Annotated in this window: 60 protein-coding genes and 1 other RNA gene (1 of these 61 cut by a window edge); 28 read left to right on the plus strand and 33 right to left on the minus strand. The window is 52.3% G+C overall.

The window, feature by feature from the left end:
• The 3 genes from EDD53_RS05865 to EDD53_RS05875 form a co-directional block, all read right to left on the minus strand.
• Positions 1–288 carry the start of an inositol monophosphatase family protein gene (locus EDD53_RS05865; RefSeq protein ID WP_123792218.1) on the minus strand. 522 nt of this gene lie to the left of the window's left edge, so the window shows 288 of its 810 coding nt (coding positions 1–288); it begins with the start codon at positions 286–288; its stop codon lies beyond the left edge, outside the window.
• A 181-nt stretch (positions 289–469) separates the two neighbouring features.
• Positions 470–844, minus strand: a complete 375-nt coding sequence (locus EDD53_RS05870; RefSeq protein ID WP_123792219.1) for a helix-turn-helix domain-containing protein — start codon at positions 842–844, stop codon at positions 470–472.
• A gap of 325 nt (positions 845–1169) precedes the next feature.
• Positions 1170–2051: a LysR family transcriptional regulator gene (locus EDD53_RS05875; RefSeq protein ID WP_123792220.1), complete on the minus strand. Its 882-nt coding sequence runs from the start codon at positions 2049–2051 to the stop codon at positions 1170–1172.
• A gap of 119 nt (positions 2052–2170) precedes the next feature.
• Between EDD53_RS05875 and EDD53_RS05880 the strand changes: the two genes are divergently transcribed.
• Complete coding sequence (locus EDD53_RS05880) at positions 2171–2383, plus strand: DUF1127 domain-containing protein (RefSeq protein WP_123792221.1); 213 nt, start codon at positions 2171–2173, stop codon at positions 2381–2383.
• Positions 2384–2595: 212 nt separating this feature from the next.
• Entirely contained in the window at positions 2596–3336 is a 741-nt protein-coding gene (locus tag EDD53_RS05885; RefSeq protein ID WP_123792222.1) for a Bax inhibitor-1/YccA family protein, read from the plus strand.
• Positions 3337–3439: 103 nt separating this feature from the next.
• On the opposite strand, the gene EDD53_RS05890 is transcribed toward EDD53_RS05885, so the two are convergent.
• The 3 genes from EDD53_RS05890 to EDD53_RS05900 all read right to left on the minus strand — a co-directional run bounded on the left by EDD53_RS05890 (position 3440) and on the right by EDD53_RS05900 (position 5333).
• Complete coding sequence (locus tag EDD53_RS05890; protein ID WP_123792223.1) at positions 3440–4018, minus strand: GNAT family N-acetyltransferase; 579 nt, start codon at positions 4016–4018, stop codon at positions 3440–3442.
• A gap of 126 nt (positions 4019–4144) precedes the next feature.
• Positions 4145–4312, minus strand: a complete 168-nt coding sequence (rpmG, locus tag EDD53_RS05895; protein WP_085849169.1) for a 50S ribosomal protein L33 — start codon at positions 4310–4312, stop codon at positions 4145–4147.
• Positions 4313–4622: 310 nt separating this feature from the next.
• Positions 4623–5333 carry a DUF533 domain-containing protein gene (locus EDD53_RS05900; protein WP_123792224.1) on the minus strand — a complete coding sequence of 237 codons (711 nt, stop codon included), beginning with the start codon at positions 5331–5333 and terminating at the stop codon, positions 4623–4625.
• A 204-nt stretch (positions 5334–5537) separates the two neighbouring features.
• On the opposite strand from EDD53_RS05900, the gene EDD53_RS05905 reads away from it, so the two are divergent.
• Positions 5538–6062: a hypothetical protein gene (locus tag EDD53_RS05905; protein ID WP_123792225.1), complete on the plus strand. Its 525-nt coding sequence runs from the start codon at positions 5538–5540 to the stop codon at positions 6060–6062.
• Between the two features lie 52 nt (positions 6063–6114).
• Here the strand turns inward: EDD53_RS05905 and rnpB are convergent.
• The 7 genes from rnpB to EDD53_RS05940 all read right to left on the minus strand — a co-directional run bounded on the left by rnpB (position 6115) and on the right by EDD53_RS05940 (position 10647).
• Positions 6115–6519, minus strand: an RNA gene (rnpB, locus tag EDD53_RS05910) — RNase P RNA component class A.
• A gap of 12 nt (positions 6520–6531) precedes the next feature.
• Positions 6532–7233: an N-acetylmuramoyl-L-alanine amidase gene (locus EDD53_RS05915; RefSeq protein ID WP_246002227.1), complete on the minus strand. Its 702-nt coding sequence runs from the start codon at positions 7231–7233 to the stop codon at positions 6532–6534.
• A 6-nt stretch (positions 7234–7239) separates the two neighbouring features.
• A complete protein-coding gene (locus tag EDD53_RS05920; RefSeq protein ID WP_123792226.1) occupies positions 7240–7989 on the minus strand; it encodes a hypothetical protein in 750 nt (249 codons plus the stop codon).
• Between the two features lie 36 nt (positions 7990–8025).
• Positions 8026–9507 (minus strand): Asp-tRNA(Asn)/Glu-tRNA(Gln) amidotransferase subunit GatA, encoded by a 1482-nt coding sequence (gene gatA, locus EDD53_RS05925; protein WP_123792227.1) that lies wholly within the window; start codon positions 9505–9507, stop codon positions 8026–8028.
• Between the two features lie 5 nt (positions 9508–9512).
• Complete coding sequence (gatC, locus tag EDD53_RS05930; protein WP_123792228.1) at positions 9513–9800, minus strand: Asp-tRNA(Asn)/Glu-tRNA(Gln) amidotransferase subunit GatC; 288 nt, start codon at positions 9798–9800, stop codon at positions 9513–9515.
• Between the two features lie 146 nt (positions 9801–9946).
• Positions 9947–10195: a peptidase gene (locus EDD53_RS05935; protein WP_123792229.1), complete on the minus strand. Its 249-nt coding sequence runs from the start codon at positions 10193–10195 to the stop codon at positions 9947–9949.
• 2 nt (positions 10196–10197) lie between these two features.
• Positions 10198–10647: a nucleoside deaminase gene (locus EDD53_RS05940; protein WP_123792230.1), complete on the minus strand. Its 450-nt coding sequence runs from the start codon at positions 10645–10647 to the stop codon at positions 10198–10200.
• A 122-nt stretch (positions 10648–10769) separates the two neighbouring features.
• On the opposite strand from EDD53_RS05940, the gene EDD53_RS05945 reads away from it, so the two are divergent.
• The 9 genes from EDD53_RS05945 to dtd all read left to right on the plus strand — a co-directional run bounded on the left by EDD53_RS05945 (position 10770) and on the right by dtd (position 19402).
• On the plus strand, positions 10770–12038 hold the full coding sequence (locus EDD53_RS05945) for a pseudouridine synthase (RefSeq protein WP_123792231.1): 1269 nt from the start codon (positions 10770–10772) through the stop codon (positions 12036–12038).
• 259 nt (positions 12039–12297) lie between these two features.
• Positions 12298–13173 carry a 5-bromo-4-chloroindolyl phosphate hydrolysis family protein gene (locus tag EDD53_RS05950; RefSeq protein WP_123792232.1) on the plus strand — a complete coding sequence of 292 codons (876 nt, stop codon included), beginning with the start codon at positions 12298–12300 and terminating at the stop codon, positions 13171–13173.
• 20 nt (positions 13174–13193) lie between these two features.
• Positions 13194–14384, plus strand: coding sequence for a toxic anion resistance protein (locus tag EDD53_RS05955; protein WP_123792233.1), 1191 nt, complete (start codon positions 13194–13196; stop codon positions 14382–14384).
• A 5-nt stretch (positions 14385–14389) separates the two neighbouring features.
• Positions 14390–15364 (plus strand): DUF2927 domain-containing protein, encoded by a 975-nt coding sequence (locus EDD53_RS05960; protein ID WP_246002229.1) that lies wholly within the window; start codon positions 14390–14392, stop codon positions 15362–15364.
• A 17-nt stretch (positions 15365–15381) separates the two neighbouring features.
• The gene (locus EDD53_RS05965; RefSeq protein ID WP_123792234.1) at positions 15382–16485 is read left to right on the plus strand and encodes an SPFH domain-containing protein; all 1104 of its coding nucleotides are present in this window, start codon (positions 15382–15384) and stop codon (positions 16483–16485) included.
• An 18-nt stretch (positions 16486–16503) separates the two neighbouring features.
• Complete coding sequence (locus EDD53_RS05970) at positions 16504–16875, plus strand: nuclear transport factor 2 family protein (RefSeq protein WP_123792235.1); 372 nt, start codon at positions 16504–16506, stop codon at positions 16873–16875.
• Positions 16872–17972 carry a TFIIB-type zinc ribbon-containing protein gene (locus EDD53_RS05975; RefSeq protein ID WP_123792236.1) on the plus strand — a complete coding sequence of 367 codons (1101 nt, stop codon included), beginning with the start codon at positions 16872–16874 and terminating at the stop codon, positions 17970–17972. Before EDD53_RS05970 ends, EDD53_RS05975 begins: the two co-directional genes overlap by 4 nt.
• 66 nt (positions 17973–18038) lie before the next feature.
• Positions 18039–18959, plus strand: a complete 921-nt coding sequence (locus tag EDD53_RS05980) for a carbohydrate kinase family protein (RefSeq protein WP_123792237.1) — start codon at positions 18039–18041, stop codon at positions 18957–18959.
• 2 nt (positions 18960–18961) lie between these two features.
• Positions 18962–19402 carry a D-aminoacyl-tRNA deacylase gene (gene dtd, locus EDD53_RS05985; RefSeq protein WP_123792238.1) on the plus strand — a complete coding sequence of 147 codons (441 nt, stop codon included), beginning with the start codon at positions 18962–18964 and terminating at the stop codon, positions 19400–19402.
• A gap of 63 nt (positions 19403–19465) precedes the next feature.
• On the opposite strand, the gene EDD53_RS05990 is transcribed toward dtd, so the two are convergent.
• Positions 19466–20101 carry a ChrR family anti-sigma-E factor gene (locus EDD53_RS05990; protein WP_123792239.1) on the minus strand — a complete coding sequence of 212 codons (636 nt, stop codon included), beginning with the start codon at positions 20099–20101 and terminating at the stop codon, positions 19466–19468.
• Position 20102: 1 nt separating this feature from the next.
• Complete coding sequence (locus EDD53_RS05995; protein WP_342772288.1) at positions 20103–20789, minus strand: sigma-70 family RNA polymerase sigma factor; 687 nt, start codon at positions 20787–20789, stop codon at positions 20103–20105.
• An 87-nt stretch (positions 20790–20876) separates the two neighbouring features.
• On the opposite strand from EDD53_RS05995, the gene EDD53_RS06000 reads away from it, so the two are divergent.
• From EDD53_RS06000 to tsaD, 7 genes are all read left to right on the plus strand, one after another.
• Entirely contained in the window at positions 20877–22157 is a 1281-nt protein-coding gene (locus EDD53_RS06000; RefSeq protein ID WP_123792240.1) for an NAD(P)/FAD-dependent oxidoreductase, read from the plus strand.
• Positions 22154–22933 carry a DUF1365 domain-containing protein gene (locus EDD53_RS06005; RefSeq protein WP_246002230.1) on the plus strand — a complete coding sequence of 260 codons (780 nt, stop codon included), beginning with the start codon at positions 22154–22156 and terminating at the stop codon, positions 22931–22933. Before EDD53_RS06000 ends, EDD53_RS06005 begins: the two co-directional genes overlap by 4 nt.
• Entirely contained in the window at positions 22930–23658 is a 729-nt protein-coding gene (locus tag EDD53_RS06010; RefSeq protein WP_123792241.1) for an SDR family NAD(P)-dependent oxidoreductase, read from the plus strand. Before EDD53_RS06005 ends, EDD53_RS06010 begins: the two co-directional genes overlap by 4 nt.
• 74 nt (positions 23659–23732) lie before the next feature.
• Positions 23733–24221 carry a tRNA (adenosine(37)-N6)-threonylcarbamoyltransferase complex ATPase subunit type 1 TsaE gene (gene tsaE / locus EDD53_RS06015; protein ID WP_170162689.1) on the plus strand — a complete coding sequence of 163 codons (489 nt, stop codon included), beginning with the start codon at positions 23733–23735 and terminating at the stop codon, positions 24219–24221.
• On the plus strand, positions 24214–24825 hold the full coding sequence (locus tag EDD53_RS06020) for a hypothetical protein (RefSeq protein ID WP_170162690.1): 612 nt from the start codon (positions 24214–24216) through the stop codon (positions 24823–24825). The genes tsaE and EDD53_RS06020 overlap by 8 nt, the downstream gene beginning before the upstream one ends.
• Positions 24822–25436 carry an L-threonylcarbamoyladenylate synthase gene (locus tag EDD53_RS06025; RefSeq protein WP_123792244.1) on the plus strand — a complete coding sequence of 205 codons (615 nt, stop codon included), beginning with the start codon at positions 24822–24824 and terminating at the stop codon, positions 25434–25436. Before EDD53_RS06020 ends, EDD53_RS06025 begins: the two co-directional genes overlap by 4 nt.
• A complete protein-coding gene (gene tsaD, locus EDD53_RS06030; protein ID WP_123792245.1) occupies positions 25429–26421 on the plus strand; it encodes a tRNA (adenosine(37)-N6)-threonylcarbamoyltransferase complex transferase subunit TsaD in 993 nt (330 codons plus the stop codon). The genes EDD53_RS06025 and tsaD overlap by 8 nt, the downstream gene beginning before the upstream one ends.
• Here tsaD and EDD53_RS06035 read toward each other — a convergent pair.
• The 5 genes from EDD53_RS06035 to EDD53_RS06055 all read right to left on the minus strand — a co-directional run bounded on the left by EDD53_RS06035 (position 26418) and on the right by EDD53_RS06055 (position 31494).
• The gene (locus EDD53_RS06035; protein WP_123792246.1) at positions 26418–27155 is read right to left on the minus strand and encodes a proteasome-type protease; all 738 of its coding nucleotides are present in this window, start codon (positions 27153–27155) and stop codon (positions 26418–26420) included. The genes tsaD and EDD53_RS06035 overlap by 4 nt on opposite strands.
• Positions 27156–27165: 10 nt before the next feature.
• Positions 27166–27963: a transglutaminase family protein gene (locus EDD53_RS06040; RefSeq protein WP_123792247.1), complete on the minus strand. Its 798-nt coding sequence runs from the start codon at positions 27961–27963 to the stop codon at positions 27166–27168.
• Positions 27964–27966: 3 nt separating this feature from the next.
• Positions 27967–28908, minus strand: coding sequence for an alpha-E domain-containing protein (locus tag EDD53_RS06045; protein ID WP_123792248.1), 942 nt, complete (start codon positions 28906–28908; stop codon positions 27967–27969).
• A gap of 1 nt (position 28909) precedes the next feature.
• Positions 28910–30334 (minus strand): circularly permuted type 2 ATP-grasp protein, encoded by a 1425-nt coding sequence (locus EDD53_RS06050; protein ID WP_123792249.1) that lies wholly within the window; start codon positions 30332–30334, stop codon positions 28910–28912.
• A gap of 113 nt (positions 30335–30447) precedes the next feature.
• Positions 30448–31494 (minus strand): hypothetical protein, encoded by a 1047-nt coding sequence (locus EDD53_RS06055; protein ID WP_123792250.1) that lies wholly within the window; start codon positions 31492–31494, stop codon positions 30448–30450.
• A gap of 247 nt (positions 31495–31741) precedes the next feature.
• On the opposite strand from EDD53_RS06055, the gene EDD53_RS06060 reads away from it, so the two are divergent.
• Entirely contained in the window at positions 31742–33940 is a 2199-nt protein-coding gene (locus tag EDD53_RS06060; protein WP_123792251.1) for an NADP-dependent isocitrate dehydrogenase, read from the plus strand.
• A gap of 56 nt (positions 33941–33996) precedes the next feature.
• Here the strand turns inward: EDD53_RS06060 and EDD53_RS06065 are convergent, their stop codons facing one another.
• Positions 33997–34569, minus strand: a complete 573-nt coding sequence (locus EDD53_RS06065; RefSeq protein WP_123792252.1) for a TetR/AcrR family transcriptional regulator — start codon at positions 34567–34569, stop codon at positions 33997–33999.
• 102 nt (positions 34570–34671) lie between these two features.
• On the opposite strand from EDD53_RS06065, the gene EDD53_RS06070 reads away from it, so the two are divergent.
• Positions 34672–35238, plus strand: coding sequence for a carboxymuconolactone decarboxylase family protein (locus EDD53_RS06070; RefSeq protein ID WP_123792253.1), 567 nt, complete (start codon positions 34672–34674; stop codon positions 35236–35238).
• A gap of 101 nt (positions 35239–35339) precedes the next feature.
• On the opposite strand, the gene EDD53_RS06075 is transcribed toward EDD53_RS06070, so the two are convergent.
• Both EDD53_RS06075 and EDD53_RS14810 read right to left on the minus strand, forming a co-directional pair.
• Positions 35340–37382 (minus strand): DEAD/DEAH box helicase, encoded by a 2043-nt coding sequence (locus EDD53_RS06075; protein ID WP_123792254.1) that lies wholly within the window; start codon positions 37380–37382, stop codon positions 35340–35342.
• 213 nt (positions 37383–37595) lie between these two features.
• Positions 37596–37748 carry a hypothetical protein gene (locus tag EDD53_RS14810; protein WP_170162691.1) on the minus strand — a complete coding sequence of 51 codons (153 nt, stop codon included), beginning with the start codon at positions 37746–37748 and terminating at the stop codon, positions 37596–37598.
• A 16-nt stretch (positions 37749–37764) separates the two neighbouring features.
• On the opposite strand from EDD53_RS14810, the gene EDD53_RS06080 reads away from it, so the two are divergent.
• Together EDD53_RS06080 and EDD53_RS06085 are read left to right on the plus strand one after the other, a co-directional pair.
• On the plus strand, positions 37765–38100 hold the full coding sequence (locus EDD53_RS06080) for a hypothetical protein (protein WP_148087098.1): 336 nt from the start codon (positions 37765–37767) through the stop codon (positions 38098–38100).
• Complete coding sequence (locus tag EDD53_RS06085) at positions 38090–38770, plus strand: HTTM domain-containing protein (RefSeq protein ID WP_123792256.1); 681 nt, start codon at positions 38090–38092, stop codon at positions 38768–38770. Before EDD53_RS06080 ends, EDD53_RS06085 begins: the two co-directional genes overlap by 11 nt.
• A gap of 27 nt (positions 38771–38797) precedes the next feature.
• Here the strand turns inward: EDD53_RS06085 and EDD53_RS06090 are convergent, their stop codons facing one another.
• The 8 genes from EDD53_RS06090 to EDD53_RS06125 form a co-directional block, all read right to left on the minus strand.
• Positions 38798–40528, minus strand: a complete 1731-nt coding sequence (locus tag EDD53_RS06090) for a thiamine pyrophosphate-requiring protein (RefSeq protein ID WP_123792257.1) — start codon at positions 40526–40528, stop codon at positions 38798–38800.
• Positions 40529–40577: 49 nt separating this feature from the next.
• Positions 40578–41345 (minus strand): SDR family NAD(P)-dependent oxidoreductase, encoded by a 768-nt coding sequence (locus tag EDD53_RS06095; RefSeq protein WP_123792258.1) that lies wholly within the window; start codon positions 41343–41345, stop codon positions 40578–40580.
• 10 nt (positions 41346–41355) lie between these two features.
• Positions 41356–42807 (minus strand): aldehyde dehydrogenase, encoded by a 1452-nt coding sequence (locus EDD53_RS06100; protein WP_123792259.1) that lies wholly within the window; start codon positions 42805–42807, stop codon positions 41356–41358.
• An 11-nt stretch (positions 42808–42818) separates the two neighbouring features.
• Entirely contained in the window at positions 42819–43529 is a 711-nt protein-coding gene (locus EDD53_RS06105) for an ABC transporter ATP-binding protein (RefSeq protein WP_123792260.1), read from the minus strand.
• The gene (locus tag EDD53_RS06110; RefSeq protein ID WP_123792261.1) at positions 43522–44250 is read right to left on the minus strand and encodes an ABC transporter ATP-binding protein; all 729 of its coding nucleotides are present in this window, start codon (positions 44248–44250) and stop codon (positions 43522–43524) included. The genes EDD53_RS06105 and EDD53_RS06110 overlap by 8 nt, the downstream gene beginning before the upstream one ends.
• Complete coding sequence (locus tag EDD53_RS06115) at positions 44247–45161, minus strand: branched-chain amino acid ABC transporter permease (protein ID WP_246002232.1); 915 nt, start codon at positions 45159–45161, stop codon at positions 44247–44249. Before EDD53_RS06115 ends, EDD53_RS06110 begins: the two co-directional genes overlap by 4 nt.
• Positions 45162–45163: 2 nt before the next feature.
• Positions 45164–46027: a branched-chain amino acid ABC transporter permease gene (locus EDD53_RS06120; RefSeq protein WP_123792262.1), complete on the minus strand. Its 864-nt coding sequence runs from the start codon at positions 46025–46027 to the stop codon at positions 45164–45166.
• A gap of 101 nt (positions 46028–46128) precedes the next feature.
• Positions 46129–47367 carry an amino acid ABC transporter substrate-binding protein gene (locus tag EDD53_RS06125; RefSeq protein WP_246002234.1) on the minus strand — a complete coding sequence of 413 codons (1239 nt, stop codon included), beginning with the start codon at positions 47365–47367 and terminating at the stop codon, positions 46129–46131.
• A gap of 136 nt (positions 47368–47503) precedes the next feature.
• On the opposite strand from EDD53_RS06125, the gene EDD53_RS06130 reads away from it, so the two are divergent.
• The gene (locus EDD53_RS06130) at positions 47504–48409 is read left to right on the plus strand and encodes a helix-turn-helix domain-containing protein (RefSeq protein ID WP_170162692.1); all 906 of its coding nucleotides are present in this window, start codon (positions 47504–47506) and stop codon (positions 48407–48409) included.
• Between the two features lie 150 nt (positions 48410–48559).
• On the opposite strand, the gene EDD53_RS15055 is transcribed toward EDD53_RS06130, so the two are convergent.
• Entirely contained in the window at positions 48560–48694 is a 135-nt protein-coding gene (locus tag EDD53_RS15055; protein WP_281277936.1) for a hypothetical protein, read from the minus strand.
• Positions 48695–48753: 59 nt separating this feature from the next.
• Here EDD53_RS15055 and EDD53_RS06135 point away from each other — a divergent pair, with 59 nt between their 5' ends.
• The 4 genes from EDD53_RS06135 to EDD53_RS06150 are packed head-to-tail and all read left to right on the plus strand — an operon-like array spanning position 48754 to position 53539.
• Positions 48754–50373 (plus strand): OpgD/OpgG family glucan biosynthesis protein, encoded by a 1620-nt coding sequence (locus EDD53_RS06135; protein ID WP_123792264.1) that lies wholly within the window; start codon positions 48754–48756, stop codon positions 50371–50373.
• Positions 50373–50594, plus strand: coding sequence for a hypothetical protein (locus tag EDD53_RS06140; protein WP_123792265.1), 222 nt, complete (start codon positions 50373–50375; stop codon positions 50592–50594). The genes EDD53_RS06135 and EDD53_RS06140 overlap by 1 nt, the downstream gene beginning before the upstream one ends.
• 19 nt (positions 50595–50613) lie before the next feature.
• Positions 50614–52398: a glucans biosynthesis glucosyltransferase MdoH gene (gene mdoH, locus EDD53_RS06145; protein WP_123792422.1), complete on the plus strand. Its 1785-nt coding sequence runs from the start codon at positions 50614–50616 to the stop codon at positions 52396–52398.
• Positions 52385–53539, plus strand: coding sequence for an OpgC family protein (locus tag EDD53_RS06150; RefSeq protein ID WP_123792266.1), 1155 nt, complete (start codon positions 52385–52387; stop codon positions 53537–53539). Before mdoH ends, EDD53_RS06150 begins: the two co-directional genes overlap by 14 nt.
• A 42-nt stretch (positions 53540–53581) precedes the next feature.
• Here EDD53_RS06150 and EDD53_RS06155 read toward each other — a convergent pair whose 3' ends face one another.
• On the minus strand, positions 53582–54499 hold the full coding sequence (locus tag EDD53_RS06155; protein WP_123792267.1) for a LysR family transcriptional regulator: 918 nt from the start codon (positions 54497–54499) through the stop codon (positions 53582–53584).
• Between the last annotated feature and the right edge of the window lie 28 nt (positions 54500–54527).

The following is a 54527-nucleotide window of genomic DNA, read 5'->3' on the forward strand; positions in this document are numbered from 1 at the left end:
AATCGGATCCAATACCCATGTCAATCCACTTGTGCCTGATTTGGGGCCAAATTCTTCGCCGTGGATCGCATCATCAGGGCGCATTTCTGAGATGACTTTGCGCATTTCTTGTTCGGCGGCGCGATCTGCCACAGTTACAGGATCAAACCCAGTTTTGAGCTTGGATTCTGTGGCCAAAGCTGTGCCGCGAAAATAAGCTAGGGTGACAACACGCGCGGCATCAGCTGCGGCATGGGCTGTTTCAATAAGGCTGGCTTGATCGGCCTTGGAAAGTTGGATCTGTGTCATGTGTCGCCTGCGCCCCTACCTATCGTGTCATCTCATTGCGGTAATATGTGCAGCACAAAGCGTCAAGACAGATGAGGTGGCTCTAAACCGCAAAAGTCCTGCACCATATGCGGGCAGGACTTTTGCAGAAAATGGACCACGGCCTAAACCTTATGTCCACGATATATTCAGTGCCTTGAACTTAGGCGACGTCAGATAAAACACGTGCCAATTCAAATAGACGGCGGCGTTGATTTGCTGGGATTGAATAGTAAGACCGCACGAGTTCGAGCGCTTCTTTATCGGCAAGAATATCTGCTGGAACAGATGCACCGTTTTCAACCACTTCGGGAGTATCAACTTCGACACCATCAAAGAAGAAAGCCACAGGAACCTCTAGCGCTTCGGAAATATCCCACAGACGCGATGCAGAAACACGGTTCATGCCCGTTTCGTACTTTTGAATTTGCTGGAATTTAATCCCGACTTTTTCAGCGAGCTGCTGTTGGGTCATACCAACCATCCACCGACGATGTCGAATACGCTTTCCTACATGGACATCCACAGGATGCTTCATAACAACGGCTCCTTACCTAAGCACACAGAGTAACCTATGCGTGTATACCAGACTTCGGCTGATGCGCCTTCTTTCTCAACCTGTCTTTTTGTACAGGAAACAGAAATTTTCCCTTAGACGCCTGAAAAATAACAGTATTTACAAAAACAAGTCAAAAAATTAATAAAACGACAGACGCGTAAAATCGATTTTGTGACTAAACCAAAGAGCGAATAGCAACATTTTTCGCAATTTGCGAATATTCACCATCTCAAAATGACAGCAATTTGCGAATATTACGTAAACAAACACCGTCAAAAAGCACCATCGATCACTGTGATACGTGCTATTGAGCAGCTAAACCTCGTGTCGCAACGCGCATGGTATAAGAGTTGCGCAGTAAGTCGCGCAGGACCTGAAAGGCCTCTCCACGCGCAACATCTGCACTGTAGAGGTTTATCTTTTTGGTCTGCAGTTCTGGCAAAGCTCCGCCGTGCTGAATCGGCTCGGATTGAGGCGGCGTCGAGCCAATAAGCATCGCGTGTACAGCCAAATCGGCTGAAACAGAGGCTTCGATTGTGCGCGATTGATCGCTTTCGATTGCCATCTGCCAAGGAATGCCGCCATCATCCAAAGCCTTTTGCACCCCTTTACGGAACAGGCATTTGTGTTCAAAAGCCAAACGCAAGGGGCGTTGACGCCAAGCTGTGCCATTGATCGCGCCAACCCAAACCAGCGGCAACTCAACAAGGGTCTGACCGCCTGCGTCTAGATCGTCTTCAGTGGTTAGGATTAAATCAGCCTCGCCACGTGCCAGCATTTCTTTCAAACGCGTCGTATAGGACGAGACCAAATTCACCCGCATCCTTGGGAAAGCATGATTGAACTGCTGCAACACCTGCGGGATCGACGGGTATATAATGTCGTGGGGCACGCCCAAAACGATTTCGCCCTCGAACTCAAGCGCCGTCAAACGCCCGAACACTTCGTCGTTTAGGTCCAACATGCGCCGCGCGTATGACAGCAATTGTTCGCCATTTGCAGTGAGTGAAATCGTGCGCGCCGATCGGTCGAGCAGCTTTAGATCAAGGCTTTCCTCTAAACGTTTAAGCTGCATCGAGACTGCTGATTGCGTCAGATTCAAGAACCCAGCGGCACGGGTAACACCGCCACAATCAGCAACTGCAACAAAAGACCTAAGGGCCGTCATATCTAGGTTACGCGCCATATCACACTCCGTGATGCTTAATCGAACAATCATTCATTTTACTTATGTGCCACAATCAGCGAAACATATCAACATGGATGATACATAAAGATAAACACTTCACAGATTGGAAAGTAATCATGGCTAGTTTGACGCTCCGTCGCGCTTTTGGCGCCCCCTCCTCCACTTCTTTGCTGTCCCGCTTAGCTCAAGCGCGCACTGTGGCGCGTCAACGCAAAGCCTTGGCCGCACTGGATGACCATATTCTAGACGATATCGGCGTGACCCGCGCCCAAGCGGAACATGAATCCTCACGCCCTGCGTGGGATGCACCAAACCACTGGAAAGCCTGAACATTTCACGTCGAAACGACCCTCAGTTGGGTGGACTGTCCCCGAGACCCAATTGAAAGCAAGACTGCGCCCCATACAGGCGCGGTCTTTTTCGTTTTTCGTAAAGCTTGCGGCACTTTGAACCTTGAAAACCTGCGCGACCATGCCAATATTGAAGTGGAAACCAAACAAGACGTTTGGCAAAAGATTTTTTTCGAACAGGAGTACAGTCCATGGCTGACTACAGAACGATTGATGCAGGCGCGCGCGCCGGCTCAGCCGCCCAAATTGATCAGGGCCTACGCACACATATGAACAAGGTCTACGGCACAATGTCTGTTGGACTGCTTTTGACAGCATTGGTGGCATGGGCTGTTGGCACGAATGATGCGCTTTTGTCGTTGTTCCGTGATCCGCAAACACTGCGCCCCAACATTTTGGGCTATATCGCGATGTTTGCGCCACTTGGCATGATCTTCGCATTCGGCGCTGCGATTAACCGCCTGTCTGCAGCTGGTGCTCAGCTGTTTTTCTACGTCTACGCCGCCTTGTTTGGCCTGTCGATCAGCTACATTTTTGCCGCCTACACTGGCATTTCGATCACGCAGACATTCCTCGTGACCGCCATCGCCTTTGCTGGTTTGTCGATTTTTGGCTACACAACGCAGAAAAACCTGTCTGGCATGGGCACATTTTTGATGATGGGTCTGATCGGTCTGATCGTGGCCTCTATCGTCAATATCTTCCTTGGCTCAGGTGTTTTGAGCTTCGCGATCTCTGCGATTGGTGTTTTGATTTTTGCAGGCCTCACAGCCTATGACACACAAAAGATCAAAAACGACTATCTGGCCCACGCGCATGCGATGGATTCAGAATGGTTGGCGAAATCCGCTATTATGGGCGCCTTGAGCCTATACCTTGATTTCGTGAACATGTTTATGTTCTTGCTCAGCTTCCTTGGTAATCGTGACTAAGCCAAGCTGCACTAGAAACGCGAAAAGGCCAGCTTTTTAGCTGGCTTTTTTTAATAGGAAACGATGGGAAAAATACGTGCTGTCGCCCTGCACTCAGAAGCCTCTAGTGCAAAGCACGCCCCATCTGGATAGCAGGCAAATACAAGCCTGGCTCGAGCGTCAGCTCCACTTCGCCTGTCGCTTTAAATCCTTGCGCGGCATAGAAATCTTCGGCCGCCAAAGTCGATAGGCAGTGCATATTTTTCACGCCCTGTTCCCTTGCGTGGTCTAAAGTGTGATCGACGATCAATGCCCCAATGCCCGAACGAATAAAATCAGGGCGCACAGCGACGCGGCGCATGTGGCCATTGCAAGCAGGCCCCACACCGCCGAAAGGTGTGGCTTGTGACCAACCGCCCGCGCCCAAAAGCAGCCCGCCAGCATCCGCAACAAAGTAACTGCCGCCCGCCAAAAGACTGGGGGGCGTACGCAGCAAACGTGGCAAGGCGCGTGACAAAACATCGTTATGGTAAACAGGCGTCAAAAGCGCGCCATAGCTTTCGGCAATCAACGCATCGATATCATCAGCGTCTTTCGCAGTGGCGCTGCGCACAGTGAAGGGCGGCACATCGGTTATGCCTGCGGGTGCAAAATCTAATTCGCTTGAATTGCCAATTGGCGGGGGGTCTTGAAGTAGGCACATATCGGGATCTCCTCGTTCACGCGGGTGGCGTGGATTTTGGGCTGGTCCGCTGCGGTGCTCTACAAAGAAAAACCGCGCGAACCTTGTGGTTTGCGCGGCTTTTGCATTTTGTCGTTCAAATCAGGCTTATTTGATTTTGCCTTCTTTGTACTCAACATGCTTGCGCACCACTGGGTCATATTTTTTCATGACCATTTTTTCGGTCATCGTACGTGCATTTTTTTTGGTCACGTAAAAGTGGCCCGTGTCCGCAGTCGAGTTCAGACGGATTTTGATTGTGGTTGGCTTAGCCATTTTAAAGTCTCCAGTCTTACGTCCAACGGGTCAGTCGGGCACTTACGCGTGACACCCCGTGAAATCCTTGAAGCCTGCCTTTTATAGCCTTCCCCCTTCGAGTCAATGGGGATATCGGCAAAAAAACACAAGCGTGGCCACCATGGCCGAATTTTTTACAGCCCAGATCGACCTAACGGAACGATGCTGTGCTCTTGGGGCTGTCTATGTCACAGATTCGGCGGGGCAGCTAGAGGCATTTGCAGGCTGACGCCAACAAAAAGGCCCTGACAGCATCTGCCAAGGCCTTAGGTCACGACCTTATCCCAGTTTAAAGCGCAGGCTTCCCCATAGACAGGTGAATATCGGCCTGTTTTGCCGCATCCAATTGCAAAGCGGTTGCCAAGGATTTTAGGAATTGCTGTTCGGCGGCTGTATCGACTGAAATCGCCATCAAAGCTGCCGCGTAAATCTTGCCCTTTGTGTCCTCTGTGGCCTCTTTGGCCAGCGCCATAGGATCAACAGGTGCGTCCAATTCGCGTTGCACGAAATCGATTTCTTCTTGGGACGCATCCGTGAGGTGATCCAAAATCTTGCTGCGTTCTTCTGCGTCAATTTCACCATCCGATTTCGCAGCCATAATCATAGCGCGGATCATCAGTTTGGCATGATCCTCGGCTGCTGTGCCAACGGGCGTGTCTTTGGTCACAGCGCTGAACATTTCAGACAGCCCCCCCGCACCAGCAGCCGCCGCGCCGCCCATGGCTGAGAACAAAGATCCAAGCCCCGCTTCGGTCGCCTCAGAGGCATCTGCCGCCTGATTGCCAAAGCTTCCCATCATTTTTTTGATCGCATCTGCGCCACCAGGGACGCCGAATTTTTCAGCCATTTGGCCCATTTGGTCGGCCATGCCGCCTTCGTCGCCCGCTTTGCGCATGGCATCGCGCAGGCCGTCCATGCCGCCCATCTGGCGCATTTTGTCAGCGCCTTTGGCAGCAGCGAAACCGACGGCTAATGTGGCCAATGTTTTAACGAAACTCATGGGTCTCTCCCCGTTTGAAAACCTGAATACGAAACCAATATGGGGGCTAACGGGATTTATGCCAAGCGCGCAAAGCCCTTAGGGGGACCAATTGTCGAATTGGCACCGTCAAAAGCACGAGCAGTCCCAACGGTCGTACATATCATTGACAGAGTTGGCTTTCTTTGGTCTTGCTGCGACAAGCATATTACAGGAACACATGTTATGGCCCTCATCGACCCGACCCTTTTGACCAGCGAAAATGGTCTGCTTGAAAACGCTCAGATTGTCATCTTGGTGCTGAGCACGCTGGTGTTTTGGATGCGACTGTACCAGTTGATCAAGCTGCGCCATTTGACATTGCTTGCGTTTGGGCTGTTCATTTCAAATCTGCCATTTGTCGGCGCAGGACGCGAATTAAGTTTTGGGGCCGCGATCGGGGCTGATCCTGATCTTGTGACAACAATTCAAATCGTTATGGCCACATTCTGGGCGGCGCTCACCCTATGCGCTTTGGGTCTTTTCATCTTGCGTGTATCGCCGAAACTGGCGGCAATCGGGCGCTACTTTACCCATCCGACAAGTTTAAATATCTATGCGGCTATCTTGATCTTTGGCCTGTCCAGCGCCTTTGAGCAGGGCGCGTTTTATTTGCCACATAGCACACTCATGGAAGAACTGTTGGAACTGGTGGCTTTCAGCTTGATCCTGCGTGCGGCTTGGGTGTTGCGCGAAAAAACGCGCCCCTAGGCAACGAGACCGATGACGCAGGCTATATCGATGACAAAGTCTATCAGTTGATTTGCACGGATGGCCTATAAGCCGGATTTTGTTCAGGTGCGAACACCGTCGATGACCATTCCTCTAGGCGTATTGTTACCAACACGCTCAAGCTGCCAACCCGGGTCTCTCGGGCTTGAACATCCCTATGATGACGCAGCGAACGCTGTGCCTCACACGAGACCCCTATTTGGCATTGCTCCCAGTGGGGCTTGCCGTGCCGCTTGCGTTGCCGCTTGCGCGGTGGTCTCTTACTCCACCGTTTCACCCTTACCTCCGATATAGAAGGCGGTCTGTTCTCTGTGGCGCTATCCCTAAGGTTACCCTCGCCGGGCGTTACCCGGCACTGTCGTCCAATGGAGTCCGGACTTTCCTCGCGTTCCAGTGGGCATAAGCCCCCAGAACCCGCGGTCATCCAGCCATCCGTGCGCTTTGGGACTTAATCGCTGGGGCTTGCGCGGTCAACGGGAAAGCGTTGGGCCAAATCATGCGCAAGTGCCATGTCTATCTCATCCAACGGTCCCTCATGTCGCGGACGAAACCGATCACGAAAAACACTAAGGATGACATCAGCTTTCTGATCTTCGCAGTGATACCCAAACAGATTGAGGGCCTGCAAAAAAGCATCCTGATCAACGGCAAGAGCACCTGCGGGGGCGGGCCAAACGCCAAATCCTTGACGCGCCAAGCGATGCCAATCAAAGCGCGGGCCGGGATCAATTTTGCGCGCAGGCGCCATGTCGGAATGGCCGATGATGCGCTCTGGCTTGATCTTATGACGACGCATAATCTGTGCCAAAAGGCTTTCCAAAGCATCCATCTGTGCAGCTGCAAACGGCGTGGTGCCAGCGTTGGACAGCTCAATTCCAATGGAATGTGAATTCACATCCGACACATTGCCCCAAGCGCCAGCACCTGCATGCCAAGCGCGCTTGGCTTCATCAACCATCTGCACAATACGCCCATCAGAATCGATGAGATAATGGGCTGAAACTTCGAATTCGGGATCACACAAACGCGCCAGTGCGTCCTGCGCACAGTTCATCGCCGTGTAATGCAAAACGATCATATCAGGCCGCACACCTCCACGCCGATCGCCAAAATTAGGCGAGGCATGGAACTGGCAGTTGAGCTTTGTCATGATGATTTAGTTGCTGCGCGCAGCCAAACGGAAGGGGCGCGGATCCCAAGAGCAAGCAAATCCATCCCCATCAGGGTCAAGACCTTGGACATTACGCTGAGGACCACCACCTGCCAAGAATGCTTCTTGCGCCAAATCAGGTGACGGGTATTTCGCGCAATTGCGCTCAGCACGCGCTGCGGCGCCCACTGTCAGGCGTGAATACAAAGCTTGGCCCACTGAATTGGATGTGGATAGCGCAAAACTGACCAAAGATGTTGTTGCATCTTTCGGGCGCGACGGCACCGCAGTGGGCTCAACTGTTTGATAAGCTTGACGGTTTGCCGCAATCACAGCTGCATCTTGTTCGATTGAGCGCTCAGAGGATACGGCATCGAAATCATTTTCTGCCGAAATCCCAACGCTGTTTTCAACGCTTGTGGGCGTCGCAACTGCTTGTGAAAACTGCCCCGTGGGGTCCGCAGGCGCATCAAGTGGCGCTTGAGAAACTGCGCCACCTTGGCCAATCGCAGCCATCGCCGCATCGGCAACATCCGCCCCCTCAGTGGGGGCAATGGCTTCGTTTGACATCGCAAGCGCAGGAGCGATGGGTTGCGCAGACGCGCGCCCTTCCCCATTGGCGATCAGTTCTGCTTCGCGGCGCTGTTGGTATTCAGCATAGGTGCCAAAGCCAACCCCCGCACCACTGTCAGGCACGCGTGTTTCACAACCGGCTAAAACAGCCAAAGATATCACAGCTAAAGCGGCACGGCGCATCATGCGTCTCCCGAAAAATAAACAGTTACGGTAGAGTTACCACCATTTGGTCGGCTTGGAAACAAAGCCTGCGGACTGCTCAAGACTATGGGCGATATTCAGCAAATCCCCCTCGCCCCATGGGCGCCCGATCAGTTGCAACCCAAGTGGTAGGCCTGCGGATGACAGACCTGTTGGCACAGAGATGCCCGGCAATCCGGCCAAGTTTAAGGTCACGGTAAAGACATCATTGAGATACATCTCGATAGGGTCTTTCCCTGTTACTTCGCCAATTCCAAAGGCAGCAGAGGGCGTGGTTGGGGCCAAGATGGCATCCACACCGCTGTCAAACACCTGTTCGAAATCGCGCTTGATCAGCGTACGTACTTTGCGTGCTCGGTTGTAATAGGCGTCATAGAAACCCGCAGACAATACATAAGTACCGACCATAATCCGGCGTTGAACTTCGCGGCCAAAGCCTTCGGCGCGAGTCTTTTCATACATGTCGTCAATGCCTTCTGAAGCATCAATCTGCGCACGGTGGCCGTAGCGCACACCATCATAGCGCGCCAAGTTTGATGAAGCTTCCGCAGGCGCAATCACGTAATACGCAGGCAAAGCATATTGTGTGTGCGGCAAAGAAACATCAACGATTTCAGCCCCTGCATCGCGCAGCATCGCCGCACCATCATCCCACAATTTGGCGATTTCATCGGAAATGCCGTCAATGCGGTATTCTTTGGCGATACCAATTTTCTTACCTTTGATGTCGCCTGTGATCATCGCCTCAAAGTCTGGCACAGCCAAATCGGCTGACGTGCTGTCTTTGGCATCGTGACCTGCCATAGCTTCCAACATGATCGCCGCATCGCGCACGGATTTGGTCATGGGGCCAGCTTGATCCAATGAAGACGCATAGGCGACAACGCCCCAGCGTGAACAGCGGCCATATGTGGGCTTGATGCCAACAGTGCCCGTAAAGGCAGCGGGCTGACGAATTGATCCGCCTGTGTCTGTGCCAGTCGCGGCCAAACATAGGTCAGCCGCAACAGCCGCAGCAGAGCCACCAGAAGACCCACCAGGCGTCAGATCGCGGTCATCGATTTTCCATGGGTTCACAGCAGGGCCGTAAACCGAATTTTCATTCGACGACCCCATGGCAAATTCATCCATGTTCAATTTGCCCAGCATCACAGCACCAGCATCAAACAGCTTTGTTGTGATGGTGCTTTCATATTCTGGCTTGAAACCATCCAAAATCTTTGACGCCGCCTGTGTTGGCTGACCTTTGGTGGCGAATACATCTTTCACCCCAATCGGAAGACCACACATGTTTGGCGCGTCACCCGCTGCGATCCGTGCGTCGGCCGCTTTGGCTTGTTCGCGGGCTTGCTCGGATGTGTCATGCACAAAAGCATTTAGTTTTTGTGCCGCTTTGATGGAGGTTAGGCAAGCCTCGGTCAAATCGCTTGAGGTAAATTCCCCTTTGCGCAATCCATCACGCGCTTCAGCCAAAGTCAGTTTATTCAGATCAGTCATAGCGCTTACTCCACAACTTTTGGCACAGCGAAAAAGCCTTCGCGCGCGTCTGGTGCGTTTTTCAAAATTTTGTCTTGCTGGTCGCCATCAGTGACAACATCCTCGCGGCGTTTCAAACGCTGCGGAGTCACAGATGTCATCGGCTCAACACCTTCAACATCGACTTCAGTGAGTTGCTCGATAAAGCCCAAAACGGCGTTAAATTCGCTGGCCAATTCAGGCAAGGCGTCTTCTTCAACCCGAATGCGTGCAAGCGATGCAACGCGGCGTGCGGTATCAATGTCGATCGACATGGGGCAACTCCGTTTTTAGCGTGCGCGCGGACTCTTTCGTCCACGCAGAAATCCTATTTGATACGGCTTTATCGCGCCGCTTGTCGCACTTCAAGCATATGTGCATGAGAAACAGCACCCGTATGCGCAAACGCCCTCACAATACATCAGGCGCCAACGATGAAATACCGCGCAATACCGTAGACATAAAACAGCGCGAACAGGATGTTGACCCATTTCAACTGCCGCTCTGTGTGCAGCCATGCCATCGACATCCAGATGATGCAAAACGGAAAAGACAAAAACATATTGAGCGGGTACCAGTTTTGCACGATGGCCACGGTGGACAGAATACCCAACACCAAAGCCAAGTTTTTCAACACTGCCTCTCGACGCACCAAAAATGTTTCAACCATGATCAACGACGCTCCGCAAAAAAAGATTTGAGCAAAGCCTCAGAAGGTTCCGCCGCAATCCCGTCGTAAATCTCAGGCGCGTGGTGGCATTGGCTGTGCGAAAACACCCTTGGGCCTTGGGCAACGCCGCCTGATTTCGCATCCCCTGCCCCGTAATACAGTCGCGCAATGCGGGCGTTGGAAATGGCTGCCGCACACATCGGGCAAGGTTCTAACGTCACGTATAGATCATAGCCTGTCAGACGCTCTTGCCCCAAGGCCGCACAAGCCGCGCGAATGGCCACCACTTCGGCATGGGCTGTGGGATCATTCCATTCACGGGTGCGATTGCCTGCGCGTGCGATCACATCCCCAGACTGAGACGCTATGACAGCCCCCACAGGCACTTCGCCGCGTGCGCCTGCCGCTTTGGCCTCCTCAAGGGCGATATCCATGAAAGATCTAAAACTCATACGCATTTAGTGCCGCGGAATGTCGCCCAAGACAAGCAAATGCAAGATGATCGGCTATTTTGCCTCTGCCTGTCGCATTTTGCCCCCTTCCCAAGGGGCCAAACCCCAGCTATTGCCAAGCTATGACACGCGATTCAGATAAAAAACCCGCTCGTGGCGCCCGCACTGCGCCTTCTTTTGTTTCAAAAAGCAAAGGATCCCGCAGCCATGGCGAAGGCAAGGCCTATAAAAAACCGCCCACGAATCCCTATGCACGCAAAGGCGCCCCTGCCCAAGGCCCAGCCGTCGGCCCCGATGCCTCAGCTGATGGCAAACGCCCCGGCGATCGCATTGCCAAGGTTTTGGCCCGCGCAGGCGTGGCTTCGCGCCGCGATTGCGAAGTGATCATCGAAGAAGGCCGCGTGACGGTGAATGGCAAAAAAGTGGTCTCACCCGCTTTAAATGTCCTGCCAAAAGACCGCATTACCGTAGACGGTCAACAGATTGGCGAAGCAGAACCGCCGCGCCTGTGGCTGTACCACAAACCATTAGGTTTGGTGACGACTGAAAAAGACGAATTGGGCCGCAAAACCGTATTTGAAAGCCTGCCAGAAGGCTTGCCGCGCGTTTTGTCTGTCGGGCGTCTTGATTTGAATTCCGAGGGGCTTTTGCTGCTCACCAATGATGGCGAACTCAAGCGCAAACTGGAATTGCCAGACACGGGTTGGCTGCGCAAATACCGTGTGCGTGTCAAAGGATCACCATCTGAAGCCTTGCTAGATCAATTACGCAAAGGCGTGACAATCGACGGCGAAGATTTTCAACCGATGGAAGTGGTGTTCGACCGCCAACAAGGGGCCAATGCTTGGCTCACTGTTGGCATTCGCGAAGGCCGCAACCGCGAGGTGCGCCGCGCGATGGAACATATTGGCGTCATCGTGAACCGATTGATGCGCATTTCATATGGGCCTTTCCGCTTGGGCACCATTCGCCCAGGTCAAGCCGAAGAGGTGAAAGCGCGCGTGCTGCGTGATCAGTTGGGCGTAGATCCTTTCGCTTCTGACATCGAACATCCATCCGAGCCACGCGAACCGCGCCGCCAAGTCAACCGTGGCGGCAAGGCAGGCGGACCGCGCAAAGAAAGCTTTGGCCGTACAGACACCCGTGATGATCGTGATCCCAAAGGCGGTGGCTTTAAATCCCGCGGGGATCGTGATGACCGCGGTCCAAAAGGCGGCGGCTACAAAGGCAAATCAGAGGGCCGCGATGGCAAGCCTGATTTCAAATCCGCTGGCTACAAATCACGCGGCAGCGCAGATGGTGGGCGCGCTAAGGGATTTAAATCCCACGGTGACAGCAAGCCATCAGGCTCACGTGGCGCAAAAGGCTTTGGCGGCAAAAAACGGGACTAAACGCGACAGACGCGCAAGGGGGAACAACAATCGCAGCTTCCCCCAGCTTCCCCCCTTTCCTGTGGGGCAATTGTTTCCTATATCTAGTAAAGTTAGGTCATTGCGCAGCGGACAAAAGTCGTTTGCGCATGTCCCAAAGCGGTGTGGAGTGATTTACCTATGAGTGCCGATAAGATGCAAAAACTTGCCTATTATCTATTGGTCGCGCTGACGTTTTACGCCACGATTGGCGCATCAGGGATTTGATGGGTATTTGATCATGGCACAAAGGTACGGCTCCAAATATTCACCGAGCAGCGCAACAAAGGACACAGCACCCAAAGCACGCCCCTTTGATGGTAAGAAACCGTCGCGTGTAGGCGCGCGCTCAAATCTGCTATTTTACGCAGCCCTGCCCCTTGCATGGAAAGCCTTTGGTGCGCAGCCCGTGGTTATGGCTCAATATTTAGTCGCCTTGGGGTTACTCTTGGGCGCAGCTTGGCTCACCCGCGAGGGCCTGAAAGCCCATGAAGCCTATGACGCGCGCAAAGTTGCGCGCAGGCCCGCACTCCCGCGCAAAATCTTTGGGTCTGTGCTAACTGGCTTAGGCCTTGGGATGGTTGGTCTTGCAGGCTGGGGCGTGATCGAGGCAGGAATTTTCGCCATCTTGGGCACCGCTTTGCACAGTTTTTCTTTTGGCATCGATCCATTGCGTCACAAAGGCATGGAAGGCGTTGATACTTTTCAACAAGACCGCGTAGCCAAGGCCGTCAATGAGGCGGAAAAGCACCTGCAATCCATGCGCGAAGCTTTGGCGCGCACAGGCGACCGCGAGGCGCAAAGCCGACTAGAGCAATTCACCAAAACAGCTCGCACCATGTTTCGCACTGTTGAGGAAGATCCACGCGATCTGACCTCCGCGCGCAAATATTTGGGCGTTTATCTGCTGGGGGCACGTGATGCCACCGTCAAATTTGCAGACATTTGGGCCAACAGTCGTAATACTGACGCACGGCGTTCGTATCTATCGCTGCTAGACGATCTTGAAAGCAACTTTACCGCCCGCAATGAGGCGTTGCTGCTGGATAATAAAATTGATCTCGATATCGAGATCGACGTGTTGCGTGACCGATTGGCACGCGAAGGTATTAAGTAAAATTACGTCAGGGGAATTTCATGTCAGACACGATCCGCCAAAAGGCCGAGGCCATTCACAAAGACGTCGAAGCCGTCACAGCCGTAGTTCTACCAGAACCTGCGGGTGATTTGGTCGTTTTGGCCTCAGCAGAACCTGCTGATGCAGACGCCATTCGTTTGGCTATGACAGAAATCGACATGACGGACACCAATTCAATTGTGCGCTTTGGCTCAGGCGCCCAAGCCGAATTGCAAGAAATTTCCCAAGCCATGCTTGCGGATGTGCGCAACAAAGATGTCGGGCCTGCGGGTGATAGCCTGCGTTCGATTGTGTCAACCATTCGCGGGTTTTCTGTGTCTGAATTGGATGTGCGTCGCAAGCGGTCTTGGTGGGAAAAACTGTTGGGCCGCGCTGCGCCTATGGCTAAATTTGTGGCCCGCTTTGAAACCGTACAAGGCCAGATCGACGACATCACAGATTCGCTTTTGTCGCATGAACACACCCTGCTCAAAGACATCAAATCACTGGATGTTCTGTATGATCGCACCCTGACGTTCTACAACGAATTGGGTATTTACATCGCAGCAGGTGAAGAAAAGCTGAACGAACTGGACACCAAAGACATTCCAGCTAAAGAAAAAGCAGTCGAAAAAGCCGCTGAACAAAACCAAATCATGCAAGCCCAAGAACTGCGCGACCTGCGTGCAGCCCGTGATGATCTGGAACGCCGCGTGCATGACCTGAAGCTTACACGCCAAGTGACGATGCAGTCCTTGCCGTCAATCCGTTTGGTGCAAGAAAACGACAAATCCTTGGTCACAAAAATCAATTCGACTTTGGTCAACACCGTGCCATTGTGGGAAACGCAACTGGCCCAAGCTGTCACCATTCAGCGGTCCTCAGAAGCGGCTCATGCGGTGCGCGATGCCAATGACCTCACCAATGAATTGCTGACCGCGAATGCCAAGAACCTGCGCGATGCCAATAAAGTTGTGCGCCAAGAAATGGAACGCGGCGTATTCGATATCGAGGCTGTGAAAACGGCCAATGCTGATTTGATCGCCACGATTGAAGAAAGCTTGCAGATTGCAGACGAAGGCAAAGCCAAACGCGCTGCGGCTGAAACAGAGTTGAAGCAAATGGAAGCAGAGCTGCGCGATACTTTGGCTTCAGCAACGGCGAAACGTACAGGTACTGGCGACACCGCTGGCACCGCAGTTCCGAAGTAAACACCATGACAGGTCCGCGCATTTTAACAGCCTTTCAAATGGGCGCACTGGTTTTGGCCAGTGCCGCCCTTTATGGCTGTGCTGCCACAACGGTTTCACCGATCCCGCAAGCGCGCCCTGCTGTTGTTACCCCTGCGGTCGTTCCTGCTGCACCGCAATCTGCACAGCGCATGCTGTCGCAAAAAAGTCTGGCCATGCGCAAATATTACGAAAACGTGCAGGCCGATTTTTTACGCAACGATTTATTGCGCACGGATGGCGGGGGCGTCGATACGCCTTTCAACGAAGTCCAACTGACGCGCAATTTTGATGCCATCGCGCTGAATGATGAATACGCCACAATCGGCGGTCAATTTGTCGCCCAAACCACGCGATCTACCCTGCACCGCTGGGAAATTCCTGTCCGCATAGGATTGGAATTTGGCGAAAGCGTACCCAACGCACAGCGTGCCATTGATCGCGCCACAGTCACGGCCCTCACCGCCCGTTTGGCGCGCGCCACGCGGCACCCGATATCCATGTCCAGCCAACCGAATTTTCATGTTTTGGTACTCAACGAAGATGAACGCCAAGCCATAGGTCCGCGCCTGTTCCAGCTTGTGCCTGGCATTGGGCAATCCATGGTCAACTCTATCGTCGACATGCCACGTTCTAGCTATTGTGTCGTCGTGGCCTCTGATCCTGATGACAATGGCGCCTATACCAAAGCCGTGGCCATTATTCGCGGCGAACACCCAGATTTAATGCGTATGTCTTGTTTCCACGAAGAAATCGCGCAGGGGCTTGGGTTGGCGAATGATTCTCCACGCGCGCGCCCTTCGATTTTCAACGATGATGAAGAATTCGCGCTTTTGACACGCCATGACGAGCTTTTGTTGCAAATGCTCTACGATCCACGCCTGCATATTGGCATGTCCCCTGAAATTGCAGGCCCTATTTCAGCGCAGATTGCGCGTGAAATCTTAGGGCAAAACAGCTAACCGCAAAGGAGCCTTCCATGGGTATTCTCGATTTTTTGACGGGTGAATTTATTGATGTCATCGACTGGACAGATGACACGCGCGACACGATGGTTTGGCGGTTTGAGCGTGAAGATCACGAAATTAAATACGGCGCCAAACTGACGGTGCGCGAAGGGCAAGCTGCTGTTTTTATTCACGAAGGTCAAATGGCTGATGTATTCACGCCTGGGCTTTACATGTTGGAAACAAACAACATGCCGATCCTGACCACGTTGAACCACTGGGATCACGGGTTCAAATCCCCGTTTAAATCCGAAATCTATTACGTCAATACAACGCGCTTTTCTGACCTGAAATGGGGCACAAAAAATCCGATTATGTGCCGCGATCCTGAATTCGGCCCCGTGCGCATTCGCGCTTACGGCACCTATACAGTCAAAGTGTCTGATCCCGCGTTGTTTTTGACCGAAATCGTCGGAACCGATGGTGAATTCACCATGGATGAGATTTCTTTCCAAATCCGCAACATCATCGTGCAGGCGTTTTCGCGCATTGTCGCCTCAAGCGGCATTCCTGTGCTCGATATGGCGGCCAACACCGACGGGTTGGGACAACTTGTTGCCACTGAGATTTCCAAAGTCGTCGCAGAATACGGCCTGACCATCCCTGAGTTTTACATCGAAAACGTCAGCCTTCCGAAAGCGGTTGAAACAGCGCTGGATAAACGCACCTCTATGGGCATCGTCGGCAATCTCGACAATTACATGAAATTCAATGCTGCCGAAGGCATGGGGGCGGAAAATTCCGCCATGGCTGCCTCTATGGGGGCAGGTATGGGGGCTGGCATGGGCATGAGCATGGCCGCGCAATCTGGTCCTTGGGGGCCGATGCCCGCCAAAGCCGCGGTACCTACCCCACCGCCACCACCCGTTGAGCACGTCTGGCATATCGCCGAGAATGGCACCACAAAAGGCCCGTTTTCCAAAGCTGAAATGGGCCAGATGGTGGCCAAAGGCACCTTGAGCCGCACGACATTTGTTTGGACGCAGGGCCAAGACGGCTGGCTTGAAGCCGATGACGTGGTCGAATTGTCCCAGTTGTTTTCTGTGGCCCCCCCACCCCCACCGCCAGGCGCGTAAGTCAGGGGCAGTCAAATTATGACGCCAAAAGTGATCCGCAAAGCTGAAGGCAGCGCACGCGAAATGGCGCGCGCAGAAGACGTGGCACTGGCCCTGATGGGGGTTGGCCCTTTGCCCAGTGAACTGATTGCGCCAGATGCCACATGGCAACGCAGTGACGCCGCCCCTGCCGCAGGGCGGGCAGCCATTGTCAGAACCTTTGAAAAACTGATCGCCCCTGATACGATTACGGTTGAACAAGTGGTCGCACAAGGAACTGCTGCATCAGTATCGGGGCGTCTAACACGCGGGAAACAATCGCGGATTTTTTGCCATGTCATCCGACACACCACAGCACAAGCCACAGAAATTGCTCAGATTGTCAGCTTTGAACATAGGGGCGAAAAATGACCGAAGAGCATGAATTCCCTTGCGCGACCTGTGGCGCGGACATGCATTTTGATCCAGAAGGGCATCAGTTGCTATGTTCCCATTGCGGCGCAGTGCAAGACTTGGACACCAGCCAATTCAAGCCTTTGCGCGAACGGCCTTTTACCACCTCAGACCCCGATCTTTGGGCGCAAGACGATCGCGACATTGAAATCAAACAGGTGGCACACTGCTCAAGCTGTTCTGCCCAAATCGATTTTTCGGATACGGCGCATGCCAAGCAATGCCCCTATTGCGCTTCACCAATTGTCACAGATACGGGGGCCAAACGCAGCCATAAGCCCGATGGTGTTTTGCCTTTCGCAGTGAAAGAAACCCAAGCCCGCGACGCTTTAGGCGACTGGTTGGGGTCGCGCTGGTTTGCCCCGAACGGCATGGCGGATTTCGCTCGAAAAGGTCGATCCATGGCGGGCATCTATATGCCCTATTGGACTTATGATGCGCAAACGGCATCGCAATATAGCGGCCGACGGGGCGATCATTACTATGTCACCAAACGCGTGGTTGTGAATGGCGAAACGCGGACACGCCGCGTCCGCAAAACCAAATGGCGGCGTGTTTCGGGGCATGTGTCGCGCTTTTTCGATGATGTTTTGGTTCCTGCATCAACCGCATTGCCGCAAAAACATTTGTCGGGCTTGGAGCCGTGGGATTTACCTGCCATCCGCCCCTATTCCCCTGATTATTTGGCGGGGTTTAACGCAGAAAGTTATACTGTAAACCGCCAAGATGGCTTTGATGTCGCGCAAGATAAGATGCAAAAAGTGATCGAGCGCGATGTTTGCTTTGATATCGGCGGGGATCGCCAACAGATTGAAGATCTAAAAACACAAGTCTCACAGGTCACGTTTAAGCATGTGCTTTTACCCGTTTGGTCTGCCGCCTATAAATATCGCGGCGAAACGTTTCGTGTTTTGATCAACGGTCAAACGGGTCGCGTAACAGGTCAGCGGCCATATTCGCGCGCCAAGGTGTTTTTTGCAGCGCTGGCTGCACTCATCCTACTGGGGATCGTGGCATTATTTCTTTATCAGTCCGAATTTGCCAACGCTTATTAGGATTTTAGCTTGCCCTGATAGCGCTATCACAGTTAACTCTGGCGCATCTTAAAAAGGAAATCTGCTATGATCCTCTGCGCTGGAGAAGCCCTGATCGACATGTTGCCCCGCACCTCTACGCAAGGGGAAGATGCCTATGCCCCGCATGCGGGTGGGGCTGTTTTTAACACAGCCATTGCATTGGGCCGCTTAGGGGCCAAGCCTGCGTTTTATTCAGGCCTGTCACAAGATTTCTTTGGCGATTTGCTAAAGTCAAAATTGGCGGAAAGCGGCGTTGACGCGACCTTGGCTGTGACAGCGGATCGCCCCTGTACAGTGGCATTCGTGAAATTGGTTGATGGTCACGCGACCTATGCCTTTTACGATGAAAATACTGCTGGGCGCATGTTAACACCTGCCGATCTGCCAGCCCTGCCCGACGACGTAGAGGCCCTGTTTTTTGGCGGAATTTCATTGCCTGTTGAACCCTGCGGCGAGGCCTATGAAGCATTGTGCGCGCGTGAAGCGGCCACCCGCGTGATAATGATGGACCCGAATATTCGCCCTACATTTATCAAAGACGAGGCCCGTTACCGCGCGCGTATGGAACATATGCTAAGCCTATGTGACATCGTGAAAGTGTCTGACGAAGATCTTTTGTGGATCATGGGCGACGGCAATATTGAAGAGCATATTCAAACACTTCTGACAAAAGGCCCCAGCTTGATCTGTTTGACCGAAGGATCTGAAGGTGTACGTGGTTTTACCCAAAATGGCGTGATCCAAGTGGCATCAACCAAGGTCGAAGTCGCAGACACAGTGGGCGCAGGTGACACATTTAATGCGGGGCTTTTGGCCTCTTTGCAGGCATCAGGTCAACTGACCAAAACTGCGATCAAAAATCTGGATGACGACACAATTCGCGCGGCTCTTGCCATGGGATCGAAAGCTGCCTCAATCACAGTATCGCGTGCGGGTGCAAACCCACCGTGGTCACATGAGATGTAGTCATGCGCGCAGTTGTTCAACGTGTCTTAGAGGCATCCGTCACGGTTGATGGGGAATTGGTTGGCTCTTGTGATCAAGGTCTGCTGATTTTGATCTGCGCGATGCGGGGCGATACAGAAGTGCAGGCGCAAAAGCTGGCATTGAAACTGTCAAAATTGCGAATTTTCCAAGATGACGCGGGCAAGATGAACCTATCTGTACGTGACATTCAAGGATCTGCTTTGGTGGTCAGCCAATTCACTTTAGCCGCCGATACCAAAGGCAACCGTCCTGGTTTTTCAACTGCGGCTGACCCTGAAACTGGAAAAGCACTTTATACAAGCTTTGCCAAACATTTAGCTGCGCTGGATGTGCCAGTTCAAACGGGTGTGTTTGGGGCTGATATGAAAGTGGCCTTGGTCAATGACGGTCCTGTCACGATCTGGATTGATACCGACCAATAGGAGCTGCCTCGCCACAAAAAAGGCGGGAATAAATCCCGCCTTTTGATCATTGTGGAACGTCAGTTAAATCCGAAACAAGGGTTGCAGCAAGCGCGGCATTAGGCCTTTGAATTCAAGCGGCGCATCAGTGGCCGCCAAGCAGATGCAGGGTTCGCCCATCTCTGCGCGTGGCGTGTGTTCGACATCGTCGTCAGCCACTTCAACGTCACCGCGTGCGAAACGACCGCCTTCGTCTTTGAATGCACCTTGCAAGACCAAAGTTAGCTCTAGGCCGCCATGGGTGTGATCGGGCACTTCGAACCCTGGCGCGATTTGAAGCAAACGGACAGAGCCTGCTTCGCCCGCTTCCAAAATGCATTGTTTTGCACCTGGTCCTAAGGAACGCCATTTAGGGGCTTTGCCGTTCAGCAATTCCATCACAGGCGCGGGATATACAGCTGTCCCTTTGACTGGCGCGGGTTCGACGATATCGTCATCAAGCCCAGCGAAAACACGGTCTCGCAGATCATCAGACACCATGATTGGATCGAAATCATCCAATAACGCACCGCCCACCGCTTCATGCGCGGCAAGCTCTGCACGGCAGTCTTCACATATCGAAATATGCGCGGCCACGACCAACGCAAATGGACGCGCCAAAGATCCAGACACATAGGCAGTCAGAACAGACTGCGGGATATGATGAGAGATTTCGGTCATATTACCGCTCTCCTTTCAACTCATGCCGCAAACGCTCTAATCCAAGGCGAATGCGCGATTTAATAGTCCCAAGCGGCAATCCCGTTTGGTCACGAATCTCACTATGGGTGAATTCACCCAGATATGCTTTTTCGACCAGCTCGCGCTGCTCGGGGTTCAGGCGTGCAATCGCAGAGCGCAGCTTTGCTGTCTCTTGTTCCACGCCCAACACCTGTTCGCCGTCTACATCGGTCGATTCAGGCATTGCTAACTCTTCTGGTACGGGGCGGCGCTCTTTTCGGATCACATCTATTTGCCGATTTCGCGCGATTTGGAATATCCAGCCCGAAACTTCAGCCCGCTCAGGGTTGAATGAGGCGGCTTTTCGCCAAACCGATAGCATCACATCTTGAACAACATCATCCGCTTGGGCAGCCCCAAATCCATTTTTCATCAGCATGCCACGCAAACGGGGCGCAAAATGATCAAACAAGGCGCCAAAGGAGGTCTTGCACCTTTGATCGCGGACCTTGAGCATCCATTCGGTTTGTTCGGAAAATGATGTTTTGGTCGTGCTCGTCACAGAAACTCTTTCGTCAGCTTTCCAAATGCCAAAGCTTTGGGCAAGCGTTCTGGATGCAGTTTGCGCATCCTCAGATAAGGAATGGTCTGTTTCAAGCATATCAAGTTTACGCAGCCCATGCAGCATTGGATCACATTTATCGAAAAAAAATCAAAATAAATGATCCAAACCACATGAAAGCGCGTAAACATTGAAAATATAATAGGAATTTTTATGTCTTTTGATGTCCCACGCCCCCCCCGCCAACGCATTGCAATTATCGGCTCGGGAATCTCTGGCTTGGCCAGCGCGTATCTTTTAGCCTCTGATCATGATGTTACGGTTTATGAATCCGAGCCCCGATTGGGGGGGCACGCGCGCACCTTGATTGCTGGTAAAAATGGCGACCAGCCAGTGGACACGGGGTTTATCGTGTTCAACTATGCCAACTACCCCCATCTGACGGCCATGTTCGACAAGCTCAATGTACCTGTGATTCCATCGGACATGAGCTTTGGCGCCACCATCAACAGTGGGGCGGTCGAATATGGATTGAAAAGCTTGGGCGCGCTGTTTGCGCAAAAGTCCAATGCGGCAAAACCTGCATTTTTGCGGATGGTGCGCGATATCTTTAAGTTTAACGCCAACGCAGAAGCCGCTGTCGCGGATGAAACCACGACGATTGGCGAATTATGCGATCAAATGCAACTGGGGCCTTGGTTCATCCAGTACTACTTGATGCCGATCTGCGGCGCGATTTGGTCAACGCCACCCAGTGAAATTCGCAACTACCCTGCCGCATCCTTATTGCGGTTCTTTCGCAACCACGCGCTTTTGTCGGCATCAGGGCAACACCAATGGTACACCGTTGAAGGCGGATCGATCGAATATGTGCGCCGTTTGGAAACCCATTTGAAATCGCTGGGCTGCACCTTCCGCTTGTCAACTCCTGTGGCCGGCGTCACCCGCGATGCATTGGGTGTGACCGTGAAATCTGTCGCAGGTGCAAGTGAACAATTCGATCAAGTGATCTTCGCCTGTCATTCCGATCAAGCGCTTAAACTTTTGGCCAATCCAACCCCGCTAGAACAGCGCGCTTTGACGGATCTACGCTATCAAGCCAATCGCATCACATTGCACAGCGATGATCGCCAAATGCCGAAACGCCGCGCTGCGTGGTCATCGTGGGTATATAAATCCGACACTGTCGGTCAGGAGCAGGCCCTTGGGGTGACCTATTGGATGAACCGCTTGCAAGCCATTGATGAAAAAGACCCTTTGTTCGTGACCCTCAATGCTGCTACCGAAATTGACGAAGCAAAAATCTATGATGAGACCACGCTCTATCATCCTGTTTTCGACAATGCCGCCTTGATTGCACAACATACGATTGATGATATCAACGGCCAAAACCGTACATGGTATGCTGGCGCTTATCTGCGCAATGGGTTCCATGAAGATGGCTTTCAATCGGCTGTGAATGTCGCAGAAAAAATGGAAACCGTTTTGGTATGACCCGATCGATGCGCGTGCCAGAACACATCATCGGGCATACCAGCCACGCACGACGCGGCGCCATTCAAAATGCGTTTCGCTACGGCGTCGATTTCGTTTTGATCGATCTGACCGCGCCAGAGCAAAAAACACCTTTTTTGTTTTCGCGAAACCGTTTCAATCTGGCCTCCGTCTATGATGAAGACCATGGAGGTCCGATCAAATCTGGTGCTGGTGTGGCATGGGCGCAGCAGCATTTCGCACAAGCAGGACTTGCAGGATGCCGCGTCGATTTGCTGACCCAGCCCCGCTTTTTGGGCTATGGCTTTAACCCCGTTAGCTTTTGGTTGGCGTGGGACGGGTCTGATTTGCGCGGGGTAATCGCAGAAGTGTCCACCCCCTTCAAAGATCGCCATTCTTATTTGTGTGTCAAAAAAGACCGCAGCCCGATCACCAAGTCCGACACAATATTCGCGCCGAAATCATTACATGTCTCTCCCTTTCAGAACGTCAAAGGCGACTATCAATTCACCTTTGACATCACCCCGCAGAAAATCGCGATCCGAATTCTGCATAAAAACGGGGACCAAGGCGTCGTTGCAACCCTATCAGGACCGCGCGCCGCGCTCACCACAAGGTCTTTGCTGCGCGCGGCATTTCGGCGTCCATTTGGGGCGCTGCGCACGATGACTTTGATCCATTGGCAAGCGCTTGTGCTCAAACTCAAGGGCGCGACCTATCGCAGGCGACCGAACCCACCCAGCACTGAAATTACCAAAACAAGGGGCGTAGAATGATTGATCGTATTTCAGGAAAAACATGGTGGATCGTTGGCGCATCCGAAGGTTTGGGCGAAGCGATTGCACGCGCTCTCGACGCGCAAGGCGCGCACTTAATTTTATCTGCACGCTCGCAAGACAAACTTGATGCCTTGGCTGCAGACCTAGCAGACGCCACAGTCGTGCCTATTGATGTTACGGATCAAAGCAGTGTCACCAAAGCCGCACAAGAGGCAGAGCGGGCTGATGCGATGCTTTATTGTGTGGGCGCATACGAACCGATGGATGCAAAGCACTGGGACAGTGACGTGGTTACAAGCATGATCGACACCAATTTTACGGGCGCCGCGCGCGTGTTGGGGGCTGTCATTCCACATTACGCAAAGCGCAACTTTGGCGATGTTATGCTGATCGGCTCCCTGTCTGGCTATCGAGGCCTACCTGCCGCAGTTGGATATTCTGCGTCAAAAGCGGGATTGATGAATCTGGCTGAAAACCTGCTGATTGACCTGAAAAACACAAATGTAACGGTGCAAATCGCCAATCCAGGCTTTATCAAAACACGGCTGACTGCCAAAAACGATTTTGACATGCCGCAATTGATGACCCCAGAGGTCGCAGCAAATCATGTGGTAAGCGCGATCAACAGTGGACGTTTTGAAACCGCGTTCCCACGACCTTTTGCTTGGGTCTTTAAATGGGGTAGATATTTGCCCCGCGCACTGTTCAACAAGCTGTTTTAATCGCACAAAGCATGGACCTTTTGTCAATTTTGACCTAAATCCGCAGGACGTATTCCCAGCCAAGGATCGCCCCCGTGGACCCGCACGATCATCAAAGTATCAGCATTCCTGCGCAAAATGAAACGCAGACAGGCCAAATTGCCGCCGCAGTGACCGATGTTTTGCGCGCGGGCGATGTGGTGATTCTGGATGGTGCTCTGGCCGCGGGAAAAACCTTTTTTATCCGCGCCTTGGTTGCAGCCCTTGGCAGCGACGAAGACGTAACAAGCCCAACTTACACGATCGCAAACATCTATGAGACGCCAAAGTTCCCTGTCTTGCATGTTGATGCTTATAGACTTGAAAATGCGAAAGAATTTTATCACCTCGGCTTAGATGACTACTTTGACACTGGCCTATGTTTGATCGAATGGGGCCAACGCATCAACGGATTCTTTGATGCCGCTTTGCAAATTGATATCGAATTTGGCGCCACAGATCAGGACAGGATTTTCACCTTTTCAGGCAAAGCGACCCCGTGGAAAGCTGTTTTTGCCGCCCTCAAGGATATGTCGCATGACTGAATTGACGTTCCTTTTACAAACCTCAAACGGTGTGCCTGTCATGGGCTTGGCCCAAGGCGATATCGTTGTGTTTGATAGCGCCCAAGATGAGACTTTGAGGGGCTCGCGTGACTACAGAACCACATTGGAGACGGCGCTGGATCGCCTTGGGGCGAAGCTCGAAAACATCACCGAACTCTATGTTGATATTGGCCCCGGAGGTTTGGGCGTCACGCGCACGGGCGTGGCCTTTGCCAATGCTTTGGGCTTTGCCTTGGGGCGACCAACTGTTGGATTGCCCGCCTTTGAATTGCTCGGGCATCAGCTAGAGCAAAACGGATCTGGACCTGTGGCAATCTTGCGCAAAGCGGCGCGTCCATTCGTGCATTTTGGTCTGTTCGCGGATGGAAAACTTTCACATTACGAACATTGCGAACGCGATACGGCCGTAGAACAGCTGGCAAAATTGGACTCCTACGCCCTCGCGGGCAACGTCGATATCTCACAAGACATCATGCCAACCTGCAACGTCGCCGCGATCGAGACAATGCTAAAGATTGCCCGAAAACAGCCAGCCGCCGCACCAAACACACGCGCCTACCCTATCGTTGAGACACTCGCATGACACAGCAACAGTCCTTGTTCGATCAGGCCAAAACCACTTTGGCTGCAGGCGGCGTAATCTTATTGGCGACTGACACGGTATTGGGGTTGGTGGCACTGCCGCAGCGCGACGATGCCGTGAATAAGGTCTATTCTCTAAAACAGCGTCCAAGAGAGAAAAACCTGCCGATCATGGTCGCCAATGTAGAGCAAATCAAAGCACTTGGCGGACAAGTGACCGATAGCGCGCAAGCCTTGCTCGACAGTGACTTTATGCCCGGTGCGCTGACCTTGGCTTTAGCGCTTGATCCAACTTTGACGCCTGCTTGGCTGGAAAAACGCGCTGAATGCGCTATCCGCATTCCGAAGGATACGTTTTTGTTGGCGCTGCTCACCGACCTTGGCCCTTTGATGGTCACATCGGCCAATATGTCGGGTGAGACGCCTGCAGATACGACAGAGCAAGCCATGGGGCTGCTCAACGGTCAGCCTGATTTTGTTGTCCACGGTACAGCGCCTTTGCAACAGCCTTCGACCTTGGTCAATTGCGCTACAATGCCTGCCAAGATCGAACGCATTGGCGCAGTGTCTGAAGCCGAAATCACAGCCATATTGGACCGTGCGAATGACTAAATATGTACTTGGGATTGAATCCTCATGTGATGATACATCGGTCGCCGTTGTGGCCAAAGATGGCCAAGTCAAAGCAATCAAAACCGTATCGCAATATGAAGTGCATCAAGCCTTTGGTGGGGTTTATCCCGAATTGGCATCGCGTGCGCATTTAGAAGCTATTCTGCCAACAATCGAACAGGTTATGAGCGATGCGAATATCACCCCGAGCGACCTTACAGCGATTGGCGTGACCCGTGGACCTGGTCTCATCGGATCGCTGTTGATTGGCCTGTCCACTGCCGAGGCCCTATCAATGGGTTGGGGTGTGCCTGTCTACGGCATCAACCATTTGCGCGGCCATATGAGATCTGTCGATTTGGAAGAAACGCGCACAAAATACCCTGCTGTGGTGATGCTGGTCTCGGGTGGTCACACTTTGGTCGCGGAACTCAAAGACCCGTGGAGTTATCGTTTACTGGGCACCACGCGCGACGATTCCGTGGGCGAAAGTTATGATAAAGTGGCGCGCATGCTGGGCCTTGGAATGCCTGGAGGGCCCGCAATTGATGCGGCGGCCAAGCGCGGCACGCCTGTGTTGCGCTTGCCCCGCCCGATGAAAAACGATGGCTATGAGTTTTCGTTTTCTGGCCTCAAATCCTCGGTCGCGCGCCATATCGAAAAGCACCCCGAAGTCAGCCTAGATGATATGTCAGCGTCCTTCGTCGCAGCCTGTATGGATGTTTTGATGGCCAAAGCAGAGCGTGCTGTGATTGAATGTCAGCCAAAATCACTGATCATCGTGGGCGGCGTCGCGGCCTCGCCGCAACTGCGCGACGGCATGGAAAACTTGGCACAAGATCATGGGGTTTCACTGTGCCTGCCGCCCATAAAATGGGCGACTGACAATGGAGCGATGATTGGATTGGCGACTTGGGACTACATCGAAAAAGGCATTAAACCTGATTTGATCCCCAAGCCGAACCTGAACCTTGAGACGCCTTAACTTTTGATTTTGTAATCGGGCAAGCTGCCGATTGCTTCATTCAACGCATCACTCCAACCACTTGAAATGGTTTGAAAGTATTCGTCATCAGCCTCGATGCGCGTGGTATAACCCTGTGTCAAACTATCAGTTTCATAGGCTTGAACATCCAAGGGCAAGCCAACCGATAGATTGGATTTTATCGTGCTGTCAAAAGACAAGAGCATCAGCTTGATCGCCGCTTCGAATGACATTTCGGGATCATAGCCGCGCACCAATATCGGTTTGCCGTATTTGGTTTCACCGATTTGGAAAAACGGCGTATCGCTGCTGGCTTCGATAAAATTACCTTCGGGGTAGATCAAAAACAGGCGCGGCGCGGCGCCCTTGATTTGCCCCGCAATCAAAACGGTCGCGTTGAAACTGCTCGAAGCGCGTTGGCCTTCGTCGGCATGGGTGGCTATCACATCTTTCAAAGTATCCGCCACAAGCTGGGCGGCTTGAAACATTGAAGGCACTGCAAAGATCGAGGGTTCACGATCTTCTGGGGCTTTACTACGCTCATCGAGCAAGCTGACCAAGGCCTGCGTGGTCGCCAAATTACCAGCCGTCATAATGGTGATCACGCGATCACCCTGTTCTTCCCAAGTAAACATTTTACGGAAAGTGGAAATATTATCGACACCCGCGTTTGTGCGCGTGTCGGACATCACCACAAACCCGCGATCGAGCATCATGCCAATGCAATATGTCATGTATCGTGCCTTATTGTTGTGCGACTTCGATTTGAACGCTCAGCGTTTCGCCTGAGCCGCCATATCGTGTCCCTGTTACAGGAGCTGCATCAGCATAGTCCAGCCCTGTTGCGATGCGCACGTAACGAACATCGGGTGAAATCGCGTTGGAAACATCAAATCCGATCCAGCCCAACCCTGTCACAAAAGCTTCAGCCCATGCGTGAGTCGCATCTTGGGCTATGCGGTCATCCATCATCAAATAACCCGAGACATAGCGTGCGGGGATGCCCATTTCGCGCGCACAGGTGACGAAAATATGCGCGTGATCTTGGCAGACCCCTGTTTTCGCCTTCAAGGAATCTTCGGCGGTCCAATCAGATTGTGAGCTGCCCACTTGGTAGGCCACAGCTTTATGGATCAAGGCAGATAGGTTGTGCAAACGGTCAAGATCGGTGTCGCCCTTAACCTTTTTCACCAAAGCCTTGACGCCTTTTCCCGATTTGGTCAAATCCGTCGGGCAGTCAAAAAGCCACAAAGGCGCAGGACCACGATGCGCGCCAATCACGCCATGGGTTTCAGTCACTTCAACTTCACCTTCGCTGATCAGCGTGACTTCAGTGGCGCCACGATCAAAGGAAATCAGATCAACGTGATTGTTGAATTGGTCGTCATAAGCCACTTCTTTAGCGCCACCTACGACTTGGATTGACCAGTTTAAGATATGTTGCACGGCTGTTGTTTTGGGCGTTAGGCGCACCTGTTGCAAACCGTATTGTACGGGGGTTTCAAAGAGATAGCGCGTTGTGTGACGGATGCTTAATTTCATATGCTACTCATAAAACCTAAAGTCGATTTCGATTTGCTGGCCCAAAGCGCTGAATTCTTTCAAGCAACATTGAATATATTCATGCAGGCCTTCATCAAAAATGTCATCGATATCGCTTTGCGCCAAACGCGCCACGGTGGCATTGGCCATCGCCAAAGAAGGTGGTGCGGAATCGTAATCCAACGCAAGATATTGCAAGTTGGACAGGATTTTATTGGCGCAAAAACTCAAACTGCGCGGCATGCGATTGTCCAAAATCAAGAACTGCGCAATATTGCGCGGCTTGGTCACATTGCCATGCACCATACGGTACCCGCCACGAGCAGAAACCGACCGCAGGATCGTTTCCCATTGCACGTTATCAATAGACGACCCGACTGAAAACACGGATGGCAGCAGCACATAGTATTTGACATCCAAGATCCGCGCTGTGGCATCTGCGCGTTCCAAAAACGTGCCGATGCGGGCAAAATCATACATATCATTGCGCAGCATTGTACCGTGGGTCGCCCCGCGCACCAAAGCGGTACGTTGGCGGATCAAACCCAAAACGGCAGGCAAATCACGTTCTGACACAGGTTTCGCCAAGGCTTTTTGAACCGCCATATAGCAGCCGTTCATTGCTTCCCAAACTTCTTGGGTCATAGCTGTGCGCACAAGTCGCGCATTTTGACGGGCGGTGGCGATCACACAAAGAACAGATGATGGATTATCTTTGGATCGCAACATCCAATCAATCGCATGCTGTTTGTCCAAACTGTCGTATTTCTGCGTATAGCCTTGATAAACGCCTGCGGTTTTCATCACAGGTTTCCATTCGTCATCAGATCGTTCCGCACGGGTCAAACCAATGCGTTGGCCCGTTTCGATCAAGCGCGATGTGTTTTCAGCCCGTTCCAGATAGCGAAACATCCAGTAGAGGCCATTTGCGGTTTTTCCTAACATATCAGTCCTCTAGCACCCATGTATCTTTGGTGCCGCCCCCTTGTGATGAATTGACAACCAGTGACCCTTGTTTGAGCGCCACGCGGGTCAAACCGCCAGGGGTGATATTGATGCCATTGGGCGAACATTGCACATAGGGGCGCAAATCCACATGGCGTGGGGTCAAACCCGCTTTGTTGAAAATCGGCACAGAAGACAGGCTAAGCGTGGGCTGCGCAATGTAATTATTGGGCCGAGCTTTCAACTTTCTGCGGAATGTTTCGATCTCTTTTTTGCTTGCTGTCGGCCCGATCAACATTCCATAACCGCCTGATCCGTGGACTTCTTTCACCACCAGATCTTCGAGATTATCCAAGACATAGCCCAGATCATCCGTTTCAGAACACCGCCAAGTGGGCACGTTTTTCAAGATCGCCTTTTCGCCTGTGTAGAATTCTACAATATCAGGCATATAGCTGTAGATCGCCTTGTCATCCGCGATCCCTGTGCCAGGCGCATTGGCGATGGTGATGCCGCCTGCGCGGTAAACATCCATGATGCCAGGCACGCCGAGGGCACTTTTGGGGTTAAAGCTGAGCGGATCCAGATATTCATCATCAATGCGCCGGTACAACACATCAATCGGTTCATAGCCACGCGTAGTGCGCATGGCGACACGGCCATCAACCACGCGCAGATCATGGCCCTCAACCAGTTCGACGCCCATTTGATCGGCCAAAAACGCGTGTTCGTAATAGGCTGAATTGTAAATGCCTGGCGTCAAAACTGCCACAGTCGGATCGCCGTCACACGCCGCGGGGGCACAAGCCGCCAAAGAGCGGCGCAAATCAGCAGGGTAATTTTGGATCGATTGCACTTTGTTTTTTGCAAACAGTTCTGGGAACATCTGCAACATGGTTTCGCGGTTCTCAAGCATGTAAGACACGCCCGAAGGCGTACGCGCATTGTCTTCGAGAACATAAAAATCATCGTCAGATGTGCGCACCAGATCGACGCCCACGATATGCGTATAAATACCGCCGGGCGGTGTCATACCCAACATCTGTGGCAAGAACGCGTCGTTATTGGCGATCATTTCACGCGGCACACGTCCCGCTTTGATGATTTCTTGACGGTTATATACGTCATGCAAAAAGGCGTTGATCGCCCGCACACGCTGTTCGATACCTTTAGACAATTTTTGCCACTCACGCGCTGCGATAATGCGCGGAATAATATCAAAGGGGATTAGTCGCTCTTCGGCTTCAGTGCGCCCGTAAACATTAAATGTAATGCCCATCAGGCGAAAAACTTCTTCGGCCTCGCGCTGTTTGGCCCGCAATCGCGCTGGGTTTTCCCCCTCGAACCACGTGTTGAATTCTGCATATGGCGCGCGCAATTGCCCGTCACTGCCCCACATTTCGTCAAATATATTTTTTTCGCTCATGGACTGAGGTTAGGCATGGAAAAAAGGGAACGCAATAAAAACCTATTCCAGAATCAACGCGACAAAAAACGCGCCTGAATTTTAACCGCAGCTGGCGCGTCGCAAGACCTAGATCAGTCTTTTTGCGCGCGCTCACGCGAATTTTTCTTGTCGTTTTCCAAGGCAATGATACGTTCGCGAAGCCGATCTAATTCGGCGGATTGCGCTTTGCAAATGCGCAACAAAGCACTGATCGCATCGGCCTGCCCTTGTTCATATGCTCTGCGCGGCAGATCAGGTGCAGGCGCAAACAACGCATCGCGCCCCAAAGCCTGCGCCAACCGTGTATTTCCCGTAGCAGCCTTATCCAACACCGCGGCGCGCACATCTGGTGGTACGCATATATGATCTGCCTCAGATAGTTCTTTTACTTGATATTTTTTAATGAATTTATCGAACACCTCGGATTTCATACGCGCAGGAAAGGCTCGATTGAAATAGCTGTAAAGCGTGCTGATCGCAGGCCCCGCACTGCTGCGCACAGAGCGAAATTTCTGAATATCATCAGGGCGTGGCACTCCCCAAAGATCGCAAAAACATTCCACGCTGCCCCCTTTTGCCATCAGGTCGTCATAGGTCAACACTGTCACAGGCAATGCGGCGGACCAAAGTTCATATATATGCGCGTAATCTAAAATAGGCGCGACCTGCGCGGCATAATCTTGTGGGCTTGGAATTTGGTGTCCCGTCTTTAATTTGTTCATCAAGCCCCATTGCTGATAAGCGGCCTCTAGCCAATCATCTTGCCTGCGCAAAACCAAAACCACTTCAACGTTTGTGAACACATTCGAGCTGGCGGCAAATTCCGCTATCGTTTTGATTTGATCCCGCGGGTCTGGATTGGTCGCAAGGATTTCATTGGACCAAACGACCAAATCAAAATCTGCCCGAAATTCTGGGGTTGCGGCATGGGATTCTAGTGCTTCTAACGCTGATCTCAATGTTGCAGCTTGCGCGGCTTGGGATTGATTGCGCGGGCGCGGGCCATCGGGGATACGACCTAAAATACGCCCTAAATAAAAACAGCGGTGCTGTTTGAGATAGACCGCACTTTCGCCAAGAAAGCTCTGCAACGCGGTTGTCCCTGTTTTCCCCATCCCAATATGCAGCGATAATTTCATATGAGATCTCCAAATTGACACAAGGCGGCACCATAAGTTTACGGCACATTGCCGTAGTTTAACCGTATTCAACAGCCCTTTTGCAACTGGAATGAGGCAAGAAACATCATCGTATACCGTTGTACACATTGACTTGAGCCCTCGTCTGATTTACGCAAAATCCAATCGCGTGGAAGTGAGACTCATGGATGCCCCATAAGCCTCGCCGCGCAGGAATTTGACTAAAATTCGCGAGAGAGATCAAAGCATGTCCAACAAGACCCCAGACATTATTTATACCATCGTTGACGAAGCGCCCGAATTGGCGCGCCACTCGCTTTTACCGATCATCAGTTCTTTTGCGAGCGCAGCAGATATCAGCGTTGAGACCCGCGATATTTCTTTGGCTGGCCGCATCTTGGCTTTGTTTCCAGATCTTTTGACCGAAGATCAACGCGTGAATGACGATCTGGCTGAATTGGGCCGCTTGGTGAAAACACCAGACGCCAACGTGATCAAATTGCCAAACGTATCTGCTTCTGTACCACAGCTCACCGATGCGATCGCTGAATTGCAATCCAAAGGCTTTGCAATCCCTGACTACCCTCAGTCCCCTGCGACAGACGCTGAGAAAGCAATCCGCGCAAAATATGACACTGTCAAAGGCTCGGCTGTGAACCCTGTTTTGCGCGAAGGCAACTCTGACCGCCGCTCAGCAAAAGCTGTGAAAGAATACGCAAAAGCCAACCCGCACCGTATGGGTGACTGGACTGCAGACAGCAAGACACATGTTGCCTCCATGTCTGGCAATGACTTTTTTGCCAATGAAAAATCCGCAACCATCACAGCCGCACAAGCTGGTGGCGCGAAAATCGTTTTCACTGCTGCTGATGGAACAAAATCAGTGCTGAAAGACGGTCTATCATATGACGAAGGCACTGTTGTTGACGCGACATTCTTGTCCGCAGCCGCTTTGCGCAGCTTTATCAAAGACGAAATCGCATCTATGGAAGATGGCGTTTTGTTCTCTGTGCACCTCAAAGCGACCATGATGAAGGTGTCTGATCCGATCATCTTTGGTCACTTTGTGTCTGTCTTCATCGAAGATTTCTTGGCGAAACACGGCGACACGGTAAAAGCGCTTGGCTTTAATCCCAACGCTGGTCTTGGCGATCTGGAAGAACGCATCAAAGGCAATGCAGAACTTGAAGCCGATCTGAAAGCCGCGCTTGCAGGCAAGCCTGACATGTACATGGTCAACTCAGACAAAGGCATCACCAACCTGCACGTCTCCTCTGACGTGATCATTGATGCCTCTATGCCTGCTGTGATCAAAGCGGGCGGTATCGGCTGGGGCCCAGACGGCAAGGCCGCTGACACCAAATGCTGTATCCCTGACAACTGCTACGCAGGCATCTACGACGAGACGATCAATTACTTTAAAGAAAACGGTAAATTGGATGTGACCTCATGTGGCGCTGTGTCCAATGTGGGCTTGATGGCGCAAAAAGCCGAAGAATACGGTTCACACCCAACCACATTCGAATTGCCGTCAGCAGGGACTGTCGAAATCGTGTTGGACAACGGCGATGTACTGCATTCTCACACTGTAGAAGCGGGCGACATCTGGCGTTCCGCGACTGCGAAAAAAGCCCCAATCCTTGATTGGATCAAAACAGGTATCGAGCGCTTTGACGCTGTTGGCACCGCTGCATTCTGGCTGGATGCCAACCGCGCGCATGACGCTGAATTGATCAAATATGTTGAACCAGCTTTGAAAGCCGCAGGCAAAGACATTCCGATCATGGCGCCACGTGAAGCGACACGTTTCTCATGGGTTGAAATGGCCAAGGGCAAAGATGTTGTGACCATTTCTGGCAACGTTTTGCGCGATTACTTGACCGATTTGTTCCCCATCTTGGAACTGGGCACATCTGCAAAAATGCTTTCCATCGTGAAATTGATGAACGGTGGCGGTCTGTTTGAAACGGGCGCTGGCGGGTCAGCACCGAAACATGTTGAACAACTTGTTGAGGAAAACCACTTGCGTTGGGACAGCCTTGGCGAATTCTGCGCGCTTGGCGAAAGCTTCAACTTTTTGGCCGACAGCAAAGGCAAAACCAAAGCCGCAGTTTTGGGTCAAGCCGTTGAAGATGCGACTGTGAAACTTTTGCTGAACGCGAAATCACCCGAGCGCAAAGTCGGTCAAAATGACAACCGGTCTTCGCACTACTGGTTTGCGCGCTACTGGGCTGAAAGCTTGGCGACACAAGATACAGATGCCGCGTTAAAAGCACATTTCGCACCTGTGGCTGAAAAGCTTTCTGCGAATGAGGCAACCATCTTGGCAGAGTTGAAAGCCGATGAAGGCAAGCCTGCGGATATGGATGGTTACTACAAATCGGATGCCGCCAAAACATCTGCTATCATGCGCCCCTCAGCGACATTGAACAGCATTATCGGCTAAGGCCTGTGGTGATAAAACGAATAAAAAAGGGGGCCTTGCGGCTCCCTTTTTTGCGTTTAAAGCCCGACGATGCCGCTGGCGATTTCGTCGGCAATTGCATGAGCGTCAACACCTGTGCGTTCGGCCGAGACCCGCAACCCCAATAAGTCAGACTGATATCTGCGCGCCAGCACCTTTGGATCATGTGCAGGATGAATGCTGCCTTCAGATTGCGCCTGCTGAAACAGCTCGGCGAATTGGGCTTCCATTTTTAACAAATGCTGGTTCGCTTCTTCTGCCAAAGGGTGGTTGTGCGCCTGCAGTTCCAGCAGTGTTTTTGACAGCATACAAGCCTTTGCAGGGGCATCATCGCTTTCAATCACCATTTTAGGAAAACGTTGCAGGGCTTTGATCGGCCCATGATCTTGGGCCAAAGCTTTTAGACGCGCGCGACCATCTGTGGCATATTTTTCCATCGCCAAAGCAAATAGCGCATCCTTTGATCCGAAGGCTGCGTAGAAACTGCCTGGCTTCATCTGCAATGCCGCTTCGAGATCTTTCAGCGAGGTTCCTGCCCAACCGCGCTTCCAAAACAGATTGCGAGCGCGGTTTATCAGATCATCTTTATCATAATTTGGTTTGCGTGGCATGTGATCACCAATTCTTGAACGACTGCTCAATTATATACTTGAGTGATCACTCAAGAAACCCTAAAAGGAAAAATAAGTTCAATACAACAAGGACAATCAGACATGCCATTCCCATCCCACGATCTAGACACAGCCCCACAAGCCTCTAAACCATTGCTCGAACAGTCCCAAAAAGCGTTTGGTCGCCTGCCTGGTTTGCACAAAGTTTTAGCTGAAAGCCCGCAAGCTTATGAGGCCTACCAATTGCTGCATAAACTGTTCACTGAAACCGAATTCGACGCAGATGAACTGACGGTCGTTTGGCAATCCATCAACGTAGAACATGCCTGCCACTATTGCGTTCCAGCGCACACAGGTATCGCCAAAATGATGAAGGTTTCCGACGACATCACCGAGGCATTGCGCAATGAAACACCTTTGCCCACAGCAAAGTTGGAAGCCTTGCGCAGCTTCACGATCCAGATGGTGCGTGAGCGCGGCAATGCAACCGATGAACAGATGGATGCCTTCTTTGCTGCGGGCTATACGCACCGCGCTGTGTTGGACGTTATTTTGGGGATCGCACAGAAAACCATTTCAAATTACGTCAACCATGTCGCGGTTACACCCGTTGACGAAGTGTTTCACCCGCTCAAATGGGAACGCAGCGAAACACCCCTAAAGGTCTAAGACAGCCCGAAATGCCACGATTGTGAATCACATCTTGGCCCGAAACATAAAAAAGCCGAGCAATCACTTGCTCGGCTTTTTTGTGATTTATGATGAAAGGCTTAGCCTTTGCGTTTGAATGTCGCGTTGCCGCCACTTTTGGGTTTGCCGTATTTCGCACCAGGCTTGCCACCCGGCTTGCCGCCACCCGCAGGCTTGCCACCCGCTTTGCCAGCACCCGCAGGCTTTTTGCTGTAAACGCGTTTTGAACTATCGGCCGCGCCCGCTGCATAAGTCTTTTTTTCATATGGCTTTTTATCACCATCGGGCTTGCTACGTGGCTTTTTGGTCTTTTCAGAAACAGCACCATCACGTGTGATATCTTCGACTTTTTTCTTGAAAGGCTTTTTCTCATATGGCTTTTTATCGCCATCTTTGCCAAATGGCTTTTTATCGCCATAGGATTTTTTCTCGTAAGGCTTCTTGTCACCGTAAGACTTTTTATCGCCGCCTGACTTTTTATCGCCGTAAGACTTTTTCTCATACGTTTTTTTGTCACCAGAGCGACCACCGCCGCTCCCAAGATCAGGCATGGTTGCAAGGCGTGTCGCTTTGACGTTGTCTTCCAAAATACCGTTGCCCAGCGCTTTTTCAAACCCGTCAGCCGCAGCCTCTTTCAGCTCGATATAGCTTTCAGTGTCGCGAATACGGATCGCGCCGATGGATGTTTTGTCGATATTGCCAGCACGGCAGACAAGCGGCAACAACCAGCGAGGCTCAGCACGCTCGTCACGGCCAACAGAAATCGAGAACCAAACAGATTTGCCGAAATCTTCGCGTGGGGCGCGTTCTGGGCGCTCACCTGGTTTGGGTGCTGGACCGAGTTCTTCTGGCGCGGAAACGCCAGCGCGGTACAGGCGCAGGTAGGCCGCTGCGATTTTTTCAGGCGTATGTGTTTCGAGCATTTTGGCTGCAAATTCAGCTTCTGTTTCAGAAGGTTCCGCCGTCAAAGCAGGGTCTGTCAAAAGCTTTTCTTCGTCTTTTGCCAAGATCATTTCAGCGCTAGGCGCCTCAATCCATTCTGCCGTCAATTTGGCCCAGCCCAGCAAACGCGAGGCTTTGGATTTCATCTTAGGTGGCACGATCAGCGCAGAGATACCTTTGCGACCCGCACGGCCCGTTCGGCCAGAACGGTGCAATAATGTTTCCGCATTTGTTGGCAATTCCGCGTGGATCACCAATTCCAAGTTCGGCAGATCGATGCCGCGCGCGGCAACATCAGTCGCCACACAGACACGCGCACGACCGTCACGCATCGCTTGCAAAGCGTGTGACCGCTCGGCTTGGCTCAATTCACCTGACAGACAGACAACGGAAAAACCACGGTTGGCAAAACGCGCGGTCAGGCGCGCAACTGACGCGCGTGTATTTGCAAAGACGATGGCGTTTTCCGCATCGTGGTAGCGCAACATGTTGATAATAGCGTTTTCTTCGTCACGCGGAGATACTGACAATGCTTGGTAGGAAATATCAGCGTGCTGTTTTGCACCGCCAGCCGTATTCACACGCACAGCGTCTTTTTGATAGCTTTTTGCAAGCTTGGCGATCATCGCAGGCACAGTCGCAGAGAACATCAATGTGCGGCGGTCTTTAGGCGCCTCGCCCAACATAAATTCTAAGTCTTCGCGAAAACCAAGATCAAGCATTTCATCGGCTTCATCCAAGACAACAGCGCGCAGGCCAGACATGTCCAAAGAACCGCGCTGAATGTGATCGCGCAAACGGCCTGGCGTGCCCACAACGATATGCGCACCGCGTTCCAAAGCGCGGCGTTCATCGCGGTAATCCATACCGCCCACACAAGATGCCATTTTGGCACCCGCTTTTGCATAGAGCCATTCCAATTCGCGTTTCACTTGGAAGGCCAATTCACGAGTGGGTGCAATGACCAAAGCCAATGGAGCTTCCGCACGATCAAACCGTTCAGCATCGCCCAAAAGCGTGTGCGCCATGGCCAAACCAAACCCGACAGTTTTACCAGACCCCGTTTGTGCAGAAACCAAAAGATCGGCATCTTGCAGTTTCGGGTCATTCACCGCCTCTTGGACGGGTGTAAGGGTTTCATAGCCGCGCTCGGCAAGGGCGTCGGAAAGGGCTGTAATCATGGGTGATGTATGTCCGTATTGGGCAATCGCCGCTGGTGTGCGGAAAGACCGGAGGTAAGAAAGATGCCCTGATAAGGCAAGACTGGTTCATTGTATAGGGGCAATAACAGGGTTTTCAGCGTTGTTTTGTAGCATTTGGGTGAAGTAAGCGGGGCTTTGCGCAGATCGTGGCCTTGGCAACCTTACATTAAGCATAGACCAGTAAACCTTAGGTCAGACTTGAGGCTCTTGCCGCGCAGGTCCATTTGGTTTCAGCTCAACGGTGCGATGGATGATCAAAAGCCTAGGATTGATATTGCCAGCCTTGATCCCATCTTGGCGGTTTTTCAGCACCATAACCCCTTCTGTACGGATAGAATATGTCATTACTCAGCTGGATGCTTTGACCAATGCCGATTGGCAAGAATTTCGCCCACGCGCCACGCAGTTAACCAGCAGCGCCGTGATAAAACGCTTGCTGTGGAATCCGCATTGGAACGAAACCTTGTTTTTGGTGACCTGCGCTGAACGTCTGATAAGCGCACCCAGTCAGCACAGTATTGATGAGATCAACACAAGACTCCTACGCCAACTGACGGCAACGCCGAGACCACCTGCCCCCAGCCAGTATCTTTATTTTAGGTTAGCGTTCTGGGAGCGTCAGGGCATCGAGTTAACCAAAACGATTGAATATGTCTCTGAGGGGACGCCAATTGGGGGCGCCGTCAATGACCTTTGATACAGCCCTGCGCGCCAGTGAGATTTTGATGGCCTTGGCTTTTATTCAACAAAGTGCCGAACATCTTACCGCCGCCCCGCGCGAACGTATTATATTTGCCCTACGCATCATTCTGTCAGCCCTCTTGCTTGCACATCTACAGACCGCATGGGTTTTGCTAGGTCTGCTCGTACTGGGCCTTTGGGCCCTGCATCTGTTTCAAGGGCCCTATAATGGCGGCAGTGATCGCATGAGCCTGCTTATTCTTGCCTGCCTATGCGCAATTGCTTGGGTCCCCGACCCTATTTGGCAACATACGATCTATGCCTACCTTGGGTTTCAAGTCGGCATGTCTTATTTCATTTCAGGCTGGGTAAAACTGAAAAATCCTGAGTGGCGCAGCGGTTTAGCGCTGGCCGATGTGTTCCACTTTTCCGCCTATCCCGTCAGCGAAGATCTGCGCCGATGGGCCAATGCCCATCGTATACTGACCTTGCTCTCATGGGGTGTGATCCTATTTGAAGTTCTATTCCCATTGGCCTTTTTGTCGCAAACCCTGCTGATGATTGCGCTAATCTTGGCGGCAGGCTTTCACCTAAGCAACGCCTGCCTGTTTGGGCTTAATCGTTTCTTTTGGATTTGGCTCGCAGCCTACCCTGCAATTTTGTGGCTGCAAGATAGGCTGATATAAATCCCCACTGGGCACGTAAATGCATGTTTAGTGCGGCGCGATTTGCGCAATTGCAATGTTCAACAAAACCTGACGACGCTCGGTGGTGGCAACTTGAATTGCGCGCTGCAAAGCCGCAGGCAGATCGGTGCCCTGCGTCACGGTTTCTGTATAAGCACGACTTGCAGATGCCGTTTGCGTGAAATCAGGGCTAGGGCGCAAAGAGGTCAAAGGCACTTCATTTGATGCGCGTGCAGCCCCTTTCGGATAAAGCCCTTCGACAGAATGACGCACTGCGCCCCATTCTTCGTTGTTTAGTACCAAGATAATCACAGGAAGCTCATGCGCTTCAGCCACCAAATGACAGGCGGTGGGATTGGCAAACATATAACTTCCATCGCCCATGGTCGCAAAGATCAACCGCTCAGGATCGGCCATTTGCGCGCCGATCGCAGCAGGCAGACCCCACCCCAGCCCACCAGAATGGGGTTCTTGAAAATAACTGTCAGGTTGGTCCAAATTCAACGCAGGTAAAGGGCAGCCCAGCTCATGAAATACAGTGCTATTGCGGCCCAATTTAGCCTGATCTTGAATAACCTGCCCCAAACACAACGCCACCCAATCTTTGCTCATCGGCGATGCGCAACCCGTTTCGGCATGTGCTTTGATTTGCGCACGTTTGGCGTCTGAAGCCAGTGACACCTGTGTCCGCCGTTCCTCCACACCTTCGGGATTAACTGTCAGCTTTTTCATCTGCGCAGCCAGATTTGCAATCACCGTTTCAACAGGGCCTGAAAGGGTCAAACCAGCAGGAAAATTGCGTACAGGCGTGCGCGAAAACAACGGATCAGGGCCAGCTTGGATGACTTTCACATCATCTCGCAGAGTGACTGCATCGGGACACCAAGGGGCCAGCGCATTGAGCACCAAAACGACATCGGCCTTTTCCAACCAAGGCGCAGGATCAGGGCCGACCTGCATCGGGTGCGACAAAGGCAGGGCCAACTGGTTCGACCAATAATGTGACAAAGGCAAAGCATATGTGTCGCAAAGTTCCTGCAACGCGGCAAACCCTGCTGCATCGCCCGCGCCACGTTGGGCGATTATGATCGGGTGTTTTGCCTCAACCAAAGCTTTTGCCGCGCTTTGCAATGCGGTTTGATCGGGAGCTGTGACAACTGGCGCCATTTTTGACGGGTCAGACAGGCCAGAAGGGGGGCAAGGATCACATAACACTTCGCGTGGCAAACTGAGGTAGACTGGGCCTTTAGGCGTTGAATTCGCAATAGCCCAAGCACGATCCATGAGGTCCGAAATTTGATCGGCAAAGCGCAATTCGTAGTTCCATTTGGTCACCTCTCGGATGAGCGCCTCTTGGTCAAACATTTCTTGACCCCAGCCAATCGGCACAGTGCGCGCCCCGAAACGCGAATGTTCGGTCACGGGCGTGCGCCCAGACATCAAGATCATCGGCACTTGATCGCACCACGCGTTGATCGCGGCCGTTGCACCGTTGGACAGGCCCACATTTGTATGCAGCAAAACAGCCTGCATGCGCCCTGTCATTTGCCAATAGCCATGTGCCATAGACACCGCGGCATGTTCGTGAGGCACGGTCACGGGTGTTGGCAAATCAATACCCGCTCGGCGCGCCTCAACCAGACCTTCGATGATTGGCGGAAAATCTGTCCCAGAATTGGTAAAGACGTAATCAACGCCCAAGGCTTTGAGTTTGCCAAAAATAGCACCACCTGCGGTGATGGACTTTAATTCGGTCATCGTTAGTTCCCTTTGTCAATTCTATAGGTGGCGTCGATCGGGCGAACCCCTAGACCGACATCCCGCCATCAGCCATCAGCAGGTGGCCTGTGGTAAACCCCGATTGGGCAGAGGCCAGATACAGCACGGATGCTGCGATTTCATCAGCGGTGCCATGACGCCCCAAGGGAATCATCTCGTTGAAAAATTCGGTGCCATCGCGACCGATTTCTTCGCCCAACCCATCTTCAACACGCTTTTGAAATCCGTTTTCAATCGGACCAGGTGCTATGGCATTCACGCGAATACCGCGCGGCGCAAGGTCTTTGGCCAAGACCCGCATCAAACCCGTCAAGGCGTGTTTGGCTGTGATATACCCATAGACACCAGGATCGCCGCGGGTGGCCGCGACACTTGACGTGATGACAATACTGCTGCCTTTGGACATATGCGGCACCACATATTTCGCCATCAAAAACGCGCCTTTCACATGCACGGACAGCACGCTTTCAAAGACATCGACAGGGTAATCTTCAAGCGGCGCAACAGTGCCAAAATTGCCCGCATTCGAAAACAAGACATCAATGCAACCAAAGTGATCGACACAAGTTTCGATAGCCTGTTTTACCTGCACCTCATTTGACACATCGGCCGCGAGACACAGAACATCTTTGGCCTTGGCTCCAAAAGCCTTTTGAGCGGCGTTTTCCAGATCGATTGCCTCTAAATCGATGAGGGCAATTTTCGCGCCTTGGTCGTGCAGCAAACGGGCAGCGGCGATCCCTAAGGACCCCGCCCCCCCCGTGATCAGGCAGATTTTTCCATCCAAATCAAACATCATCCCCTCCCTAGATTGGGTAGTGGGGTTGGCCGTCTTGGATTGTGATCCAACGCAGCGTGGTGAATTCTTCGATCGCAGCAACACCGCCAAACCGACCATAGCCAGAGTCTTTGACCCCACCGAATGGCATCTGCGCTTCGTCATGCACGGATGGTCCGTTGATGTGACAAATGCCGCTTTCGATCCGTTTGGCCACATTCATAGCACGCACGGTATCGCGCCCGAAAATGCTGGCAGACAGGCCGTATTCGGTGTCATTGGCGACACGCACGGCTTCGTCGATGCTGCCAACACGCACGACAGAGGCTGTCGGGCCAAAACTTTCTTCGACATAGATCCGCATTGAGGGCGTCACATTATCGACCAAAGTTGCTTCCATCAGCACGCCATTGGCCTGTCCACCTGCAACGATTTTTGCCCCTTTTTCTTCGGCGTCGCGCACCAAAGACATGATACGATTGACAGCACCCTGATCGACAACACATCCCAAAGCCGTTTTGCCCTCACGCGGATCGCCCACGGTCAAGCTGCGGACTTTTGCGCCAAGCTTTTCTACGAATTCATCAGCAATTGCTTCATGCACCACCAGACGTTCGGTCGACATACAAATCTGACCTTGGTTCATATAGGCCCCGAAAGCCGCAGCAGCGACGGCTGCGTCGATATCTGCATCGTCCAGCACAACCATCGGAGCTTTACCGCCCAGTTCCAACAGCGCAGGTTTCAGATTTTCGGCTGCGAGCTGCGCAATAATCCGACCAACCCGTGTGGAGCCTGTAAAGTTGATACGGCGCACAGCGGAATGGCCGATCAATGTTTTCACGATCTCGCTGGCGTCTTCTGGCGCATTGGACAGCACGTTGAGAACCCCTGGAGGAAAGCCTGCCTCTTGGATCGCTTCAACGATCAAAGCATGAGTGCGCGGTGACAATTCGGATGACTTCATCACTACGGTATTGCCGCAAGCCAAGGGCATCGCGATTGAGCGTACGCCAAGGATAACGGGCGCATTCCACGGTGCCATCGCCAAGACAACCCCAGCAGGCTGACGGATCGCCATCGCCAGTGAGCCAGGTCTGTTGGATGGGATCACCTCGCCTTTGATCATCGTGGTCATAGAGCCCGCTTCGCGCAACATCCCTGCGGCCAGCATCACATTAAAGCCAGCCCAAGCGGCTGTAGCGCCCACTTCTTCGGCCATAGCTTTTGCGATATCATCACCGCGCGCTTCTAGATTATCGGCAGCGGCCAACAACAAGGCGCGTCGTTCAGCTGGGCCTGTTTCAGACCATGCGGGAAAGGCACGCGCTGCAGCATCCGCTGCGCTATTTGCATCTTCGACCGTTGCGGCCGCAGCTTCAGTCGCGACGCCGCCTGTCACAGGGTTGTTGCGCGTAAAGGTGCGTTCGCCCGTGCCCATTACTTTTTTTCCGTCAATCAAGAGGCTTAAAACACTCATGTTCTTCTCCATTATATGTCACCGCCCAAAAAGGCATGTCTGACAGCCGCATCATTCATTAACTCATCGGATGTCCCAGACCCTGTGATCCGACCCGCTTCTAACAGGTAACCACGGTCTGCATGACGCAGGCTGATTTTTACATTTTGTTCCACGATCAAAAGGCCAACGCCTGTTTTACGCACGCGCGCCAAGGCTTTAAACATGTCGCCAACGATAATAGGGGCAAGGCCAAGGCTTGGTTCATCAAGCAACAGAAAGTCGGGTTTTGACATCATCGCACGCCCGATCGCGACCATTTGCTGTTCGCCCCCTGACATAGTGTGAACAAACTGTCTTTTACGCTCATGCAAGCGCGGGAAAATATCATAGACCTGCGCGATTGTGTCGTCTTCGTAGTCTCTGGCACGCGCGGGCGTGGCCCCAAGACGCAGGTTTTCTTCGACAGTCATGCGCCCGATAATTCCACGCCCTTCGGGCACCAGCGCGATACCGCGATTGGTTAACTGGTGCGCTGGCATCCCCGTGATCGGGGTGTGATCCAAAGAGATCGTGCCATCTGCAACCGGCACCATGCCTGCTATGGCTTTTAGGATCGAAGATTTTCCAGCACCATTGGCGCCCAAAACCACGACCACTTCGCCTTTTTCGACCGAGATATTAACGCCGTCTACGGCCAAATGTTTGCCATAGCGGACAAGCATATTGTTGAGCTCAAGCATGGTCATCCCCCAAGTATGCTTTAATCACGACAGGATCTTGCAAGACCTCTGCGCTGGGGCCTTCGGCAATTTTTTCGCCTGCACTCATTACGATGCAACGCGAACACAATGCGCGTACGGCTTCCATGATATGTTCGACCAAAAGAATTGTCATACCTTGGCCCTGTAGATGTTGAACAAGGTCGATACCAATACGCAACTCGGATGGATTTAGTCCTGCAAGCCATTCATCCAAAAGCAGGATTTCAGGCTCTGCGGCCAAAGCTCTCGCCATTTCCATACGCTTTTGATCAATATAGTTGAGGTTGGTGACCTTTTCATCACCGCGCCCAGCCAGCCCAACGAATTCAAGTTTTTCATCGACAATCGCCTGTGCAGCGCGGCCCCATTTAGGCTTTCTAGAATAGGCCACTGACAACAGAACATTTTCACCAACGGTCAAAGTCGGCAAAGGGCGCACCAATTGAAAAGTGCGCGCGACACCGTGCTTGGACACTTTATGTGGCTTGAGCGCTGTGACATCTTTGCCGCCGACACGCACGCTGCCGCCATCACAGGGCAAGGCCCCTGAGATCATATTCATCACCGTGGTTTTGCCCGACCCGTTTGGTCCCAACAGGCCCACAACTTCGCCAGGTTTCAGGTCAAAGGAAACGCTTTTGACCGCAACAAGACCGCCAAACCGTTTATGTAAATTTGATATTTCCAGTTGGGCACTCATGATTGGCGTCCCTTTCTCAGATCATCGATCTTGGCCAGCACACCGTTGGGCATGACAAAGACGATGAGTATAAACAACGCTCCAAGGATGATCGAAAAGTGGTCAGGGAAACGCCCTGAAAGCCATTCAAAGAGCAAGAATAACGGAACAGCACCAACAAGCGGCCCCCATAGACGCATCGCTCCGCCCAACAGCGCCATGATCAAAGTCATGAAACTGACTGTCGGATTAAACACGATAGAGGGTTCAATATAGGTCCAACGTGGCGCTTGGATCGCGCCCACCAATGTGATGATTGTCGATGACACAACGAAAAGAAACAGTTTGATACGCGTCACATCAATCCCCGCATGCGCGGCAACCGTTTCGTCATCGCCCAGCGCCTTCAAAGCCAAACCGATGCGTGACCGACCAATCGCCCAAGCAATTAAGAAAGTGATCGCTGCCAAAGCCAACAGTTGCCAGTAAATATGATGTCCTTCGAAGGGTAAAAAGACATAGCGGCCCATGGTGTAGGTCACATTGACTTCCCACCAGCTTACAGTTTGGCGGACCAATTCGGCCAAGCCGAAAGTAAAAATGACGAAATACACGCCCGCAAGACGTAATGTGGACAGCCCCACCACCAGCGCCATGATCATGCCAATGCCAGCTGCGCAGAGCAAAACCAACGGGTATGGCAGCACTTCGTTCAAAACAGCAACGGTGTAGGCGCCGACTCCGAAAAAGGCCACGGTCGCCAAAGACACATAGCGTGTGGGGCCTGAAAATAGTGCCCAAGCCGTGGCCAGAGTGACATAGCCCGTCATCCCCAACAAAACGCCAGTCCAATACTCAGGCAAGATAAGTGGCGCGACGGCCAAGAGGGCAAGGGCAGTGAATGCCAGTGCAAATGCAATAGAAGTTTTCACGTTTATGCCTTTCCAAACAAACCGTTAGGACGCACCAATAGGAGCAAGAGAAACACGGTATATACAGAGGCTAGCGTCAAACCTGGATCGATATAAGCCGCCACAAAGGTTTCAACCAAACCCAGCAAAAGCCCTGCCACGATGGCTCCAGGCACACTGCCTTTGCCGCCCAAGATGACCACGATCAATGCTTTCATAGTAAAGACGACCCCCGTGGTGGCGGTGAAGGTTTGAAACATCGACACGACAACGCCGCCCGTGGCCGCCATTGTGCCACCGATGGCAAAGGCCATGCGCGCAGCTTTATCTGTATCGATGCCAAACAAGGGGGCGCTTTTGGGGGCCAAAGCGACAGCGCGCAGGATCATGCCCCAACGGGTGCGATACAAAACGATCACCAAGGCCGCACCGATGGCAAGACTCAAAACTAAGGCCAGCAAGCGGTTGCCAGACACCAAAGTTCCGAGCACACTGACGGGCGTGTTCATAAAGCTGTAGCTAATGTAACCACCGCCGAAAATCACCAGCAAGCAACCTTGGATCACGAACAAAAGTCCAAAGGTCAACAGAATGCTATCGACTTCTAAAGCGCCTTCATCAGGGGCGCGTTTGACAAGCGGCTCCATCATAAGACGGTAAACGCCCAAGCTCACGATGTAGCTTGCGGGCAAAATGATCGCGAGCGCCACGATAGGGTTGATGCCGAAGGATGAAAAAAGAATATAGGTCGCAAAACATGCCGCGATGATCGTATCCCCAAAGCTGAGGTTCATGATCCGCGCGATGCCGTATTGCAAGGAAAGTCCCATAGCGACAAGCGCATAGGTTCCACCAAGCACGAGCCCGTTGATGAGGTGTTCAAGCATTGACTGTCCAGTTTGTGTTCAAGAGTGAGGCGTTGTGTTCAAGAGTGAGGCGGCGAAACATCCCGCCGCCCCTGCCTCATGTTGTGGTAAAGTGAGCTAGATTAGTCCCAGTTCGGCTTTGGCAGTTGTACCGCTGCAAGACCTTCGCTGCCTTCAGGAGAGACTGCAACAAACGCGCCGTCTTGCCATTGGCCAACCCAGTTGATCGCACGTAACTGATTGTTTTCAAGTCGGGTTTCTTCGCCCAAAACAGTCGCGAACGTTCCTGTAGAGATTTCAGCTGTGATCGCTTCTTTATCCAAACCAACGCGTTCAATCGCTTGTTCCAACATCTGCAAAGATGCGTAGATCAAAACGGACCCCCAGTAATCAGGTGCGCGGCCGATGATTTCTTCGTGTTTGGCACGGTATGCTGAATTCAGTTCGTTGTTGGGGTCGATGCCGCCAAGGCTCATGACGCCTTCAACAGATCCGCCTGCGATATTCGGGTAAACAGGAAAGCCTGCGCCGACACCCAGATAGAAGATTTCGGGGTTGAAGCTGGCCACTTTGGCTTGCTTGGTTAGACCAAAGCTGTGTGGCGGATAGGTGAAGGCAACGAATGTATCTGCCTCAGAATTCGATGCTTCGCTGACAATGGTTGCAAAGTCAGATGTTTCTGGCGGGAAGGTTTTATCATAAACGATATCAAAACCTGCCTCTTCAAAACTTGGACGTGCAGCTTTCACCAAATCGATACCAAAGCCATCAGCTACTGAGACCATTGAAATCTTATCGTTGATACGGCCTGCTTCGCGCTCTGCGACCAAAATTTCGGTAAAGGCAGAGACGTAATCATGGCTGCCGCCCATGAACCAAAAACTGGACTCCCAGCGCTCAACAAAATCAGAGGCTTTGTCGGTCACAGCAGCGCCCGCAAGATGCGGGTAGCCGAATTTGGCCATCAATGGCGCAATAGCCAGATTAAAGCCTGTCCCCCAAGGTGGCAAAATCAAATCGACTTTGTCTTGGGTCGCAAGACGTTCGATCGCGCGCACAACGTCTTCTGTTGACGAACGATCATCGTAAGCGATGGCTTCGATCGGCAAACGAGTTCCATCGGGCATTTTCAACCCGCCCGCTGCGTTCACTTCTTCGATCCAAAGCTCATAGTTTGGCGTCACCGTCATATCAGCGCCGCCCGCATTTGGACCAGATTTTGAGATTGCGTAACCGATAGTCACTGCTTCACGGTCTTGAGCCGCCAGCCCCGTGGCGGAGCCAGTAATCGCAAGAGCAGCCACCGCGCAGGTCGCAAGGTGACGAGGGGCGCGCATGGCCCCTGACAGAAAATTCTTCATGGTGTTCCTCCCAGAATATCACGGATTTACGACCTCTTTTGGTCATTCATCCCACAACCGCGTCTCTCTCTACACGGCATGTTCAACGAGACTAGGAACTCTTGCTGCCTGTGATAATAGACAATATGATGGAATAATGGTACTTTTGTGGGATAATCAAACATTCAAGCAAGAGATTTCACCTTTGGAACGCAAAACCATTCAACCCGAACGCATTAAAAGCGCGCTGACGAATACAGAATTCTCCACCTCTGGCGGGCGGGCCATTTTTATGGTGCTTGTCTCTGGGCGCGGAAAGTTTGTGTCCGACGAAGTTGAACGTGACGTAACAGGGCCTTGTTTGATCTGGGCCCCAACAGGGTGGTCGACACGCATTTCGCTGATGGCAGGGTCGCGCGGTTTTCTTATCAGAATGCCAGAACATACTCTGGGGCGCGCTTTGCCCACGGATGTGATTTCGGCCCATGTGCGCCAAGTTGTCAGTCGGCGTATTTTCTTACCTGACCTGTCGCCGCAAGTGATTCAGTCTTTTGTGGCCTTATTTGATAAGATCGAAGCCGAGACACGCTCTATGGCGCTTGGAGTTGAAGCGGTTTTGCAGCATTGCGTGTCTCTGCTTTTGATCGATATTTGGCGCGCTGCTGCCCCACCTGTGCAGGTCGCCGAACCGCAGCCCCACCGTATTTCTGAACAGTTCTTCAATCTGGTCGAACTGCACCTGCAAAATCATTGGACTGTGGCTGAATATGCCTCAAGAATCGGTGTGTCACGGGACCGTTTAAATGACGCCGTGCGCCGTGCAATCGGCCGCCCGCCCCATCAGCACATTCAAAAAAGACTGACAGAAGAAGCAAAAGCTTTGCTGGTCACCACCAATCTACAGGTGGCCGAAATTGGATATAAGCTGGGGTTTGGCGATGCTGCCTATTTCACGCGGTTTTTCAAACGTCACGAAAAACTGGCGCCAGGGGAATTTCGGCGTAGGTTCACGCCGCTTTGGCGATCCAGATCCGAAGATGTTTCCTTTGCCGACTGGCCCTAAAACGCGTCTGCCTTGGACAATTTTACGACGTGTTCAAGGTAAATACTGTTAACCAGGCCCGTGATTTGCCCCGAAACTAGCGAGCAAATGGAACGTGTCGTAAACTCCAACGGTTCAAACCTAAAAAACCGGCCTAAACCCGCTCAATTCTTAAGCAACATCTAGCAGCAAATAGACAGCGACATCAGTTTTAAGCAAGACGCCGCCGATTTTCTTTCCCGAAACAGGGATTTCCTGCAAACTGGCGATATCTTGCTTGAAATATGTGCGACACAGTATTGTCATTGGCGCAACATACTCATATTTGCAGTTTCTTGTCAGGAAGTTACGGGAATCCGTTGAATATGCCAAATTGCAAAACACGCAGTTCTCTTACACGCCGCCATGCCCTTGTTGGCTTGTTGTCCACCGCAGCTTCTGCCGCGCTGCTGGACCCAAATGCATTGTTGGCCCAAGACCTCATGCAAGGCCCTATGCCTGCGCCTGAAGCTGCGCCAACACCGGTACATTTTGACTTTGACACCTTGAGCGAAGACATGCGTTTGGCCGCAAAAGCGCCAGCAAAACCTGCGGAGGTCATCAAAGGCTTTCTAACAGAGTTGTCTTATGACGACTATCAGCGCGTGCAATTTGATCGCACACGAACACGTTGGGCAGACACCGAGAATGCCAGATTCCATTTGAACGCCTTTCATCCAGGATGGTTGTTTAACGAACCCGTTCATTTGAATGAAATCGTAGATAGCATCTCGACCCCGATGGGATTTTCGGTCGACGATTTTGACTATTCCAATGTTGATAAAGAGATTCCTGAAACCTTTGAAATGCCTGGCGTTGCTGGATTTCGCCTGATGGCGCCACTTAATCGCGCCGATCACCATGACGAATTGGCAGCCTTTTTGGGAGCCAGCTATTTTCGCGCCCTTGGTCAGGACAACCGTTACGGGCTGTCAGCGCGCGGATTGGCGATAAACACAGGCATGCCAGCTGGCGAAGAATTTCCACGATTTACAGATTTTTGGCTGGAACGCCCCACAGAAAATTCCGACAAAGTTGTACTATATGCAGCTTTGCGATCCAAATCTGTGACGGGAGCCTACCGATTTGTGATTGAGCCAGGCAAAACCACAACAATGGATGTGACGGCACGCTTGTATATGCGCGAAAATGTGCAGCAATTGGGCATCGCCCCCCTGACCTCAATGTTCTTGTTTGGTGGCGCAGACCCCGGCAATTTTAACGATTTCCGCCCTGCTGTGCATGACAGTGATCACCTGATCTTGAACACACAAAGCGGCGATACGTTTGTGCGTCCCCTGACCAACCCTGAAAAGCTTGGGCATTCCTATCTTGCTGCGCAAAACCCAGTTTCCTTTGGTTTGATCCAACGCCAACGTGACTTTGATCACTACCTCGATGCACAAGCCCATTACGAACGCCGCCCCTCTTTGATGGTTGAACCCATTGGCGATTGGGGTGCGGGATCTGTGCGTCTGATGGAAATCCCCACTGACTTGGAAGGCAATGACAATATTGTTGCCTATTGGGTGCCTGAGAAAACGCCGCAAAAAGGTGAAAGCCTCGAGGTGTCTTACCGTTTGCATTGGGGCATGTCACCTGATGGAGATCGCGCACCAACACGTGCGCAGGTTCTGCGGACACGCACTGGCGTGGGCGGGGTTGCTGGCGTAGAAAAGGCCACAGACAGCATAAAATTTGTTATCGATTTCCAAGGCGGCACGCTGTCATCCCTACCTATCGATGCGAAAGTAGAGCCGCAGGTGACTGTATTACGAGGGAAATTGACCCAATCAATCCTATCGCCTGTTGACGGAACAGACCTGTGGCGCTTGGTGATTGAGGCTGTGCCTGAAAATTCTGAAACATCTATGGAACTTCAAGCGGCTCTCAAGGGTTATGGTAGTATCTTATCAGAAACATGGTTGTACCAATGGAAAGCATGATGACTCAATCTCCAGATCAAATTGGCACCACAGCCAACAGCGTTTCCGAGACCACACAGGCTTGGGACGCCTCTAGCGACCCCGCGACTTGGGCACCCAACGCGGCCCCGATGGACATGCCAATGCAAACCCTAACGGCTGCCCCGCTTGGTCATCACCTTGCAACCCAGATCCGCCACCTTTTGTCAGGGATGCGCATCGGGATTAGACACGAGATTTGATTTGAAACCAAAAACCGATATGTCCCCCGACACAACGACAGTTGTGGCGCGGGGTTTGGCCATCTCATTCGCTTTAATTGCAGCGTTTGGGGCGTGTTTGCTTGTCATCGATGCAGATCGCCAAAACGGATTTCAAATCTGGGATATCCTGCGCGCTGCTTTGATTTTACTGACCACTTGCTGGCTGGCATGGGGGGCGGCGCTGGGACTGATGGGGCTTTACCCGAAAGGCCGCAAATCTGCCGCGCCTCTTGAGGGCAGATCATCCTCAAAAACGGTCGTCCTTGTGCCCATCTGCAACGAAGATCCGATTGCAACCTTTGCGCGGATTGCGGCGATGGATGCCTCTATTCGCGACATGGGCCTGAATTTGGACATTGCGGTCTTGTCAGACACGCGCGCGCCAGAAAAACAAGCTGCAGAACACAGCGCATTTCGACGGTTAATGGCTGAAACCCATGCCGATGGTCGCCACAACGCGGGCCAGATTTTCTATCGCAACCGTGAAGACAATCGCGGCCGCAAAGCGGGCAATGTCGAAGACTTCATTGTCAAATCTGGCGGTGCCTACGATTATGCTGTGACCCTTGATGCCGACAGCCTGATGACAGGTGCAGCTTTGAACACAATGATCTTGCGCATGGATGCGGATGAACGCTTGGGCCTGTTGCAAACTTTGCCAAAAATCACAGGTGCACAGAGCTTTTTTGCCCGTGCGATGCAGTTTGCAGCCGCCTTTCACGGTCCTATTTTCACCAAAGGGCTTGAACGAATGCAGGGCTCTGTCGGGCCATACTGGGGCCATAACGCCATTATTCGGATCACGGCCTTTGCACAGTCTTGTCGTTTACCTGAACTGGAGGGCAAGGCGCCCTTTGGTGGGCATATTTTATCACATGACTATGTTGAAGCCGCGCTTTTGGCGCGCAATGGCTGGCGTGTCGTTGCAGATCACAGCATTGACGGGTCTTATGAAGAAGGCCCCGAAAATGTGCTGGCCTATGCCAAGCGTGATCGTCGCTGGTGTCAGGGCAACCTACAGCACTCGCGGCTGGTCTTTGCCCCTGGCCTTGCAAACTGGAGCCGCCTTGTCTTTGTCCAAGGGATCACCGCCTATCTTGTGTCACTGTTTTGGGCTGTTTTCCTTGTCACGACTGTCGCAGGTGCGATTTTTGCGCCAGAGCCGAATTATTTTCCTGAGCCGAACCAACTGTTTCCCGTCTTCCCATCGGACCGCAGTCGCGAAATTTTTGCCCTTGCCTTGGGCATTATCGGATTGTTGATTTTGCCAAAGGTGGCGATTTACTTAAACGCGCTCAAAACCAATCGTAGCCGCGACTTTGGCGGCAATGCGCGCGCATTGCTGTCGGTTTTGGCGGAAATCCTGCTGACATCACTCTTAGCGCCAATCATGTTGGCCTATCAAACCCGCGCAGTGATCCAAGTGTTGTCACGCCAAGATGGGGGTTGGCCTGCAAATGCACGCGGCGAAGGGCGTTTGACGTTTGCGCAGGCAGCGCGTTCCTCGCTTTGGATCGTCTTGATAGGTGCGCTGTCTTTGATCGCTATCTGGTACCTTGCTCCCAATTTGATGATTTGGCTGCTGCCTGTGACCGTGCCGATGATCTGTGCACCTGCTTTGATTTCATGGTCTTCTCAGCCGACATCAGCGCGCCATTTCACAGTGCCTGAGGATATGACACTGCCACCTGTTGTCAGGGATTTTCGTGAGATCCATGCAAAATGGTGCGCCACACCCCCAGCCCCGCAGCCCGTAGAAAAGGCAACCCATGCCCCAGCTTGATGGTACGACGGCAGCAGGCCCTAAACGGGCTGCGCGCGATCTAAGGATCGATGCGTTTCGAGGCTTGCTCTTAGTGATGATCTTTATCGATCATGTGCCGGGCAATTGGTACGAAAATCTGACCCTGCGCAATTTGGGGTTTTCTGACGCGGCCGAAAGCTTTTTTGTCATGTCAGGTATGGCCACGGGACTGGCCTATTCGGCGGGGCTTAGCCCCATCAGCGCGACAGGTCTATGGGCGGGGATCGCCCCGATTTGGAAGCGCGCTTGGGTACTCTACTTAACGCATATTTTTCTGACGATCGCAGGCATTGCTATTTTCGCCTATAGTGCCGAAGCCTTTGGTTTGACGCAACTTTTAACCAAAAACAACCTACGTCAAGTGTTCCAAAACACACAAGCCGCGATGGTCGGTATTGTGACGCTTGGCCATCAAATCGGCTATGTAAACATTCTACCAGCATATTCTGTGCTGCTGTTTGCAGCGCCCATCGCCATTTTGATCGGCAAGCGCAGCCCAATCGTTTTGCTGGCCTTGTCAGTTTTTCTATGGTTTTGCGCGGGTTTGTTTAGGCTGAACATCCCTGCCTATCCCAATTCTGGAGGCTGGTTTTTTAACCCCTTTGCTTGGCAATTGATCTTTGTGATCGGATTGCTAACGGGAATGGCGCTGCGAGATGGTAAGCGGTTTGTCCCGAAAACCAAACTGCTCTTTGCTTTGGCGTCTGGTTGGCTTTTGTTTGTTTTGGCATGGCGTTACGTGCCTGTACTGGGCCCTGAGCTAAACCACGGCATGGCCAAACTGTCCTCATATGGTCTGCCCTTTCACATCACATCGCATGACAAGACCTATTTGCCGATGTTGCGTTTGCTGCATGTTTTGGCGCTGGTTTATGTGGTGTCCTGCTTGCCGATTTTCACCCGCATGGCCGAACACGCTTTGGCGAAACCGCTCTGTCTGTTGGGGCGTCACGGGTTGTTGATCTTTTCGGCAGGTGCTTTGCTGTCCTTGGCGGGTCAGGCGACTTTCGCGTATTTCAAAGGCGTTGCAATTGTGCCTTGGATTTTTATCCCCTTTGGCGTTTTGACCCTTTGGGCGACCGCATGGGTTGCCGATTGGAAACGGCGGGCCTCAGCCTAGCTCCAAAATTGCACCTAATGACAGGCACGACGAAAACAGATCTTAGAAAGACCGCATCACTTCGTCTAAAACCCGCGCCGCTGCGCGCGACAAGTGTTGGTTTGCTTTGCGAATGATAAAATAGGGTGGCACTTTGATTTGGTTTTTCAAATCCAACACTCGAAGTTTGTCATCACCAAAGCTGCGCGTCAGCAATTGTGCAGCCTCATCCACAACCGTTGCAATCGTGTTTGATTGCGCCAAAAGACCCAATGTCACCAGCAAAGACGATGTGTTGGTGACTTGTCGCGGCACGGCCGCGCCTTCGTCGACGAAGGCGTTTTCTAAGGCATGCCGAATGGGGGAGCCGCGTTCCTGAATGGTCCAATCGAAGTCCTGTAAATCCGTAAGTGTCAGATTTTTCTTATCTGCCAAGGGGTGCTCTTTGCGCACGATCAGTGACACGGTTTCGGCATGGGCAGGCGTAAGGTTGAAGGCGCGCGTGTCATGCAAGGTGCTTAAGCGCGAAATGATAAAATCAAACTGACCTTCTTCCAAAGCCCGCACAAGGGTGCTCGACGGCGCGACTTCCAACGTGGCTTCAATATTTGGGGCCTCGCGCTTGACCTTTAAAATGGCGGGCACAAGGCTGCGAACGGCGGGGCCTGTGACAGCACCGATGCGCACTTCACCTGAATTTCCCGCCCCTAAGGAAACCATATCGGTTTCAAGGTTTTCAAACGCTGTCAGTATGGATTGAGAGTGGCGCAAGAATGATTTGCCCGCTTGTGTTAGGGTCATACCACGTGGTCCACGATCGAACAGTGCAGAGCCAATCGACGTTTCGATGTCAGTCAAAATACGCGATGCGGCAGGCTGCGACATATTTGTGGCCTCAGCCGCAAGTTGCAACTTTCCCGATTGGGCGATGTGATGCACCAATTTCAAATGTTGTGATTTCAGGCGCTTGGTGAAACTCATTCAGCCATACCATTTTTGTTATTCAATT

Origin of the sequence: Pacificibacter maritimus (genome assembly GCF_003814915.1) — a bacterium.
Taxonomy (GTDB): domain Bacteria; phylum Pseudomonadota; class Alphaproteobacteria; order Rhodobacterales; family Rhodobacteraceae; genus Celeribacter; species Celeribacter maritimus.

What these genes read in the sequence shown, in the direction of transcription:
- EDD53_RS05875 (WP_123792220.1), bottom strand. Translation starts at nt 2,051, where the DNA reads ATGGCGCGTAACCTAGATATGACGGCCCTTAGGTCTTTTGTTGCAGTT.
- EDD53_RS05880 (WP_123792221.1), top strand. Translation starts at nt 2,171, where the DNA reads ATGGCTAGTTTGACGCTCCGTCGCGCTTTTGGCGCCCCCTCCTCCACT.
- EDD53_RS15055 (WP_281277936.1), bottom strand. Translation starts at nt 48,694, where the DNA reads ATGACAATACTGTGTCGCACATATTTCAAGCAAGATATCGCCAGTTTG.
- EDD53_RS06035 (WP_123792246.1), bottom strand. Translation starts at nt 27,155, where the DNA reads ATGACATATTGCATTGGCATGATGCTCGATCGCGGGTTTGTGGTGATG.
- EDD53_RS05920 (WP_123792226.1), bottom strand. Translation starts at nt 7,989, where the DNA reads ATGCGCCGTGCCGCTTTAGCTGTGATATCTTTGGCTGTTTTAGCCGGT.
- EDD53_RS06085 (WP_123792256.1), top strand. Translation starts at nt 38,090, where the DNA reads ATGACCTTTGATACAGCCCTGCGCGCCAGTGAGATTTTGATGGCCTTG.
- EDD53_RS06095 (WP_123792258.1), bottom strand. Translation starts at nt 41,345, where the DNA reads ATGTTTGATTTGGATGGAAAAATCTGCCTGATCACGGGGGGGGCGGGG.
- EDD53_RS06090 (WP_123792257.1), bottom strand. Translation starts at nt 40,528, where the DNA reads ATGACCGAATTAAAGTCCATCACCGCAGGTGGTGCTATTTTTGGCAAA.
- EDD53_RS05890 (WP_123792223.1), bottom strand. Translation starts at nt 4,018, where the DNA reads ATGTGCCTACTTCAAGACCCCCCGCCAATTGGCAATTCAAGCGAATTA.
- EDD53_RS06060 (WP_123792251.1), top strand. Translation starts at nt 31,742, where the DNA reads ATGTCCAACAAGACCCCAGACATTATTTATACCATCGTTGACGAAGCG.
- EDD53_RS06055 (WP_123792250.1), bottom strand. Translation starts at nt 31,494, where the DNA reads ATGAAATTATCGCTGCATATTGGGATGGGGAAAACAGGGACAACCGCG.
- mdoH (WP_123792422.1), top strand. Translation starts at nt 50,614, where the DNA reads ATGTCCCCCGACACAACGACAGTTGTGGCGCGGGGTTTGGCCATCTCA.
- EDD53_RS06040 (WP_123792247.1), bottom strand. Translation starts at nt 27,963, where the DNA reads ATGAAATTAAGCATCCGTCACACAACGCGCTATCTCTTTGAAACCCCC.
- EDD53_RS05955 (WP_123792233.1), top strand. Translation starts at nt 13,194, where the DNA reads ATGTCAGACACGATCCGCCAAAAGGCCGAGGCCATTCACAAAGACGTC.
- EDD53_RS06110 (WP_123792261.1), bottom strand. Translation starts at nt 44,250, where the DNA reads ATGAGTGCCCAACTGGAAATATCAAATTTACATAAACGGTTTGGCGGT.
- EDD53_RS06130 (WP_170162692.1), top strand. Translation starts at nt 47,504, where the DNA reads ATGGTACTTTTGTGGGATAATCAAACATTCAAGCAAGAGATTTCACCT.
- EDD53_RS06000 (WP_123792240.1), top strand. Translation starts at nt 20,877, where the DNA reads ATGTCTTTTGATGTCCCACGCCCCCCCCGCCAACGCATTGCAATTATC.
- EDD53_RS05960 (WP_246002229.1), top strand. Translation starts at nt 14,390, where the DNA reads ATGACAGGTCCGCGCATTTTAACAGCCTTTCAAATGGGCGCACTGGTT.
- EDD53_RS06140 (WP_123792265.1), top strand. Translation starts at nt 50,373, where the DNA reads ATGACTCAATCTCCAGATCAAATTGGCACCACAGCCAACAGCGTTTCC.
- EDD53_RS06045 (WP_123792248.1), bottom strand. Translation starts at nt 28,908, where the DNA reads ATGTTAGGAAAAACCGCAAATGGCCTCTACTGGATGTTTCGCTATCTG.
- EDD53_RS14810 (WP_170162691.1), bottom strand. Translation starts at nt 37,748, where the DNA reads ATGACATATTCTATCCGTACAGAAGGGGTTATGGTGCTGAAAAACCGC.
- EDD53_RS05905 (WP_123792225.1), top strand. Translation starts at nt 5,538, where the DNA reads ATGGCCCTCATCGACCCGACCCTTTTGACCAGCGAAAATGGTCTGCTT.
- EDD53_RS06075 (WP_123792254.1), bottom strand. Translation starts at nt 37,382, where the DNA reads ATGATTACAGCCCTTTCCGACGCCCTTGCCGAGCGCGGCTATGAAACC.
- EDD53_RS06065 (WP_123792252.1), bottom strand. Translation starts at nt 34,569, where the DNA reads ATGCCACGCAAACCAAATTATGATAAAGATGATCTGATAAACCGCGCT.
- dtd (WP_123792238.1), top strand. Translation starts at nt 18,962, where the DNA reads ATGCGCGCAGTTGTTCAACGTGTCTTAGAGGCATCCGTCACGGTTGAT.
- EDD53_RS05885 (WP_123792222.1), top strand. Translation starts at nt 2,596, where the DNA reads ATGGCTGACTACAGAACGATTGATGCAGGCGCGCGCGCCGGCTCAGCC.
- EDD53_RS06150 (WP_123792266.1), top strand. Translation starts at nt 52,385, where the DNA reads ATGCCCCAGCTTGATGGTACGACGGCAGCAGGCCCTAAACGGGCTGCG.
- tsaD (WP_123792245.1), top strand. Translation starts at nt 25,429, where the DNA reads ATGACTAAATATGTACTTGGGATTGAATCCTCATGTGATGATACATCG.
- EDD53_RS06025 (WP_123792244.1), top strand. Translation starts at nt 24,822, where the DNA reads ATGACACAGCAACAGTCCTTGTTCGATCAGGCCAAAACCACTTTGGCT.
- EDD53_RS05900 (WP_123792224.1), bottom strand. Translation starts at nt 5,333, where the DNA reads ATGAGTTTCGTTAAAACATTGGCCACATTAGCCGTCGGTTTCGCTGCT.
- EDD53_RS06100 (WP_123792259.1), bottom strand. Translation starts at nt 42,807, where the DNA reads ATGAGTGTTTTAAGCCTCTTGATTGACGGAAAAAAAGTAATGGGCACG.
- EDD53_RS05995 (WP_342772288.1), bottom strand. Translation starts at nt 20,789, where the DNA reads ATGCTGCATGGGCTGCGTAAACTTGATATGCTTGAAACAGACCATTCC.
- EDD53_RS05950 (WP_123792232.1), top strand. Translation starts at nt 12,298, where the DNA reads ATGGCACAAAGGTACGGCTCCAAATATTCACCGAGCAGCGCAACAAAG.
- EDD53_RS06050 (WP_123792249.1), bottom strand. Translation starts at nt 30,334, where the DNA reads ATGAGCGAAAAAAATATATTTGACGAAATGTGGGGCAGTGACGGGCAA.
- rpmG (WP_085849169.1), bottom strand. Translation starts at nt 4,312, where the DNA reads ATGGCTAAGCCAACCACAATCAAAATCCGTCTGAACTCGACTGCGGAC.
- EDD53_RS05975 (WP_123792236.1), top strand. Translation starts at nt 16,872, where the DNA reads ATGACCGAAGAGCATGAATTCCCTTGCGCGACCTGTGGCGCGGACATG.
- EDD53_RS05980 (WP_123792237.1), top strand. Translation starts at nt 18,039, where the DNA reads ATGATCCTCTGCGCTGGAGAAGCCCTGATCGACATGTTGCCCCGCACC.
- EDD53_RS06105 (WP_123792260.1), bottom strand. Translation starts at nt 43,529, where the DNA reads ATGCTTGAGCTCAACAATATGCTTGTCCGCTATGGCAAACATTTGGCC.
- EDD53_RS06070 (WP_123792253.1), top strand. Translation starts at nt 34,672, where the DNA reads ATGCCATTCCCATCCCACGATCTAGACACAGCCCCACAAGCCTCTAAA.
- gatA (WP_123792227.1), bottom strand. Translation starts at nt 9,507, where the DNA reads ATGACTGATCTGAATAAACTGACTTTGGCTGAAGCGCGTGATGGATTG.
- gatC (WP_123792228.1), bottom strand. Translation starts at nt 9,800, where the DNA reads ATGTCGATCGACATTGATACCGCACGCCGCGTTGCATCGCTTGCACGC.
- EDD53_RS05870 (WP_123792219.1), bottom strand. Translation starts at nt 844, where the DNA reads ATGAAGCATCCTGTGGATGTCCATGTAGGAAAGCGTATTCGACATCGT.
- EDD53_RS06010 (WP_123792241.1), top strand. Translation starts at nt 22,930, where the DNA reads ATGATTGATCGTATTTCAGGAAAAACATGGTGGATCGTTGGCGCATCC.
- EDD53_RS05970 (WP_123792235.1), top strand. Translation starts at nt 16,504, where the DNA reads ATGACGCCAAAAGTGATCCGCAAAGCTGAAGGCAGCGCACGCGAAATG.
- EDD53_RS05940 (WP_123792230.1), bottom strand. Translation starts at nt 10,647, where the DNA reads ATGAGTTTTAGATCTTTCATGGATATCGCCCTTGAGGAGGCCAAAGCG.
- EDD53_RS05965 (WP_123792234.1), top strand. Translation starts at nt 15,382, where the DNA reads ATGGGTATTCTCGATTTTTTGACGGGTGAATTTATTGATGTCATCGAC.
- EDD53_RS05935 (WP_123792229.1), bottom strand. Translation starts at nt 10,195, where the DNA reads ATGGTTGAAACATTTTTGGTGCGTCGAGAGGCAGTGTTGAAAAACTTG.
- EDD53_RS05990 (WP_123792239.1), bottom strand. Translation starts at nt 20,101, where the DNA reads ATGACCGAAATCTCTCATCATATCCCGCAGTCTGTTCTGACTGCCTAT.
- EDD53_RS06155 (WP_123792267.1), bottom strand. Translation starts at nt 54,499, where the DNA reads ATGAGTTTCACCAAGCGCCTGAAATCACAACATTTGAAATTGGTGCAT.
- EDD53_RS06135 (WP_123792264.1), top strand. Translation starts at nt 48,754, where the DNA reads ATGCCAAATTGCAAAACACGCAGTTCTCTTACACGCCGCCATGCCCTT.
- EDD53_RS06005 (WP_246002230.1), top strand. Translation starts at nt 22,154, where the DNA reads ATGACCCGATCGATGCGCGTGCCAGAACACATCATCGGGCATACCAGC.
- EDD53_RS06120 (WP_123792262.1), bottom strand. Translation starts at nt 46,027, where the DNA reads ATGCTTGAACACCTCATCAACGGGCTCGTGCTTGGTGGAACCTATGCG.
- EDD53_RS05915 (WP_246002227.1), bottom strand. Translation starts at nt 7,233, where the DNA reads ATGACAAAGCTCAACTGCCAGTTCCATGCCTCGCCTAATTTTGGCGAT.
- EDD53_RS05945 (WP_123792231.1), top strand. Translation starts at nt 10,770, where the DNA reads ATGACACGCGATTCAGATAAAAAACCCGCTCGTGGCGCCCGCACTGCG.
- EDD53_RS06125 (WP_246002234.1), bottom strand. Translation starts at nt 47,367, where the DNA reads ATGAAGAATTTTCTGTCAGGGGCCATGCGCGCCCCTCGTCACCTTGCG.
- EDD53_RS06020 (WP_170162690.1), top strand. Translation starts at nt 24,214, where the DNA reads ATGACTGAATTGACGTTCCTTTTACAAACCTCAAACGGTGTGCCTGTC.